The 57,671-nt window shown below is 69.5% G+C and carries 51 protein-coding genes (1 of these 51 running past the window's edge); 23 read left to right on the top strand and 28 right to left on the bottom strand.

Annotated features, from left to right (window positions below; genetic code table 11):
* Positions 1-451, top strand: partial view of a prolyl aminopeptidase gene (pip, locus tag AB0I04_RS22835; RefSeq protein ID WP_360887970.1) — the 3' end only. Its footprint begins 500 nt before the window's first position; only the last 451 of its 951 coding nucleotides appear in the window; the start codon falls outside the window, past its left edge; the stop codon is at positions 449-451.
* A gap of 182 nt (positions 452-633) precedes the next feature.
* Positions 634-2,067 (top strand): cellulose binding domain-containing protein, encoded by a 1,434-nt coding sequence (locus AB0I04_RS22830; protein ID WP_360887594.1) that lies wholly within the window; start codon positions 634-636, stop codon positions 2,065-2,067.
* A 190-nt stretch (positions 2,068-2,257) separates the two neighbouring features.
* Here the strand turns inward: AB0I04_RS22830 and AB0I04_RS22825 are convergent, their stop codons facing one another.
* Positions 2,258-2,635 carry a MerR family transcriptional regulator gene (locus tag AB0I04_RS22825; protein ID WP_360887591.1) on the bottom strand — a complete coding sequence of 126 codons (378 nt, stop codon included), beginning with the start codon at positions 2,633-2,635 and terminating at the stop codon, positions 2,258-2,260.
* A gap of 113 nt (positions 2,636-2,748) precedes the next feature.
* Here AB0I04_RS22825 and AB0I04_RS22820 point away from each other — a divergent pair, with 113 nt between their 5' ends.
* Entirely contained in the window at positions 2,749-3,822 is a 1,074-nt protein-coding gene (locus AB0I04_RS22820) for an alkene reductase (RefSeq protein ID WP_360887588.1), read from the top strand.
* 7 nt (positions 3,823-3,829) lie between these two features.
* Here the strand turns inward: AB0I04_RS22820 and AB0I04_RS22815 are convergent, their stop codons facing one another.
* The gene (locus AB0I04_RS22815) at positions 3,830-4,078 is read right to left on the bottom strand and encodes a zinc-binding dehydrogenase (RefSeq protein ID WP_360887585.1); all 249 of its coding nucleotides are present in this window, start codon (positions 4,076-4,078) and stop codon (positions 3,830-3,832) included.
* On the bottom strand, positions 4,038-5,678 hold the full coding sequence (locus AB0I04_RS22810) for a carboxylesterase/lipase family protein (RefSeq protein WP_360887582.1): 1,641 nt from the start codon (positions 5,676-5,678) through the stop codon (positions 4,038-4,040). The genes AB0I04_RS22815 and AB0I04_RS22810 overlap by 41 nt, the downstream gene beginning before the upstream one ends.
* A 318-nt stretch (positions 5,679-5,996) precedes the next feature.
* On the opposite strand from AB0I04_RS22810, the gene arfB reads away from it, so the two are divergent.
* Positions 5,997-6,425 carry an alternative ribosome rescue aminoacyl-tRNA hydrolase ArfB gene (gene arfB / locus AB0I04_RS22805; protein ID WP_360887579.1) on the top strand — a complete coding sequence of 143 codons (429 nt, stop codon included), beginning with the start codon at positions 5,997-5,999 and terminating at the stop codon, positions 6,423-6,425.
* A 153-nt stretch (positions 6,426-6,578) separates the two neighbouring features.
* Entirely contained in the window at positions 6,579-8,117 is a 1,539-nt protein-coding gene (locus AB0I04_RS22800; RefSeq protein ID WP_360887576.1) for a DHA2 family efflux MFS transporter permease subunit, read from the top strand.
* A 71-nt stretch (positions 8,118-8,188) separates the two neighbouring features.
* Here AB0I04_RS22800 and AB0I04_RS22795 read toward each other — a convergent pair whose 3' ends face one another.
* Complete coding sequence (locus AB0I04_RS22795) at positions 8,189-8,521, bottom strand: chorismate mutase (protein WP_360887573.1); 333 nt, start codon at positions 8,519-8,521, stop codon at positions 8,189-8,191.
* Positions 8,522-8,701: 180 nt separating this feature from the next.
* Complete coding sequence (locus AB0I04_RS22790; protein ID WP_360887967.1) at positions 8,702-9,349, bottom strand: TetR/AcrR family transcriptional regulator; 648 nt, start codon at positions 9,347-9,349, stop codon at positions 8,702-8,704.
* A gap of 149 nt (positions 9,350-9,498) precedes the next feature.
* Between AB0I04_RS22790 and AB0I04_RS22785 the strand changes: the two genes are divergently transcribed.
* Positions 9,499-9,909, top strand: a complete 411-nt coding sequence (locus AB0I04_RS22785) for a Dabb family protein (RefSeq protein ID WP_360887570.1) — start codon at positions 9,499-9,501, stop codon at positions 9,907-9,909.
* 7 nt (positions 9,910-9,916) lie between these two features.
* On the opposite strand, the gene def is transcribed toward AB0I04_RS22785, so the two are convergent.
* Positions 9,917-10,447, bottom strand: a complete 531-nt coding sequence (gene def, locus AB0I04_RS22780; protein WP_360887567.1) for a peptide deformylase — start codon at positions 10,445-10,447, stop codon at positions 9,917-9,919.
* Positions 10,448-10,505: 58 nt separating this feature from the next.
* Positions 10,506-11,405: a DivIVA domain-containing protein gene (locus AB0I04_RS22775; RefSeq protein ID WP_360887564.1), complete on the bottom strand. Its 900-nt coding sequence runs from the start codon at positions 11,403-11,405 to the stop codon at positions 10,506-10,508.
* Positions 11,406-11,765: 360 nt separating this feature from the next.
* Here AB0I04_RS22775 and AB0I04_RS22770 point away from each other — a divergent pair, with 360 nt between their 5' ends.
* The 4 genes from AB0I04_RS22770 (at position 11,766) to AB0I04_RS22755 (ending at position 18,830) form a co-directional block, all read left to right on the top strand.
* Positions 11,766-12,293, top strand: coding sequence for a gamma carbonic anhydrase family protein (locus tag AB0I04_RS22770; protein WP_360887561.1), 528 nt, complete (start codon positions 11,766-11,768; stop codon positions 12,291-12,293).
* A 337-nt stretch (positions 12,294-12,630) separates the two neighbouring features.
* Complete coding sequence (locus AB0I04_RS22765; RefSeq protein ID WP_360887558.1) at positions 12,631-14,127, top strand: IS200/IS605 family accessory protein TnpB-related protein; 1,497 nt, start codon at positions 12,631-12,633, stop codon at positions 14,125-14,127.
* 182 nt (positions 14,128-14,309) lie between these two features.
* The gene (locus AB0I04_RS22760; protein WP_360887555.1) at positions 14,310-18,539 is read left to right on the top strand and encodes a hypothetical protein; all 4,230 of its coding nucleotides are present in this window, start codon (positions 14,310-14,312) and stop codon (positions 18,537-18,539) included.
* A 105-nt stretch (positions 18,540-18,644) separates the two neighbouring features.
* Positions 18,645-18,830: a hypothetical protein gene (locus AB0I04_RS22755; RefSeq protein ID WP_360887552.1), complete on the top strand. Its 186-nt coding sequence runs from the start codon at positions 18,645-18,647 to the stop codon at positions 18,828-18,830.
* 132 nt (positions 18,831-18,962) lie between these two features.
* Here AB0I04_RS22755 and AB0I04_RS22750 read toward each other — a convergent pair whose 3' ends face one another.
* The gene (locus AB0I04_RS22750; RefSeq protein ID WP_360887549.1) at positions 18,963-19,244 is read right to left on the bottom strand and encodes a metal-sensitive transcriptional regulator; all 282 of its coding nucleotides are present in this window, start codon (positions 19,242-19,244) and stop codon (positions 18,963-18,965) included.
* 224 nt (positions 19,245-19,468) lie between these two features.
* Here AB0I04_RS22750 and AB0I04_RS22745 point away from each other — a divergent pair, with 224 nt between their 5' ends.
* Both AB0I04_RS22745 and AB0I04_RS22740 read left to right on the top strand, forming a co-directional pair.
* Complete coding sequence (locus AB0I04_RS22745; RefSeq protein ID WP_360887546.1) at positions 19,469-20,086, top strand: DUF47 family protein; 618 nt, start codon at positions 19,469-19,471, stop codon at positions 20,084-20,086.
* 34 nt (positions 20,087-20,120) lie between these two features.
* The gene (locus AB0I04_RS22740; RefSeq protein ID WP_360887543.1) at positions 20,121-21,152 is read left to right on the top strand and encodes an inorganic phosphate transporter; all 1,032 of its coding nucleotides are present in this window, start codon (positions 20,121-20,123) and stop codon (positions 21,150-21,152) included.
* A 78-nt stretch (positions 21,153-21,230) separates the two neighbouring features.
* Here AB0I04_RS22740 and pstB read toward each other — a convergent pair whose 3' ends face one another.
* The 7 genes from pstB to AB0I04_RS22705 all read right to left on the bottom strand — a co-directional run bounded on the left by pstB (position 21,231) and on the right by AB0I04_RS22705 (position 27,962).
* Entirely contained in the window at positions 21,231-22,007 is a 777-nt protein-coding gene (pstB, locus tag AB0I04_RS22735; protein WP_360887540.1) for a phosphate ABC transporter ATP-binding protein PstB, read from the bottom strand.
* A 13-nt stretch (positions 22,008-22,020) separates the two neighbouring features.
* Entirely contained in the window at positions 22,021-22,899 is an 879-nt protein-coding gene (gene pstA / locus AB0I04_RS22730) for a phosphate ABC transporter permease PstA (protein ID WP_360887537.1), read from the bottom strand.
* Positions 22,896-23,873 (bottom strand): phosphate ABC transporter permease subunit PstC, encoded by a 978-nt coding sequence (gene pstC / locus AB0I04_RS22725; RefSeq protein WP_360887535.1) that lies wholly within the window; start codon positions 23,871-23,873, stop codon positions 22,896-22,898. Before pstC ends, pstA begins: the two co-directional genes overlap by 4 nt.
* A gap of 110 nt (positions 23,874-23,983) precedes the next feature.
* The gene (gene pstS / locus AB0I04_RS22720) at positions 23,984-25,084 is read right to left on the bottom strand and encodes a phosphate ABC transporter substrate-binding protein PstS (protein ID WP_360887532.1); all 1,101 of its coding nucleotides are present in this window, start codon (positions 25,082-25,084) and stop codon (positions 23,984-23,986) included.
* 200 nt (positions 25,085-25,284) lie between these two features.
* Positions 25,285-26,181 carry a mycothiol synthase gene (gene mshD / locus AB0I04_RS22715; RefSeq protein WP_360887964.1) on the bottom strand — a complete coding sequence of 299 codons (897 nt, stop codon included), beginning with the start codon at positions 26,179-26,181 and terminating at the stop codon, positions 25,285-25,287.
* Between the two features lie 78 nt (positions 26,182-26,259).
* A complete protein-coding gene (gene tnpB, locus AB0I04_RS22710) occupies positions 26,260-27,714 on the bottom strand; it encodes an IS607 family element RNA-guided endonuclease TnpB (RefSeq protein WP_360887530.1) in 1,455 nt (484 codons plus the stop codon).
* A complete protein-coding gene (locus AB0I04_RS22705; protein WP_360887527.1) occupies positions 27,711-27,962 on the bottom strand; it encodes a hypothetical protein in 252 nt (83 codons plus the stop codon). Before AB0I04_RS22705 ends, tnpB begins: the two co-directional genes overlap by 4 nt.
* A gap of 168 nt (positions 27,963-28,130) precedes the next feature.
* Here AB0I04_RS22705 and AB0I04_RS22700 point away from each other — a divergent pair, with 168 nt between their 5' ends.
* Positions 28,131-28,865 carry a hypothetical protein gene (locus AB0I04_RS22700; protein ID WP_360887524.1) on the top strand — a complete coding sequence of 245 codons (735 nt, stop codon included), beginning with the start codon at positions 28,131-28,133 and terminating at the stop codon, positions 28,863-28,865.
* A 42-nt stretch (positions 28,866-28,907) separates the two neighbouring features.
* On the opposite strand, the gene AB0I04_RS22695 is transcribed toward AB0I04_RS22700, so the two are convergent.
* Entirely contained in the window at positions 28,908-29,618 is a 711-nt protein-coding gene (locus AB0I04_RS22695) for a response regulator transcription factor (protein ID WP_360887521.1), read from the bottom strand.
* A 137-nt stretch (positions 29,619-29,755) separates the two neighbouring features.
* On the opposite strand from AB0I04_RS22695, the gene AB0I04_RS22690 reads away from it, so the two are divergent.
* From AB0I04_RS22690 to AB0I04_RS22650, 9 genes are all read left to right on the top strand, one after another.
* The gene (locus AB0I04_RS22690) at positions 29,756-30,010 is read left to right on the top strand and encodes a MoaD/ThiS family protein (RefSeq protein WP_360887518.1); all 255 of its coding nucleotides are present in this window, start codon (positions 29,756-29,758) and stop codon (positions 30,008-30,010) included.
* A gap of 109 nt (positions 30,011-30,119) precedes the next feature.
* Positions 30,120-30,824, top strand: a complete 705-nt coding sequence (locus AB0I04_RS22685) for a DUF2993 domain-containing protein (protein ID WP_360887515.1) — start codon at positions 30,120-30,122, stop codon at positions 30,822-30,824.
* Positions 30,825-30,858: 34 nt separating this feature from the next.
* Entirely contained in the window at positions 30,859-31,374 is a 516-nt protein-coding gene (locus AB0I04_RS22680) for a sigma-70 family RNA polymerase sigma factor (RefSeq protein WP_360887961.1), read from the top strand.
* Positions 31,371-32,081, top strand: a complete 711-nt coding sequence (locus tag AB0I04_RS22675) for a zf-HC2 domain-containing protein (RefSeq protein WP_360887512.1) — start codon at positions 31,371-31,373, stop codon at positions 32,079-32,081. The genes AB0I04_RS22680 and AB0I04_RS22675 overlap by 4 nt, the downstream gene beginning before the upstream one ends.
* 182 nt (positions 32,082-32,263) lie before the next feature.
* The gene (locus AB0I04_RS22670) at positions 32,264-32,680 is read left to right on the top strand and encodes a thioredoxin family protein (RefSeq protein WP_360887509.1); all 417 of its coding nucleotides are present in this window, start codon (positions 32,264-32,266) and stop codon (positions 32,678-32,680) included.
* On the top strand, positions 32,677-32,922 hold the full coding sequence (locus tag AB0I04_RS22665) for a putative leader peptide (RefSeq protein WP_360887506.1): 246 nt from the start codon (positions 32,677-32,679) through the stop codon (positions 32,920-32,922). The genes AB0I04_RS22670 and AB0I04_RS22665 overlap by 4 nt, the downstream gene beginning before the upstream one ends.
* Positions 32,923-32,977: 55 nt before the next feature.
* Positions 32,978-33,400, top strand: coding sequence for a DUF4395 domain-containing protein (locus AB0I04_RS22660; RefSeq protein WP_360887504.1), 423 nt, complete (start codon positions 32,978-32,980; stop codon positions 33,398-33,400).
* 82 nt (positions 33,401-33,482) lie between these two features.
* Positions 33,483-34,322, top strand: coding sequence for a sulfurtransferase (locus AB0I04_RS22655; protein WP_360887501.1), 840 nt, complete (start codon positions 33,483-33,485; stop codon positions 34,320-34,322).
* 41 nt (positions 34,323-34,363) lie between these two features.
* The gene (locus AB0I04_RS22650; protein WP_360887499.1) at positions 34,364-34,672 is read left to right on the top strand and encodes a DUF1416 domain-containing protein; all 309 of its coding nucleotides are present in this window, start codon (positions 34,364-34,366) and stop codon (positions 34,670-34,672) included.
* A gap of 241 nt (positions 34,673-34,913) precedes the next feature.
* Here the strand turns inward: AB0I04_RS22650 and AB0I04_RS22645 are convergent, their stop codons facing one another.
* The 12 genes from AB0I04_RS22645 to AB0I04_RS22590 form a co-directional block, all read right to left on the bottom strand.
* Entirely contained in the window at positions 34,914-35,390 is a 477-nt protein-coding gene (locus AB0I04_RS22645; RefSeq protein ID WP_360887496.1) for a hypothetical protein, read from the bottom strand.
* 34 nt (positions 35,391-35,424) lie between these two features.
* Positions 35,425-35,745, bottom strand: a complete 321-nt coding sequence (locus tag AB0I04_RS22640; RefSeq protein ID WP_360887493.1) for a hypothetical protein — start codon at positions 35,743-35,745, stop codon at positions 35,425-35,427.
* A 10-nt stretch (positions 35,746-35,755) separates the two neighbouring features.
* Positions 35,756-36,571: a hypothetical protein gene (locus AB0I04_RS22635; RefSeq protein WP_360887491.1), complete on the bottom strand. Its 816-nt coding sequence runs from the start codon at positions 36,569-36,571 to the stop codon at positions 35,756-35,758.
* A gap of 129 nt (positions 36,572-36,700) precedes the next feature.
* The gene (locus AB0I04_RS22630) at positions 36,701-36,973 is read right to left on the bottom strand and encodes a hypothetical protein (RefSeq protein WP_360887489.1); all 273 of its coding nucleotides are present in this window, start codon (positions 36,971-36,973) and stop codon (positions 36,701-36,703) included.
* A complete protein-coding gene (locus AB0I04_RS22625) occupies positions 36,970-40,533 on the bottom strand; it encodes a DUF6531 domain-containing protein (protein ID WP_360887486.1) in 3,564 nt (1,187 codons plus the stop codon). The genes AB0I04_RS22630 and AB0I04_RS22625 overlap by 4 nt, the downstream gene beginning before the upstream one ends.
* A gap of 142 nt (positions 40,534-40,675) precedes the next feature.
* Positions 40,676-41,476 carry a hypothetical protein gene (locus tag AB0I04_RS22620; protein WP_360887483.1) on the bottom strand — a complete coding sequence of 267 codons (801 nt, stop codon included), beginning with the start codon at positions 41,474-41,476 and terminating at the stop codon, positions 40,676-40,678.
* A gap of 3 nt (positions 41,477-41,479) precedes the next feature.
* The gene (locus AB0I04_RS22615) at positions 41,480-41,806 is read right to left on the bottom strand and encodes a hypothetical protein (RefSeq protein WP_360887480.1); all 327 of its coding nucleotides are present in this window, start codon (positions 41,804-41,806) and stop codon (positions 41,480-41,482) included.
* Between the two features lie 36 nt (positions 41,807-41,842).
* On the bottom strand, positions 41,843-46,825 hold the full coding sequence (locus AB0I04_RS22610) for a hypothetical protein (RefSeq protein WP_360887477.1): 4,983 nt from the start codon (positions 46,823-46,825) through the stop codon (positions 41,843-41,845).
* Entirely contained in the window at positions 46,792-47,316 is a 525-nt protein-coding gene (locus tag AB0I04_RS22605; RefSeq protein ID WP_360887474.1) for a hypothetical protein, read from the bottom strand. The genes AB0I04_RS22610 and AB0I04_RS22605 overlap by 34 nt, the downstream gene beginning before the upstream one ends.
* Positions 47,317-47,495: 179 nt before the next feature.
* Positions 47,496-48,143: a hypothetical protein gene (locus tag AB0I04_RS22600; RefSeq protein ID WP_360887471.1), complete on the bottom strand. Its 648-nt coding sequence runs from the start codon at positions 48,141-48,143 to the stop codon at positions 47,496-47,498.
* Positions 48,144-48,146: 3 nt separating this feature from the next.
* Entirely contained in the window at positions 48,147-48,692 is a 546-nt protein-coding gene (locus AB0I04_RS22595; protein ID WP_360887468.1) for a hypothetical protein, read from the bottom strand.
* Positions 48,693-48,719: 27 nt separating this feature from the next.
* On the bottom strand, positions 48,720-56,609 hold the full coding sequence (locus tag AB0I04_RS22590; RefSeq protein WP_360887465.1) for an amidoligase family protein: 7,890 nt from the start codon (positions 56,607-56,609) through the stop codon (positions 48,720-48,722).
* A 171-nt stretch (positions 56,610-56,780) separates the two neighbouring features.
* Here AB0I04_RS22590 and AB0I04_RS22585 point away from each other — a divergent pair, with 171 nt between their 5' ends.
* Positions 56,781-56,939: a hypothetical protein gene (locus AB0I04_RS22585; RefSeq protein ID WP_360887462.1), complete on the top strand. Its 159-nt coding sequence runs from the start codon at positions 56,781-56,783 to the stop codon at positions 56,937-56,939.
* The last annotated feature ends 732 nt before the right edge of the window (positions 56,940-57,671 follow it).

The following is a 57,671-nucleotide window of genomic DNA, read 5'->3' as shown; positions in this document are numbered from 1 at the left end:
GTTCCGTGACGCGATCCCCGTCGGCGAGCGCGACGACCTGGTCGCCGCGTACGGCCGCCGCTTCGGTGACCCGGACCCCGCGGTGCACCTTCCCGCGGCCCGCGCCTTGATGGCCTGGGAATTCTCGGCCAACACCCTGCTCCCCGTCGAACCACCGGCACTCGACGACGCCACCGTCCTTGCCGCCGCCCGCATCCTGCACCACTACGTCGGCAACGGCGGCTTCCTTCCGGAAGGCGGTCTGCTGGCGGGCATCGCTCGCATCCGGCACATTCCCGCCGTGATCGTCAATGGACGCTACGACATCAAGACGCCTCCCGATCAGGCATGGGAACTGCACCGGGCCTGGCCCGAGGCCGAGTTCCACATCGTCGAGGACGCGGGCCACGGCAGCACGGAGCCCGGGACCCGTCACCTACTGATCGACGCCACCGACCGTTTCCGCGCCTGAGGCGCCGCGGAAGGTCCCGGCGGCGCCGGATCGGCCACGCCGGAGGCGGCAGTCTTAGGCGCTTTTCAGCCGCCCCTTAAGAGCGCCTTAACGGCGGCCGCCGAGGGGTTCCACGGCCGTACGTTGGCACCGCCCTGCAGGCGCACGACCGTAGACCCCCGCTTCCCTGGAGGCACCCCCTCATGAGTCCACACCCCACGCGACGGCGGCGGACGAAGCTGCCGATCGTCCTCGGCCTCGCGGCCGTCCTGGGCGTCGGCGGCGTCGCCCTCGCGACCGGCGGCACGAGCACCGGTGGCCTCACCGCGGCCACCGGATCGGCCGACACCGCGTCGGTCAAGGCCGCGTTCCGCTCCGTCTCATCGTGGGACTCCGGCTACACCGGCCAGTACACGCTGACCAACACCGGCACCGACACCGTGCACGGCTGGGACCTGTCCTTCGACCTTCCGGCCGGCGCCAAGATGACCAGCCTGTGGAACGGTGTCTCCCACCAGGACGGCAGCCACATCACGGTCAAGAACGAGAGCTGGAACGGCGACATCGGGCCGGGCCAGGCCCGGCAGATCGGGTTCACCGTGGATGGCAAGGCCGCGTCCCCGACCGCCTGCAAGGTGAACGGAGACTCCTGCTCGGGCGGCGGCGCCCCCGCACCCTCGCCCACGCCGACCAAGACCCCGCCCACCACGACGGAACCGCCGACGACCACCCCGCCGTCCTCCTCCGCAGGCGGGTTCGCGCCGTACGTGGACGTGGGCCTCTACCCGCCGTACGACCTGCCCGGCGCGGCGGCGAAGACCGGCGTGAAGACGTTCAACCTGGCGTTCATCGTGGCGGGCGGCGGGTGCACCCCGAAGTGGGGCGGCTCCCAGGCGCTCGGTGACAACGAGGTCGCCAAGAAGATCGACGCGCTGCGCGCGGCCGGCGGCGACGTCCGTGTCTCGTTCGGCGGCGCCAACGGCACCGAACTCGCCGGGGCCTGCGGTGACTCCGGCCAGCTCGCCTCCGCGTACAAGCAGGTCATCGACACGTTCAAGCTGAAGAAGGTCGACTTCGACGTCGAAGGCGCCGCCATCGCCGACCAGGCGGCCAACACCCGGCGCGCCCAGGCGATCGCGTCACTAGAGAAGCAGGTGTCGGGCCTGGACGTGTCGTTCACGCTGCCGGTCCTGCCGTCCGGGCTCACCCAGGACGGCGTGAACCTGCTGAAGAGCGCCAAGCAGAACGGCGACTCGGTCTCGGCCGTCAACATCATGGCCATGGACTACGGGGACGGCCAGGCCCCGAACCCCAGCGGCAAGATGGGCGACTACGCCATCCAGGCGGCGACGTCCACCGAGACCCAGGTACGCGGCGCGCTGGGCGTGAGCGACGCGTGGAGCAAGATCGCCGTCACCCCGATGATCGGCGTGAACGACACGAACACTGAGGTGTTCACGGTCGCCGACGCCAAGAAGCTCGCGGCCTTCGCCAAGCAGAAGAACCTCGCCTGGCTCTCCATGTGGTCCGCCACCCGGGACAAGCCTTGCCCCGGCGGCCCCCAGCAGTGGGCGAGCGCGACCTGCAGCAGCATCGCACAGAACGAGGGCGACTTCGCCAAGGCCTTCACCGGCTGATCCTCTGAGCTCCCCGCTCACGTGGCGGGCCGTGCGGCGCGGCACGGCCCGCCACGTCATGCGTACGGGCACACACGGCGGTCACCGGCGAGCCGGTACGGACGGGACCGGGATCGCCTGGCGGGTGCACCCGGCGGTCACCGGCGAGCCCGTGCGGACCGGCCGGGGATCGCTTGGCGGCAGCGCCCGATCAGTGGGCCATCGCCGCCCGCAGACACTCGCGATGCGCTCGGGCCGTGGCCATCAGCCCGTCCAGCGCGTCCCGGGTCCGGATGAGCTCGGTGATGTGGTCGGAGAGCCGGTCCCGTTCCTGCGCCATCCGTTCCAGCGCGGCATCGGAATTCTCCTCGCTGGGTGCGTCGACGCACGGCAGCAGTTCGATGATCGTGCGGCTGGACAGACCCGCGGCGTACAACCGCTGGATGAACGTGACCCGCTCGACATCGTGCTCTGTGTAATGCCGCTGCCCGCTGGCGCTGCGGGTGCTGGTGAGCAGCCCCTGCTCTTCGTAGTAGCGCAAGGACCGGACGCTGACTCCGGCCCGTGACGCGAGCTCCCCGATGCGCACGTCGCCTCCCGTTGTGAACCGCGACACAAAGCTTGCCTCTGACGTCAATGTCAGGTTCTAGCGTAACCGCTGTGCCCGAGATCCGGGTGTACGGCCCACGAAGGAGCCCCGACGTGACGACCCTTTTCAGCAGCCATCGGCTCGGCGGTCTGACGCTGCCCAACCGGGTGGTGATGGCCCCGATGACACGGGTACGGGCCGCCGCCGGCGGTCTGGCGACGCCGTCGATGGCGACGTACTACGCCCAGCGAGCGACGGCCGGCCTGATCGTGTCCGAGGGCGTGCAGCCGAGTCCGATCGGACAGTCCAGCCCGGGTACGCCGGGGCTGCACACGGATGAGCAGGTCGCCGCATGGCGACCTGTGACCGCCGCCGTGCACGCCAACGGCGGGCGGATCTTCGCCCAGCTCATGCACGGCGGACGCGTCTCGCACCCCGACACCATCGGCGTGCGGCCGGTCGGCCCCTCGGCCGTCCCCGCCGTCGGTGACGTGTTCACCCCGACCGGACTCCGGCCCGCACCGACGCCACGCGCCCTGGACACCGCCGAAGTCCCGGAGCACGCCCGGTCGTACGCCGAGGCCGCCCGCCGCGCCGTCGACGCCGGCTTCGACGGCGTGGAGCTGCACGGCGCCAACGGCTACCTGATCTCGCAGTTCCTCTCATCGAACGCCAACCTGCGTACGGACGGCTACGGGGGTTCGGTGAGCAACCGGATCCGGTTCGCCGTCGAAGCGGTGTCCGCGACCGTCGAGGCCGTCGGCGCCTCCAGGACCGGCATCCGGCTCTCCCCGGGCGCGACGTTCTGGGGCGTCGAGGAGAGCGATGTCCCCGAGCTCTACGCCGCCCTGCTGGCCGAGCTGGCCCGCCTGGATCTCGCGTACGTCCACATCGAGGCCACCACCGACGAAGAGGCGCTGGTCGGCCTGCGCCGCGCGTGGCCGGGCACCCTCGTCATGAACCCGGTGCTCCCGATGGGACCGAAGCAGACCGGACGGGACGACGCCGACCACTGGCTCGGGCTGGGAGCCGACCTCATCAGCTTCGGCCGCGCCTTCATCGCAAATCCCGACCTGGTCGAACGACTGCGCACCGGACTCCCGCTCGCCCCCGTCGACGAGGCCACGTACTACCAGGGCGGTGACGCGGGCTACCTGACCTACCCGGCGTATCAGCACGCCGCCTGAAACGGGGTCAGTGCCCGACGGTCACGACGATCTTGCCGAGCGCGTCGTTCGCCTCCATGCGCCGGTGCGCGCCGGCGATGTCGGCCAGGTCGAAGGTGGAGTCGATCGCCGGGGCCAGGGCGCTGTATGTGGCGCGCCGCGGTCTGTATGTGCGGTGCCGCCGCCCGCGGGCAGCGGACGGCGGCGTCGGTTGTCGTCGTGTGCCGGCCCCTTCCTCACCGGCCGATGGACGCCCAGAAGCCGCAGCGGTGCTCACGGCCGAGGTCGACCGGCCGGATGCCACCGGAGCCGGGGGCGAGCGACAGGACCCGCTCCGCGCCCGGGACCGAACGCGCCCACGCCGGCGCTCCGCCGCCGTTCGGGTCGCCGGTGCGGGCGAACCTGGTCCAGTACCCGATCATCTGATCGGACAGTCGACGCTGCTCCGCCGTGAGCGGTCCGTGGAACTGCGCGTCGTGGAACAGATACTGCAGCTCCGAGGCGTGGAACGCGCCCGTCGGGAACCCCGGCGCGGGGGTGTCGCCGAACCACGGTGCGTTCTCGTCGGCGAACTCGTACGCGTAGGTCGGCACCCGCGTGCTCAGCGCCTGGTCGGCCTGGCGCGCCGTGCACGCCCAGCTGTAGTCGGTCCAGACGGTGGCCAGCGCCGTGCTCGCCGAGCCGTACTTCGCCACCGGGTAGGCGGCCAGGACCTTCGCCGCCTTCTCCTTGCCGAAGTAGCCCTCGATCTCGCTCCGGTAGTCCGCCTCGGTGGTCGCGTGCCCGGTGAAGTACTCGAGCGCGGCGACGAACGTCCGGTGCTCGTCGCGCGTGGTGCCGTGGATTACGGGCACCTTCGCGAACCGTCCCGTCGCCAGCGCCGTCGCCGGGTCGGTCGGCAGCACGCCGCCGCCGGACACCGGCCCGAACCCCTGGCCGCCGTCCGAGGCGTCCAGCAGAGCCGGGACGGGCTTGCCGCGCAGGCAGGCCGCGACGTCCGCCGCGCCGGCGCAGCCGAGCTTCGCCGCGACCGACGCGCCCTGCCGTTCGGCGTCCGCCCGCGGCCGTACGAGCCAGTTCCCGTCCTTGTACGGCCACTGGGTCGTGAGGGCGCAGGGGCCGCTCTGCGCGATGGCGCGCTGGAACAGCCCGGCCGAGGCCGGGGCGGCCAGATGCGAGCAGACGCTCATGCCCCCGGCCGACTCGCCGAACAGCGTCACCTCGCCCGGGTCCCCGCCGAACGCCGCGGCGTTCCGCCGGACCCAGCGCAGCGCCGCCTGCTGGTCCTCCAGCCCGAAGTCGCCCGACAGCCGCCCGCCACGGTCCAGCGACGGGTGGGCGAGGAACCCGAAGACGCCCAGCCGGTAGTTCAGGGTGACGACGACCGCGTCTCCCTTGGTCGCCAGGCGCTCGGCCCCGTACAGGTCACCGGAGCCGGAGTAGAAGCCACCCCCGTGAATCCAGACCATCACCGGGAGGCGCCGCCCGCTGGTGCGCCGGGGCGTGGTGACGTTGAGGTACAGACAGTCCTCCGCCACGCTCGGCGCGTCGCCGAGGAAGCCCGCCGTCTGCGCGCACGCACTGCCGGGCCGGGTCGCGTCCCGCGTCCGCGTCCACGACGTGACGGGTCGCGGTGAGGTCCAGCGCAGGGGCCCCACCGGCGGCGCGGCGTACGGGATGCCCTCGAACGACCGGTGGTCGGCCGCGACGACGCCCCGTACGGGCCCCTCTGCGGTCCGCACCACCGCGGCGTCATCGTTCCCGGCGGCCATCGCCGGCACCGCCGTCCCGGTGAGTGCGACGAGGCCGAGCCCGGCCGCACCCGCCACGGCGACCTTGCGTGCCCTCGGTCTCGCGCGGTCTCGTTGTTCTGACATGAACGCCACCTCCACAGTTCGCGATCGGCGTTCATGACTCTGCGGCAGGGCGCCCGCGAAGTCAGTGGGCCTCGGTCCCGTTTCGCGGACGCCCTGCCATCACCGTGATGGTGCGTCCAACACCACCCCGTGGGCGTGGCGCGCATCCCGACGTACACGCGCCGGGCGCCGTCGGCCAGAGTGTGCGCAGGGCCGGAGACGCCATCCTGGCCGGGCCGTTGGGCCGTCCGGCCGTCCGGAGGGCGGGGGAGTGAAGATGCAGGATCCCGCCCGTAAATCAGGCGACATGCACCATGCCCACCAGGGATAATCAGCAGTATGTCCGATCCCGTGCGTGTCCGCGGCTCGGTCGTCATCCCTGACGCCGAGCTGCGCTGGCGTTTCTCCCGTTCGTCGGGGCCGGGCGGACAGCATGTCAACACCAGCGACACCGCCGCCGAGCTGTCCTTCGACGTGGCCGGGTCCGCCGCACTCCCGAAGCCGTACAAGGAACGCGCGTTGCAGCGCCTCGCCGGACGCCTCGTCAATGGCGTCATCACGATCCGCGCCGAGGAGCACCGGTCGCAGCTGCGCAACCGTGAGGCGGCGAAGGCGCGGCTGTCCGCCCTGCTCGCCGAGGCGACCGCCCCGCCGCCGAAGCCGCGCCGTCCCACCAAGCCGAGCCGCCGCGTCCACGAGCGCCGCCTGGAGAACAAGCGCCGCCGCGGCGACGTGAAGCGGGGCCGCTCCGGCCGCTTCGACGCCTGAACGTCCCGCTCCGTCCTCGGACCGATACCGGCGGTCCTACCTGCGGATTCACTCCGATTGCCAGATTGTCGGTGCCACCCGGCATCATGGTCCGGCCAACCCAAAAACCTCAGCTAGCCGCCCATGTGGGCGATTGATGATTGGAAGACCGAAGTGAGCACTCTGCCATCACCTGAGCTCGCGGAAGATCCACCGCAGGCACCTGCACCGCCGCCGGCCGGGCTCGATCGGGGCGTGCTCGCGGTCGCCATGGTCGTCGTCCTCGGCGCCATCATGTCGATCCTCGACGTGACCGTCGTCAACGTTGCGATCAACCACCTTGCCGGCGCGTTCAAGGCCCCGCTCTCCACCATCCAGTGGGTGGCCACCGGCTACACGCTCGCCCTGGCCACCGTCATCCCGCTCACGGGGTGGGCGTCGGCGAGATTCGGGACGAAGCGGCTGTACATGATCTCCATTGCGCTCTTCGTGGCCGGATCGGCGATGGCCGGCATGGCGTGGTCGGCCGAGTCGCTGATCGCCTTCCGCGTCCTGCAGGGCCTCGGCGGCGGCATGATCATGCCGGCCGGCATGACGATCCTCACCCAGAAGGCCGGGCCCTCGCGGGTCGGCCAGGTGATGAGCGTCGTCGGGATCCCGATGCTGCTCGGGCCGATCCTCGGACCGATTCTGGGTGGCTGGCTGGTCGACGACGTCTCCTGGCGATGGATCTTCTTCATCAACCTGCCGATCGGCGTCCTCGCGCTGTTCCTCGCCGCGAGGATCCTCGAGCGCGACACCCCGCGTCCGGGCGAACGCCTGGACGTCCTGGGCCTCATCCTGCTGTCGCCCGGTCTGGCGTCGCTCATCTACGGCCTGGCCACGGGCGCGCAGCACAGCGACTTCGGCCGGACCGACGTCCTCATCACCACGATCGTCGGCGCCGTGCTGGTGGTCCTGTTCACGCTCCGCGCGCTGACCGCCGCCAACCCGCTGATCGATCTGCGGCTGCTGAAGCGGCGCTCCGTCGCGGCGGCCTCGGGCACGATGACGCTCTTCATGTGCGCGTTCATGGGCGCCATGCTCCTGCTCCCGCTCTACTACCAGGCGGTGCGGCAGGAGTCCGCCTTCTCCTCCGGCCTGCTGCTCGCCCCGCAGGGGATCGGCGCGATGTTCACCATGCCGGTGGGCGGCAAGCTCACCGACCGGATCGGCCCCGGCCGGGTCGTCCTGATCGGCCTGGTCGTCGTGGTCGCCTCCGTGGCCGGCTTCACCGCGGTCCTGCAGGCCGACACCTCGTACTGGGTGCTCGGCAGCGTGCTGTTCGTGATGGGGCTCGGCATGGGCATGACGATGATGCCGACCATGGCGGCCGCGATCCAGACGCTCGTGCACGACGAGGTGCCCAAGGCCAGCACCATGCTGAACATCATTCAGCAGGTGTCCGCCTCCATCGGCACGGCGCTGATGTCCGTGCTGCTCGCGAACGCCCTGTCCGACAAGCTCGGCGGCCCGGCGGGCGGCGGGCTGTCCTCGGCCCAGAAGGTTCCGCCGCAGATCATGCAGAAGATCGTCGGTCCGATGGCGGACGCCTTCCAGAGCACCTACTGGTGGGCGGTGGGCCTGCTGGCACTGGCGTTCATCCCGGCGCTGTTCCTGCCCCGCCGCAAGCCGACCGGCACCTCGGCGGACACGCCGATGCCGATGCACTGACCCTCACTCAGCGCACGTCCCGGCCCCACGGTCTCGAACCGTGGGGCCGTCGTCGTCTCCGGCCCGGACGCCTACCTGGGCTGTTCGTGGCTACCGGTGTCCTCGGTCCGTGCGGAGTCGACCGGCGACGTGTCGAGGGTCGTCAGTTCCAGGTCGATGAAGGCGCCGATCATCGCGCGGTACGTGCGCTCGACCACGTCCGGCGTCGCGCCCAGGTCGGCGGCCGCGGCTCGTACCCGCTGGACGACCTGTTCCACGCGCTGCGGTGCTCGTACGGCGGTGGCGCTGGTCTTGAGGCGGCCGGCCCGGCGTACGAGGTTCTCCCGTTCGGCGAGCAGGGCGACGATCCGGCGGTCGAGTTCGTCGATCTCGATGCGGATCCCGTGGATCTCGTCGTGGGTCATGGAGAGGCTTGTCCTCTGGTCGGCTCCCGAGCGTGTGATCTCGGCCGACCTTCACCCAGACCTGCTCTGGAGTGGCGGTCTGGGAACGCGTGACGACAGGCCGCCTATGAGCGGCGCCACCAGGATGCGAGGCGAGTCATCACGCGCCGACCCTAGCAGGGCGATGATCTTCCGGGGAGTTCAGGTGATCTCTTCGGGACCGTACGCCCGGAGGAAGGTGTCGACCGCGGCCTCTGCCACGGCGCGCGTCTCCGCGGCGGAGGCCTGCCTCGTGCCGAGCGACGTGCGTGCCTCCATCGGGGCGGTGAGAAGTGCCAGGAGGTGTTCGGCGGCCTGGGCGGGTTCGCATCTGCGCAGGCGACCGGCGAGCGAGAGCCGGGCCAGCCGGTCCGCCAGCGCCTCGGCGAGCCGGTCCGACGTACGGCTCTGCACGGTTTCGATCATGTCGGGGAAGCGGGTCACCTGGGCGTAGGTCAGCCATCGCAGGGCGCGAGAGCGCTCGCTGCAACAGACGCGGAGCATGCGATAGGCCACGTCCTCCAGCGCCGCCCGCAGGTCGTCGCCGGGGTCGCGCAGCCGCTCCACGCTCGCCACGTTGTCGGCCGACACCGCGTCGGCCGCGGCCTCCATGGCGAGTCGGAACAGGGTCTCCTTGTCATTGAGGTGGTTGTACACGGTCGGCTTGGCGACGCCCGCCAGTTCGGCGATCTCCTGCACTCCGGCCTGTGAGTAACCCCGGCGGGCGAAGACGGTGAAGGCGGCGTCGAGGATCGCCTGCCGCTTGTCGATGCGCCCGCGCGCACCCTTTCGCCCGGTCGAGGCCGTCATTCCGGTCACGGGCGCACTCTATCGTGCGCGCCGACGACATCGAACCGATCAGATCAGTTCGTTGAACCCACTAGTAAATTTCTTCATGAGGAAACTATGGTGAACTCGTCGGTTCAGTACAGGTCGGGTGACCTGCGACGAAGGGAACGATGATGATCGTCAATCTGCTGCGGTTCAGCTTCAAGGAAGAGACCACGGAAGAACAGCGGGCCGAAGTGCTGGCGGCCATGAGGCGTACGGCGACCGTCGACGCGGCATCGTTCTCCAGCGTCGGCCAGGACCTTGGCGATCCCGCCGAGGGATACACCCACGCGTACTGCGTGGGGATCGAGGACCTGGCCGCCCTGGAGCGCTACTTGTACGACCCGGTGCACCTTGAGGGCGACTTCGGGATCCTGCTGCACCTCGCGCGACTGTCGGCGGTGCGCCTGTCCGACGACATGGATCCCCAGCTGGGCGGAAAGATCATGCGGATGCACCTGCGGAAGGTGGCGACCTATCCGGAGTGGGGTCGTCTCCTCGACGCGATCCCCGACGGGAGCATCCCCACAGACGCGTGACCCGGGATCAGCTCCAGTCGGCGGAGCGGACGGCGCGGAGAGCCGCCTTTCGCGCGTCGCCCTTCAGGGTGTCGACGTAGAGCCGGCCCTTGAGGTGGCCCGTCTCGTGCTGGAGGCAGCGGGCGAAGTAGCCGGTGCCCTCGACTCGCAGCGGCTTGCCGGTCATGTCGACGCCTTCGACGACGGCGTGGGCGTGGCGCGGGGTCGGGAAGCGGAGGCCGGGCAGCGACAGGCAGCCCTCGTCGTCCTCGATGGTCGCGCCGTCGGTGTCGATCAGCACCGGGTTGACGACGTGGCCGACGTGGTTGCGGCCGGCGTCATCGTCGCAGTCGTACACGAAGACCTGCAGGGAGACGCCGATCTGGTTGGCGGCCAGCCCAGCGCCGTCGTTGGCGTACATCGACGCGAACATGTCGTCGATCAGCCGCCGCAGGTCGTCGTCGAACGACCGTACCGGGTCGCATTCGGTGCGAAGCACGGGATCGCCCATGTAGCGGATCGGGCGTACGGTGCCCGCGCCGTCGCGTTGTCGTCTCACAGACTAGGACTGTAGATGATCAGGCCGGTGACCGGCCAACATCACCGGCCTGATCATCTCACTCCGCGTTATGGTCGCCGGCGGCAGGGAAGACCTGCACGTTGCGTTCCTGCGGCGGCTGCGGCTGCTGCTGCGGCGGCTGCGGCGGCTGGGCCGGGACCTGGGGCGGCGTCTGGGCCTGGTGGTGGCGGCCGGCCGGGGACTGCGGCGGCTCGGGACGGGCGGCGGGCGGGTCCTGCTCGCCCTGCGACCCGACGGCGTTGGCGACCATCTGCTCCAGCGGGCCGGCCTTCTCCTCCTGCTCCAGGAGCGTCACCAGCGTGTCGGTGATCTCGTTGAGCCGGGTAAGCGCCTGCGTGTGCTGCTTCGTCAGCTGGGAAAGCCGCTCGGTGGCGCCCTCGTTGATGACCGAGGAACGGCGCTCGGCGGTGGTGAGCGTACGTTCGGCCTCAGTGCGGGCGTCGGTGACCAGACTGTCCGCTTCGTTCTTGGCCGCGGACATGATGCGCTCGGACTCCTGCTGAGCCGCCGACAGCATGTGGCCGGCGTTCTCCTGGGCCTGGGCGACGGCACGCTCGGACTTGTTCTGGGCCTCGTCGACGACGCGCTTGGCCTCGTGCTCGGCCTCCTGCTGGATGTGGGCGACCTTGCGCTCGGCCTCACTCAGCTTCGACTGGGCCTCTTCTTCGGCGAGGTTGATGATCTGGCGAAGCCGCTCGCTGAGGTCGTCACCGGTGGGACGCCGGGCCTCGCGGACCTCGGACATCTCCCGGCGGGTGCGCTCGACCTCGTCGAGGGCGCGCGACAGCCGTGCCTCGAGCTCGCGGATCTGGTTGCGGGTACGGGCGATGTATTCGTCGACCTGACGGCGGTTGTAGCCGCGCATGACGATCTCGAACGTCTCTTCGCGGACTTCCTCGCGGAAGAGGTTCGGCAGGATCTCGGCTTCGTTGCTCATTGCCCTAGGGGGGTCGAAGGAACGTCTCTGACGACTCTCGGGGGTTCCCCTCTTTCGCGCAAGGGGAATGCGGCTACTCGCACGAATTCCCGTCCCATCGGTGCGGCAGCATGAGAGTCTTCCCAGATTAAATACCGCAAAATGTCGCTTTTGGGAAATATGACGCGCCGACCGGCCGGAGACAGTGCGGGATCCGGCCAGGGGATGGCGCGGTATCGGGCGGCGCGGTATTGGCGCGGACGGCGCGGCATCGGACGGGGACGGCGCGGCATCGGACGGGGACGGCGCGGCATTCGGCGCGGCGATGGGGCGGCATCCGGTGCGGGGACGGTGGCGCGCTCGCTTCTAGACTTGGCGACCGTGACGGATTTCTTCCACGGCACGCTCGGCGAGCACCGGCCCGACATCCACCCGGAGGCGTGGGTGGCCCCGGGCGCCGTCGTCGTCGGCCGCGTACACCTCGGCCGGGCGGCCAGCGTCTGGTACGGCTCGGTGCTGCGCGGCGACGACGAGGACATCATCGTCGGCGAGGAGTGCAACATCCAGGACCTGTGCTGCCTGCACTGCGACGCGGGCATGCCCGCCGTCCTGGAGGACCGGGTCAGCCTCGGCCACAAGGCCATGGTCCACGGCGCGCACATCGAGACCGGCTCCCTGATCGGCATCGGGGCGATCGTGCTGAACGGCGCGCGGATCGGCGCCGGCACGCTGGTCGCGGCCGGCGCCGTCGTCGGCCCGGGCAAGAAGATCCCCTCCGGGGTGCTCGTCGCCGGGGTTCCGGGCAGGATCGTCCGGGAGCTGAACGACGACGACCGGGCGGTGCTCGCCCACACGCCGGAGACGTACGTCCGCAAGGCGGCCCGGCACCGCGACGCCCACTGGGGCTGACGTCTGATCGCGCCAGCGAGCGCCCGGGCCAGGTGCGGCTGCAGGCTGGCGGCGACCGCCGTGACGACCTGGTTCTCGTAGTCGTGGTCGGACGCCTGCGCAGAATGACAACGTTTCTGCTAACAGATCGGATCTGAATGATTACTTTGGGTTGACGTTGCGGTCAGAGTGTCACTAACCTTCGAACGTGCGTTCAGTGCCGCGTCCCTTTTCGTCCCTAGCCGGTGGTCCCGCCCGTGGGTTCGCCGCGCCGTTCGTTGCTTTGGGTCCATCGGGTGTGGCGATCCGTGACCGACTGAAGGGCCTGACGCCGCGGGATGAGGAGGTGTTGCGGCTGGTGGGTGAGCATCTGGGTTCGCTGGCCTCCTCCGACCTGAAGACACGGTGCGCGGCCGGGCTGGATCACGACACCGGCCAGTGGGCGGATCGGAAACGGGCTTTAACCGGGGAGTCGTCGTCGCGGTGGGCGGGTTCGATCACCAAGGCCACGCACGACCAGTGGGCGCTGGCACGGCGCGGCCAACTCGCCTACATTCGCAGCCTCGAGGCCGGGATCGCCACGATCCTCCACCGGCTGTCCCTGCCGGTCGGAGAGAAGGGCACGAAGAAAGCACCGGGCGGCTACCGCGACGCGGATGAGTGGTTCGCCAAGACCCGGCGCTTGCGCCTGCTCCAGGACCGGCTCGACCAACAGCGGGCCGACCATGAGGCCGGGCGGGTCCGTGTCGTGCGCGGCGGTAAGAGGCTGCTGCGCACCCGGCACAACCTGGAGGCCGCCGAGCTCACCAAAGCCGAATGGCGGGAACGCTGGCAGGCGAAGCGCCGGTTCCTGGCCGCTGATGGTGAGTCCGGCAAGCGGTACGGCAACGAGACGATCCGCGTCACCCCCGACGGCGAGGTCAGCATCAAGCTCCCTGCGCCCTTGGCGCACCTGGCCAACACCTCACACGGCCGGTACGTCCTCGCGGGGAAGGTGTCGTTCCCGCATCGGGGTGAGCAATGGCGCGACCGCATCAGCGCCAACTGGGCCGTGGCCTACCGTATCCACGAAGACGTCCAGCGCGGACGCTGGTACCTGACCGCATCCTGGACCATCCCACCCGTCAAGACCGTCCCCTTGGAGACCGCGCGTGCTGGTGGTCTGATCGGCGTCGATACCAACGCCGATCACCTGGCCGCCTGGAGACTCGACACCCACGGCAACCCCGTCGGCGAGCCCCGCCGATTCGACTACGACCTGTCCGGCACCGCCGCCCACCGCGACGCCCAGGTCCGCCACGCCCTCATCGGCCTCCTCCGCTGGGCCGAACGGCACGGACTGGCCATCGCGATCGAAGACCTGGACTTCACCGGGGAGACAACCCGCGAAAAACACGGCCGACGCAAGGCATTCCGGAAGCTGATCTCCGGCCTGCCCGTGGCCAAGCTACGTGCCAGGCTGGTGGCGATGGCGGCCGAACTCGGCATCACCATCGTCGCCGTCGACCCCGCCTACACCAGCAAATGGGGCGGCCAGCACTGGCAGCGCCCCCTCACCACTGATCGACGCCCCGTCACCCGCCACCAGGCGGCGGCGGCGATCGGACGACGCGGCCTGGGACACCCGATCCGGCGACGGACGGCACCGCCCCCTGCTCACCAGAGCGATGAGCAGGAGCATCGGACCGTCCAGGCCGCACCAGGTGACCCGGGACGTGAGGAACCCCGCCCCCGCATCCCCGGACCACGACCACGAGCCGTGCCGCCCGGACGCGGAGCGAACGCGGGCAACCAGGACGCCCAACACCGTTCGGAGCGTCCGGCTGAGCACACCCAACTCATGCTCAGTCCTTAGGAACGGTCTCGTAGTGCCGTGACTGGGGCGAGGTGGTGGGCGGTCACCTGTACTCCGCGCCTTCGCCCGATCGCTTTCGCTCTCGATCGAAGATCTCCGGTACGGCGTTCCGACCCGGTCGCTCGAGAAAGCGCCACGGCCGATGGTCTGGGCGGCCTTGGCGTGCCGTTTACCATTGCATGGTGGTCTGGGGGCAGGCGTACGGCGAGGGGCCCTCGGCCGCCGCCCAGGATCCGTTCGCGGTGGTCGAGCGGGACACGCGCGCCATGGTGACGGCGGGCTGGTGGGCCACCACGCCGCCCCTCCAGCGGCAGAACCTCACCGCCGGGCGGATGCTCGTCCTGCCCGACGGCACATGGTGGCTGTTCGGAGCGTGGGCCCGCTGGTACCGCTGGCTCCCCGCCGACGGCCAGTGGCACCTGTGCCCGCCTCCCCGGCTGCCGATGACGCGGACGTCGGCGCGCCCCCTGGCACAGGGCATGGCGGTGCCGCGCATCCCGCCCCACCTGGTGCCCTCCGGCCCCGACTTCAGCCAGGAGCCGCCGCAGGCGCTGCCCTTCGTGGACGTCGACGTACGGCCCGAGGTGACGTCCCGCGTACGGGCGACCCTCGAGTCGGCGGCGGCGCTCCCGCCCCACGACTACCCGCACTGGTGGGGCGCCTTCTCGTCGTCCACGCCGAGCACCGTCGCCGTCGGCTGGGGCGTGATGCTGTGGTCCGCCGCCGCGCCGGTGTTCTACTCCGGCCTGGACGCCCAGCTGCTCGACATCTGGTCGCCGTACCGCGCCCGGCCGCTGCCCGACGTCGATGGGCCTCGCTGGCTCACCCCGCCGCCGCTGGAGTCCCTGGTCGGGCTGTACGCCGAGCGGCTGCGCGCCCATCGGGTGGACGCCGCCGTCGTGATCCTGCGCACGATGTGGGCGATGGCCAGCGCCCTGCGCCAGGACGCCCGCTTCCGGCCCCGCGCGGACGCGCTCCTCGCCGTCCTCGGATCCACCCTGCACAATCCCACGGTCGACTACGCCGCCCTTCCGTACGGCGACCAGGCGATCGTCCAGCAGTGGCTCACCCGATGCCCGCCCGTCCTGGCACCCGCGCTGCGCATCGAGGCATCCGCCGGCGAACACTTCCGCAACGCCTTCTACGACCTCGCCCTCACCCTCGCCTCGGTCGCCGGCGACCCGGCCGAACAGGGGTACGTCGAACCCCGCCTCATCGCGGCCGCGCTCCTGGCCGCCGACCTCGCGGTCGTCCGGCGCGACGTCGCCGCGCAGGTCATCGGCTGGCTCGACCCCGAGACCCGCCGCACGACCCAGGCGATCCTCACCGGCCCGGACCACCCGCTACGGCGGTTCTGGCCCCAGGACAACCGGCTCCCGCCCCTCCTGCGACGCCGCGTCGAGAAGCTCCGGCCCAGCGCGCGGGGCGCACTCCTGGCCACGATGTACGCCCTGGACCTCGCCTGGTGCCGACTGGGCGGCGGGATCCCGGCCCGGCCGCGCGGCTTCCCCGTCCCGGTCGCGATCCTGTCCGAGACCCTCGGCCCCGACCGCGCCCGCTCCGCCGCGCCCGCCGACCCGGTGACGCCGACGCCCGGCCTCGCCCCGCTCGCCCGGCAGTACCCCGCCCGCCCGGCACCCGCCGCACCGCCCGCAGCGCCACCCGTCGCGCACCAGCCGCCCACCGGCCCGCCGGGCCAGGCACCCACCTGGGCCCCACCGCCCGCCGCGGCAGCCGGACCCGCCGGGACAATGGCCGATGTGGGCCCGCCACAGGTGGTCTCTCCTGCGGCGGCCGAGTCTGCGGGGACGGTGGCCGACGTCGGTCCACCTCCGGTCGCTCGACCTGCCGCCTCGGCGGCCAGGGACGCCGCGCCGCCGGGCGCTCGCTCCGATGTCTCGTCCGGGACCGCCGACCCGCAGTCGGGCACGGCGGGGTCCGCGGGAACGATGGCCGATGTCGGCCCGCCACAGGTGGTGCCTCCTGCGGCGGCGGGGTCTGCGGAGTCGATGGCGGACGTCGGTCCGGTGGCTCGGTCTGCCGCCGCAGAGGGTGGTACGACGGACGTCGCGGCGTCGAGCGTTCGGCCCGGCGAGGCGTCTGGGGACGCGGATGCCGATTCGCAGTCGGCGGCGGCCGGTCCTCCGGGGACGATGGCCGACGTCGGTCCGCCTCAGGCCGCTCAGCCTGCCGCCTCGGCGGGCGGTACGACGGACGCAGCGGCAACGAGCGCTCGGCCAGACGATGCGTCCGGGCAGGCGGACGCTGGTCCGCCGTCGGCCGGGCGGGTGTGGGGTGCGTCGGAGGAGTCCGGCCCCGCGTCGGGCGAGTCGGGTCTCGGGTCTGCGCCGCCCGCCACACAGGCGTGGGACCCGTCGGGCGAGCCCGGGTCCGCGTCTGCGACCAGGGTGGCGTGGGAGCCGGAGAGGGTGGGGGAGGCCACCATGCTCGACCGGCCATCCGGTCCGGCCGGGCCACCCGACGCCACGTACATCGACGCTCCCAGCGGCGGCACCCGGGCGGACGCCGGAGGGGTTCCGATGGTGGGACCGCCTCCCGCGTACTCCGGTCCTCCCGTGCCGCCGGGTCTTCCGACGCCCTTCGTGCCGCCCACGTCGGCGGGTGGTCCCGTGCCGCCCGCGCCGCCTTCGCGCACCCGGGTCCCCGGTGAGCAGGGACGCTCCGCGGAGCCGCCGGGCACCCGCATCATGGGGCAGCAGCCGGAGCGGCCGGGCACCAGGATCATGTCGCAGACGATGATGGGGGACCTCCTGGGCGCGCCGATGCCCGGGCGTCCGGTCGGCGACATCGAGCCACCGCCCTCCGGTACGGTCCTGCCCGAGGTGACGGAGCGGTTCGGCATCCGTTTCGTCTCCGGTGAGGACGCCCTCGCCGGGTTGCTCGACGGCGTGCGCCGCCGGGCGTCGTCCGGCGGGGAGACGAGTCCCGCGCTCCTGGTCGTCGGCGCCCCGCACGGCGGTCAGCGCCGGCTCGCCCGGCTCGTCGCCCGTACGCTCGCCGACGCGGGCGTCGGCGACGGCTCCGTGCGGACCGTCGACGGCACCGACGCGCACGGCGACCCGGTGCGGGTCTTCGACGCGTCACCTGTCGGCGGAACTCCGTTGTTGTTCGAGTGGATCGACGCGGCCCTGTCGCGGGCGTCCGATCCGGCGGCGTCGGCCTCCTCCGTCACACGCTCCCGGGAGAACGGCGCGGCGCTGATCGCGACCTGCCAGCCGGGCGCGTACAAGCGGCTGAGGGCCGACTTCCCGGAGTTGATCGGGATTTTCCGGGTGTTCCGGCTGCCGGATCTGTCCGACACCGAGACCCGACTGGCCCTCGTCCACGTGCTGTCGGACGAGCGGCGGGTGACGGTCAACGCGCCCGCGCTGCAGACCGTGAAGGCGGATCTGCCGCGGCTGAAGGGGTACGGCGACCTGGTGAACGCCCGTCTGGTCGAGGCGTACCTCGACCGGGCGATCGCCCGGCACACCGACCGGTTCGGGGCGGCGTCCCGCGACCGTCTGGTGCTGATGCCGGAGGACTTCAGCGGAGTGGCCGAGGAGATCGAGCCGGCCCTGCGCGCCCCCGGGGACGTCGACGGCTTCCTGCGTTCCCTCGACGAGATGATCGGCTTGGACGAGGTGAAGCAGACCGTCGGCGACCTGGTCACCGAGGCGCGGCTCGCGGCGGAGCGGGCGGCGCAGGGACTGCCGTCCGGCAACCCGAGCCGTCACCTGGTCTTCCTGGGGCGGCCGGGCACCGGTAAGCGGACCGTGGCGGGCCTGATCGGCGGCATGTACGCCGCGCTGAACATCCTCGACTCCGGGCAGGTGGTCGTGTGCAGCGCCCGCGACTTCGCCGGCGCTGACGCGGCGGCGAAGGTCGCCGCCCAGGTCGACCGGGCGGTCGGCGGTGTGCTGCTCATCGAGGACGCGTCGCTGCTCGACCGGACGTCCGTCGCGGTGACGGCGCTGTTGCAGAACATGGAGGAGCGGCGCGACAAGTTCTTGGTGATCTGTTCGAGCGAGCCGGACGAGATGGACGGTTTCCTGCTCGCCAACCCGGGGTTCCGGGCGGAGTTCGGGGCGATCGTGGAGTTCCGGGAGCCGACGGACCGGCAGCTCGTGAAGTTGTTCTCCCGTTTCGCCGAACGCGAGCTCTACCTGCTCGACGAGGAGCTGCGCGTCGAGCTGCTGGGGCGTTTCGGTGAGATGCGTGGGTCGCGGGGGTTCGCGTTCGCCGAGACGGTGCGACGGCTGTTCGACGCGATCGTGGCGCGGCAGGCGGCGCGGCTGGCCGGAGCGCGCGTGGACGCCGCCACGGTGGCCCGGCTCACCGTGCGTGACCTGCCCGAGTCACCGGCCGAGCGGCTGTTGCAGCATCTCCACGAGGACCGTACCCGCCGGTAGCCCGAGGTGGCCACCGACCCCTCGAGGACCACCTCGGTGGGTGGGCGTCGAATGGTCCTCTTGGGTCATGTCCCGGGGCGGGCCGGGCGCGTAGCCTTTCCACAGGTGTGGGGACGAACGGAGGTGGACGCGGTGCGCCAGAACCTCGATATGCGCGTCCATGACCGTGTCGCGTTGGATGAGATCGAGCTGTACTCCGAGATGCTCAGCGCCGTCGCGACGGCGGATCGGCCGTTGACGACCGATGAGATCGACATGGTGCTCGGGATCGGCCACGGCACACGGTCGTGAGCGACTGTCACGGTCGGCGCACGCGGGGATGCGCCGACTGCTCACTTCGCGACCCGGCACGCCTCACGCACCGGCGCACGTACGAGCGAATCGCCTCACGCCCGACCCGGTGACATCACGCGCTGATCCGGTTCACGACTTGACGAGGCGCGCGATGGCCGCCGAGGCCTCCTTCACCTTCTCTTCGGCCGCCGGGCCGCCCTCGTTGATCGCTTCGGCGACGCAGTGGCCGAGATGGTCCTCGAGCAGGCCCAGTGCGACGGACTGTAGCGCACGGGTGACGGCCGACACCTGGGTGAGGACGTCGATGCAGTACTCATCCTCGGCTACCATCCGCTGGAGTCCGCGCACCTGACCTTCGATGCGGCGCAGGCGGACGAGGTAGGCGTCCTTGTCGTTCGTATACCCGTGCATACCGGCCACTGTATACCCCCTAGGGGTAGAGCTCCAAGTGATCGTTTGAGGCGTCCGTGACTGAGGCACCAGGGGCACGTATGGCCCGTGGATCCGATGTATCGCCCGACGAACGGACCGCACGAGGCGTGTTGCGGTGAAGTAACAGGGGGGCGAAGGTTCGCTTTCCCGCTGGTTAGCCGTACCATCCTCTGCGGACTGTTCCCGCACTTCAGGAGAAGGACGTGCGATTCCGACTCACCCCGCGTGAGGACAGCTACTACGACATGTTCGCGGATTCCGCGAACAACTTGGTCACAGGGGCCAGGCTGCTCGTGGAGCTGATCAGCGAAGGGGCCGACCGTGAGGGGATCGCGGAGAAGATGCGCGCCTGCGAGCACGCCGGCGACGAGTTCACTCACGCGATCATGCGCAGGCTCAACGAGAGCTTCATCACGCCCTTCGACCGGGAGGACATCTATCGGCTCGCGTCGACGCTCGACGACGTCATGGACTTCATGGAGGCGGCGGCCGACCTGGTCCTGCTGTACAAGATCGACGAGTTGCCCCGAGACGTCGTCGCGCAGGTCGAAGTCCTGGAGCGCGCGGCCGAGCTGACCGCGGACGCCATGCCGCGGCTGCGCGGGCTGCGCGACCTCAGCGAGTACTGGATCGAGATCAACCGGCTGGAGAACCAGGGCGACCAGACCTACCGGCGGCTCCTGGCCGAGCTGTTCAGCGGCAAGTACGACGCGCTGACCGTCCTGAAGGTCAAGGAGGTCGTCGACCAGCTCGAGGCCGCCGCGGACGCGTTCGAGCACGTCGCGAACATCGTCGAGACGATCGCGGTCAAGGAATCGTGAGCATCGTGCCGTCAAAGCGGTCGACCACCATGCGATGTCCGTCCGTAACGAGGAAGGGAACGCCGGCGTGGAGTTGACGGCCCTCATCGTCGTTGTGGGCATCGCGCTGTTCTTCAACTACACGAACGGTTTCCACGACGCCGCGAACGCGATCGCCACCTCCGTCTCCACCCGGGCGCTCACCCCCCGAGCGGCCCTGGCGATGGCCGCCGTGATGAACCTCCTCGGAGCGTTCCTCGGCACCGGCGTCGCCAAGACGGTCGGCAGCGGCATCATCGATCCGCCCAAGGACATGCACGGCCTGTCGATCGTCGCCGCCGCGCTGATCGGCGCGATCGTGTGGAACCTCATCACCTGGTACTTCGGCCTGCCGTCCTCGTCCACGCACGGACTGGTCGGCGGCCTGATCGGGGCGGCCATGGCGGCGTCCACGACCGTGCTGTGGCACGGGGTGTTCTACAAGATCGTGCTGTGGATGGTGCTGTCGCCGCTGGTCGGGCTGGTCCTCGGCTATCTGATCATGGTGGCGATGCTGTGGATCTTCCGGAACGCCACTCCCGGCAAGGTCGGCCGCCGGTTCCGCATCGCGCAGTCGCTGTCCGCCGCGGCCATGGCCCTCGGTCACGGTCTGCAGGACGCCCAGAAGACCATGGGCATCATCGTGCTCGCGCTGGTCACGACCGGCTACCAGGCGACCGGCGACTCCCACGTCCCGGTCTGGGTGATCCTGGTCTGCGCGGCCGTGCTCTCCTTCGGCACGTACGCCGGCGGCTGGCGCATCATGCGGACCCTCGGCCGCAAGGTCATCGAGCTCGATCCCCCGAAGGGCTTCGCCGCCGAAGCCACCGCGGCCAGCATCCTGTACGCGACCGCGTTCATCTGGCAGGCCCCGGTCTCCACGACTCACACGATCACCGCGGCCATCATGGGCGTCGGATCGACCAAACGCCTGTCGGCGGTTCGCTGGGGCGTCGCGGGCAACATCGTGATGGCGTGGGTCCTCACCATTCCCGCGGCGGGGATCGTCGCCGCGATCGCGTACTGGGTCATGCACCTGTTCGCCTGACTCCGGAAAGGGGTGACCGGCGGCACAACGGGCCGCCGGTCTGCGGGCGGAGCCGACGGCCCCGCCCTCGCCGTTCCATCAGCCGAAGCGACCGGTGATGTAGTCCTCCGTGGCCTTCTCGCTCGGGTTCGTGAAGATCTTGTTGGTCTCGTCGATCTCCACCATCCGGCCCGGCTTGCCCGGCCCGGCGAGGTTGAAGAAGGCCGTACGGTCGCTCACCCGCGCCGCCTGCTGCATGTTGTGGGTGACGATGACGATCGTGTACTGGTCCTTCAGGTTGGCGATGAGGTCCTCGATCGCCAGCGTGGAGATCGGGTCCAGCGCCGAGCACGGCTCGTCCATCAGGAGCACCTGCGGCTCGACCGCGATGGCGCGGGCGATGCACAGCCGCTGCTGCTGGCCACCGGACAGGCCCGCCCCCGGGCGGCCCAGCCGGTCCTTGACCTCGTTCCACAGGTTCGCGCCGCGCAGGGACTTCTCCACGACCTCGTCGAGTTGGCCCTTGCGGCGGACGCCGTTGAGCTTCAGGCCCGCGACGACGTTCTCGTAGATCGACATCGTGGGGAACGGGTTCGGGCGCTGGAACACCATGCCGATCACCCGGCGCACGGCGACCGGGTCGACGCCCGCCCCGTACAGGTCCAGGTCGTCGAGCAGTACCTTGCCCTCGACGCGAGCACTCGGGATCACCTCGTGCATCCGGTTGAGGGTCCGCAGGAAGGTCGACTTGCCGCACCCGGAGGGGCCGATGAACGCGGTCACCGAGCGCGGTTCGATCGTCATCGAGATGTCCTCGATGGCCCGGGTCTTGCCGTAGTAGGCGTTGAGCCCGGAGACCTCGATCCGCTTGGCCATGTGGGGAGTACTCCTATCGGGTGACGGGCTTGCGGAGGCGGGCGATGAGGCGCGCCGCCAGGTTGAGCACCATGACGAAGAGGATCAGGGTGAGCGCACCGGCCCACGCCCGGTCGATGGCGACCTGCTGCGGCAACTGGGCCTGGTCCCAGACGAACAGCGGGAGCGACATCTGCGGACCCTGGAACGGGTCGTTGTTGATGGCGGTGGTGACGAACACGGTCATCAACAGGGGCGCCGTCTCGCCCATGACCCGGGCGACGGCCAGCATCACGCCGGTGATGATGCCGGTGAACGCGGTGGGCAGCACGACGAAGCAGATGGTCCGCCAGCGCGGCACGCCCAGCGCGTACGAGGCCTCGCGCAGGTCGTTCGGGACCAGCTTGAGCATCTCCTCCGCGGCCCGGACGACGGTCGGCATCATCAGCACCGACAGCGCCATCGAGCCCGCGAAGCCCATGTACTCGAAGCCGAGCAGCAGGATCCAGAAGGCGAAGACGAACATGCCCGACACGATCGAGGGCACGCCCGTCATGACGTCCACGAAGAAGGTGACGACCTTCGCCAGTCTGCCGTTACCGCCGTACTCGACGAGGTAGACCGCGGTGAGGATGCCGATGGGGATGGCGATGACGCTGGCCAGGCCGACCTGCTGGATGGTGCCGATGATCGCGTGGTACGCGCCGCCGCCGGCGTCGCGGGGGCCGATCGCGTTCATCGAGTGCGAGAAGAACGTTCCGTCGAACCGCTTGAGGCCGTTCTTGATCACTGTGTACAGCACGGTGACCAGAGGGATGACGGCGAGGGCGAACGCGGCGCAGACCAGGACGACGGCGAGCTTGTCCTTGAACTTACGGATCCCGGACGGGCCGGCGAGGTTGACGGTGCTCACACGAACTCCTTCCGGCGGGCGATGACCGCCCGGGCGGCCATGTTCACGATGAGGGTGATCACGAAGAGCACCAGGCCGGAGGCGATCAGCGCGCTCTGCCCGGTCTTCCCGGCCATCGCGAACGTGTTGGCGATGTTGGCGGCGAAGGTGTTACCCCCCGGCTTCAGCAGGTGCAGGCTGATGCCCGCCGCCGAGCCGAGCACCAGCGCGACCGCGATCGTCTCGCCGAGCGCACGGCCGAGCCCGAGCATCGAGGCGCTGATCATGCCGGAGCGGCCGAACGGCAGGACGGCCAGCCGGATCACCTCCCAGCGCGTCGCACCGAGTGCGAGGGCGGCCTCGACGTTGGCCCGGGGCACCTGCAGGAAGACCTCACGGGTGATCGAGGAGATGATCGGCAGGATCATGATCGCCAGCACGATTCCGGCGGTCAGCATGCACCGCCCGCCGACGGAGTCACCGCCGAACAGCGGGATCCAGCTCGCGTGGTCGTGGAGGAAGGTCGCGACGGTGTTCATCTTCGGCACGAAGAACTGCAGGCCCCACAGGCCGTACACGATGCTGGGCACCGCGGCGAGCAGGTCGACGACGTAGCCGAGCCCGTCGGCCAGTCTGCGCGGCGCGTAGAAGGCGATGAACAGCGCGATGCCGATCGCGATCGGCGTGGCGATGATCAGGGCGAGCACGGACGACAGGACGGTCCCGAAGGTCAGCTGCGCGATGCCGAAGCGCGATTGCGCGGCATCGGGGTTCCACTCCTGCGAGGTCAGGAAGTTGGCCTTGTCCGCTTGCAAGGCGGGCAGGGCCTTCACGATCAGGAACGCCGCGATCGCCGCCATGACGGCGAGGAGCAGGATCCCGGAGCCCTTGGCGGACAGACCGAACAGCCGGTCTCCCATGCGCCCGGTACTCATCTTGCGGGCTCTGCCGCCCAGAGCGCCCGTCGCGCCCTGTTCGAGGGTCTCGCTGGTCATTCGACCTCCCGTGCCCACCGACTCACCCTGTCGTTCATAGACATCTCTTCACTACGTACATGCGGCCGAGCCGGTACGGGTGACCCGCACCGGCTCGGCACTCTGATCGGTCAGGACAGGCCCTTCACGGTGGCCTGGACCTTGGTCAGGATCGAGTCGGGCAGCGGCGCGTAGCCGAGACCGCTCAGCACCGACTGGCCCTGCTGGCTGGAGGTGTAGGTCAGGTACGACTTGACGAACTTCGCCTGCTGGTCGGGAAGGCCCTTCTCGCAGACGACCTCGTAGGTGACCAGGACGATCGGGTAACCGTCCTTGGTCTTGTAGTCGATCTTGAGGGCAAGGTCGTTGCCGGTGCCCGCGATCGTGGCACCCCCCGCACCCTTGGAGGCGGTGTCGGAGGAGGCCTCGACGAACTGGCCCGACCCGTTGGCGATCTTCGCGCTCTGGAGCTTGCCGTTGGTCGCGTAGGACAGCTCCGCGTAGGCGATCGCGCCGTCGGTCTGCTTCACGACCGTGGAGACGCCGTCGGACTTGGTCGCGCCCTGGCCGCCGGGGGCGGTCCACTTCTTGCCGCCCGCGAACTTCCAGATGTCCGGAGCGGTGGCGGTCAGGAACTTGGTGAAGTTGTCCGTCGTGCCGGAGTCGTCGGCGCGGTGCACCGTCTTGATCGGGGTGCTCGGGAGCTTCGCCTGCGGGTTGTCCTTCTTGATCGCGGCGTCGTCCCACGTCTTGATCTTGCCGGCGAAGATGCTCGCGAGGGTGGTCGGCGACAGCTGCAGGCCGTCGACGCCCTTCAGGTTGTAGACGACCGCGATCGGCCCGACGACCATCGGCAGGTCAAGGGCCTTGCCGGTCTTGCAGCGCGCGTCGGCCGGGCCGTGCTCCTCGGGCTTCAGCGCCGAGTCGGAACCCGCGAAGGCCACCTGGCCCTGCGTGAACGCCTGGATGCCGGCGCCCGACCCGTTGGCGTTGTAGTTGAGGTTCGCCCCGGCGCAGTTCTGCTGGTAGCCCTTGGTCCACTCGCTGATGGCGTTCGCCTGCGCCGTCGACCCGGCGGCGTTGACCGTGGTCTTCACGCAGTCGCCGCTCGCGGCCGTGCCGCCACCGGTACTGCTCTTGCCGCCGTTGTTATCCGTACCGCACGCGGTCAGCGCGAGCGCACCCGCAAGGGCCACTCCGCCAAGGGCGGCCAGCCGTGTGCTGTTGATCACCGAAGTTCTCCTCAAGGTTTAGTCGGGCGGGGCCCCGAACTGTCCCAGTCGGGGGGCACCGTCGATGCCCGACGCTAAGGAGGAGAGATGACCACTCACTCCGATCCGGATGAACGGAAGGTGAACGCGGCAGTGATTTCTCACAAAAGGAGGGGTTCCTAATGGCATCCGTATGGTTAACACGCCTGGATGCGGCCCCGTCAGAACCGATCGCCGTCCGTGGCCGCGCTGGTGCGGGGCGAGGAGGCCGGGGCGCGGTACATCGCGTCGGTGGCGAAGTGCTCGAACCCGAGCCTCTCATAGAGCCTCGTCGCGGGTGTATTCGACTCGTCGGCGTAGAGCATGACCGTCGGCAGGCCCAGCGCCTTCAGGTGGTGCAGGCCCGCAAGGGTCAGTGCCCGGCCCAGCCCGAGTCCCTGCGCCGCCGGGTCGACGCCGACGACGTAGACCTCGCCGACCCCTCCCTCGTGGACCTTGGTCCAGTGGAAGCCGATCAGCTCGCCGGCTCGTTCCGCGAGGAAGAACCCCTCCGGGGAGAACCACGGCTCGAGCTCGCGCCGCTCCAGATCCGCGCGGGTCCACGCGCCCTGCTCGGGATGGTCCGCGAACGCCCGCGCGTTGACCCGGACCCACGCGTCCTCGTCCGCGCCCACGTCGAACGTGCGCAGCCGCACCCCATCCGGCCACGTCACCTCCGGCAGCGGCGTGTCGAGAGGCCGCCGCATCTTCCACAGCGCCCGGAACCGTACGAAACCGAGCGATCCGGCCAGCGCCACCGCACCCGGCAGCTCCCCGTGCGCCCAGACCCGCAGCGACGCGGCCCGCTCGAGCAACGCGGTGGCCAGCGCGCGGCCGTGCCCTCGTCGCCGGAAGGCTGGGTGGACCACGAACTCGGCGGCGTCGCCGTCGAGGACGCCGACCCCGGCCAGTTCCTCGCCGTCGCGGGCGAGCACCGCGCCGCCGCCGTCGCGCAGCCGCAACAGCGAACTCTCGCCGAGCGGCCGTACGCCGTCGGCCTCGGCCGCCGCCTCCACGACCGCCAGCGCGGCCCTGACCTCGTCATCCGTCAGCAGTTCCCGTGCGATCACGTCCACGATGGGCAGCGTAACCGTTGCCGAGACCTTCGGTGAGTCTCAGCAATCCCGGCCTTTCGGCCGGGAAGGTTCGTAACGGTGTCACCAAGGCGTGAGGGCTTTGGTGTCCTGATGACGATGTACCGCTTCCTTCTGTCGCTGGTGCGGCAGGGTTGCGCCACCTGCCCGCCCATCCGTGGCCTTGCGGCTGCGGGTGGTGGTGCGGGTCTTGTGGTCGGCTCCACGGTCGTTCGACGCTTGCGCGTCCCGGTCTCCGGCCACTCCGGTACCGGTGGTGCGGTAAGCCGCTGCGAGGGCGGCGAGGTTTCGGGCTGCGTTCTCGTCCCGATCCATCACGAGCGGGCATTGGTCGCAGTCGAACACTCGGACGTGCAGCGGCAGCTTGGTTTTCACTGTGCCGCAGTTCGAGCAGGTCTTGGAGGAGGGGTACCAGCGGTTGGCCACCTGCAGCGTGCCGCCGTTCCATCTGGTCTTGTAGGTGAGCTGACGCCGAATCTCTCCGAATCCGGCGTCAGCGATCTTCCGGGCGAGGCGCCGGTTGCGCAGCATTCCGGCGACGTTGAGGTCTTCCACCACCACATGCCCGCACTCGGCGGCGAGGGAGGTGGTGAGCTTGTGCAGGGCATCCATGCGCAGGTTCGCCACCCGGTGGTGGACTCGGTTGCGCTGCGCGTCGGCCTTGAGCCACCGCTTCGACGGCTTGCTTCCGGTGCGCCGGTCCGACCCCTGACGGCGGGACACCTGCCGGGACAGGCGGCGCAGCTTCTTGAGCGCTGCGTCCAGATGGGCGGGGTTGGGCTCGAACCGGACGTGGCCCTGGCTGTCGGCGATCACCGTCAGGTGCTTGACACCGAGGTCGACACCGGCCGCGGCATCGGGCCGCTTCGGCTTGGCGGGAGCCTTCTCGACTTCGACCTGGAAGGAGACGAGCCACCGGCCGCGCTCCAGACTCACGGTGGCCGAAAGGATGCGGGCGCTGCCGTTCGCGATTCTGCGCTGGAGTTTGCGGGTGTTCTCGTGGGTGCGGATCGTGCCCAGTCGGGGCAGCGTCACATGCCGGCGATCGCTCTCGAGGCGGATCGTGCCGGTGGTGAACCGGCAGGCCAGCCGAGCCTTGTGCTTCGACTTGCGCCGGGGCATCCCCACGCGCTTGCCCTTGCGGTCACCCTTTTTGGACTTGGCGTAGTTGTCGAACGCCGCCGCCGCGCCTGCCAGGCCGGTGTTGTACGCCTCCTTGGAGTTCTCCGCCCACCACCCGGCGAACCTCGGGTCGGTCTTCTTGACGCGGTTGAACTCCTTGCGCAGCGCGGGAAGCGAGTAGGGCCGCCACTCGGTCAGCTGATCTTCGCCGATGCCGTAGGACTCCTCCGCCTTCCGTTGCCACCACGAAGCACTCACCCACGACACCGCCCAGTTGTAGGCGGCACGAGCCGCACCACAGTGCGACCTGAGCGCCCGCTCCTGCGTGAGGTTCGGGTCCAGTGCAAAACGAAAAGCCTGCACTAGACGACCAGGACGCGGCTCGAACTTCTTCATCCGGCGACCTCACCGGTCGCCGCAGCCACGGCACGGGCCACCTGCCGGTCAAGATCCGATTTCTGATCAGCCGACGAGACGCGGCAGAACGCCACCACACGGCCAACGGCTGTCGGCTCTGGCTCCAGCACCAGCCATGAGCCCGAGGGTGTCTTGATCAGCGGAACCGGCATCTTGCCGTCCCGCGTCCACTCCCAAGCGGTCTGGTAGTGCACACCAGCACGTTTCGCCCACTCGGACAACTTCACGCGACCACGATACATCCGGCGGCAAACTTAGAGTTACTGATCGAATGCGCATTGTTGTCACCCTCTCGCCGTCTGACCATCGATGTCAGGAGATGTGTCCGGACCCGTTCCATTCGGGGGTGACGGTGCCATACGATCGGGCCCTCACCTGCGCGGAAGGCGGTCGTCGTGGGCGATCCCGGACTCTCGATCATGGCCGGTATGCTCGCCGTGCCCGTCGGAGTGCTGCTCTTCGTTCTCGTGCTCGCGATGATGGGGCGCCGCTGGGCGCTCGCCGGCCCGGACGAGGCGCTCATCGCGGAGTACGACGCCGGGTACGAGGACGACGATTTCGAACTCGAGCCCGCGCCGTCGCACCGACCGGCCTACGACCCGTACGGCTCCTCGTACGCGGAGGCGGCCCGCGACCGCCACGGCTACGGTGAGCCCGCACGCGACCCTTACGGATTCGCCCCCGAGAAGACGTACGCCGAGCCGCGCGAGCAGTACGCCGAGCCGCGTGACCCGTACGGCACGCGCGACCCGTACGGTTCGCCCGCGCGTGAGCCGTACAGCGCCCCCGCGCGTGAGCCGTACGCGTCGCCCCGGTCGGGCTCGTCCGGCGTCTCGGACTGGGAGCCGTACGTCCCCGCCCAGCGACGCCCGCAGGAGCGGCCCTCTCAGCCCGACTACGGCCCGGCCGCCGATCCGTTCGGCGGGGGCTCCTCCTGGTTCGCGGCGGACCCGTACGGCTCGTCTCAGGACCGGTACGGCTCCGCGCGCGACTCGTACGGATCATCCGACGCCTATGACGCCTACGGCGGCGGGTCGTACGACGACCCGCCCGCGAACGGTCAGCCGCGGCACGCCTCGCCCGAGGACCCGCAGGGCGGCTTCCCGTACGGCCCTTATGGCTCCCGCTGAGAGGCGTGAAGAACCGGGCCTGGCCCGGCCGCCGGGCCGGGCTCAGTGGTGGGCCGGCACCTCTTCCTCGGTGGGCGGCCGGTGGTCGGCGACGAAGCGGTATCCGACGTTTCGCACCGTTCCGATGAGCGACTCGTACTCGGCGCCGAGCTTGGCCCGCAGGCGCCGGACGTGGACGTCCACGGTCCGGGTGCCGCCGAAGTAGTCGTAGCCCCAGACCTCCTGCAGCAGCTGGGCGCGGGTGAAGACCCGGCCGGGGTGCTGCGCGAGGTACTTGAGCAGCTCGAACTCCTTGAACGTCAGATCCAGCACGCGCCCGCGCAGCCGCGCGGTGTACGTCGCCTCGTCGATCGTCAGTTCACCACTGCGGATCTCCCCGGGCACGTCCTCGGGCTCGGCGGCGGCCACCCTTCCCAGCGCCAGCCGGATCCGCGCCTCGACCTCGGCCGGTCCGGCGGTCTGGAGGAAGACGTCGTCCAGCCCCCATTCCGGAGTGAGCGCGGCGAGTCCGCCTTCGGTGACGATCGCGATCAGCGGAGCGTCGAGACCGGTGGTGCGCAGGAGGCGGCAGAGACTCTTGGCCTGGGCGAGGTCCCGGCGCGCATCCACGAGCACCAGGTCGCACGGAGGCGCGTCGATGAGGGCCGAACCCTCCGCCGGCGCGACGCGAACGGAGTGCAGAAGCAGGCCCAGGGCGGGCAGGACCTCGTCAGAGGGTTCGAGCACGTTGGTCAGCAACAACAGGCTACTCATACGGCCTCCCGATCTGGCGGCCCCAAAAAGACGTCGAGGACCCGAGGGCGACGCTGCCCGGATCCCTAGTAGGCGAGGATATCGGACAGAAGGAAAGAGCTCACTACCGGAGTGGTGTAGACCACGGGAGACAGAACATGGCGAAGGGCCTGATCAGGTACTGGGCCGCCGCTCGCGCGGCGGCGGGGACCGCGGAGGAGCCCTATGACGCCGCCACTCTGGCGGAGGCGCTGGCGGCCGCCTCGGCCGGGCGGGGAGCGGACTTCGAACGGGTGCTCGCCCGCAGTTCCTTCCTGGTGGACGGGGCTCCGGCCGGCACGAGGGACCCCGCCGGCATCGCGCTGCCGGACGGCGGCACGGTCGAGGTCCTGCCCCCGTTCGCGGGCGGATGAGGTGGTCCTCGCGACCGATCCGGTCCCCGGCCGATGTCACCATTCGGTGTGATTCGACGGAGGGCGAGCCCTCGATAGGGTGATCAGCCAACCGCCGATCGGGAGAGACATGCGCAAAGCACTGGTGACCTGCCTGATTCTGCTGGTCGTGCTCGGCGGCATCTTCGTCGCCGGCGACATCATCGGCCGCCGGGTGGCGCAGAACGAGATCGCCAAGAACGTCCGTGCGCAGTACACGCTCGACCACACCCCCAAGGTGTCCATCAAGGGCTTCCCGTTTCTCACCCAGGCGCTCGACGGGCGGTACGACGAGATCGACGTCAACGTCGGCGAGCTCACCGAGCAAGGGGTACGGCTCACCGACACGGTGGTCGCGCTGAAGGGCGTCACCGCGCCGATGTCCGACGCGATGCACGGCGACGCCTCGAAGATGGTCGCCGACACCGCGACCTCCACGGCGACCATCGGCTACGACGACGTGAACAAGCAGGCGCCGAACAACATGAAGGTCTCGGCCCAGGGGTCCGAGCTGCAGGTGCGCGGCCCGTACACCGTGCTGGGCGTCACCCGGACCGTCACCGCGACCGTGACGGTGGAGGCCTCCGGCCGGAGCGTCCGTGTGGTCCCGCAGAAGGTCAAGGCGGGCGGAATGGCCGTGCCGATCGGCCTCGTCCGTCAGGCGTTCTCCTTCACGATGCCCGTCAAGGGCCTGCCGCTGGGCACGCGGATCAGCGACGTCCAGGTCAAGCCCGAGGGCCTGCGCGTATCGACCACCGCACAGAACGTCAAACTTTCGAGCCTGAACGTCCACTGATCGGTGTGAACCTTCCGTCCCCGTCGTACGTGTTCTGAGTGTGGGACCGACTGCGGACGATCGGCTGCTGCGCGCACTGTACGCGGAGCACGGTGGGCCGCTCCTGGGCTACGTCCTGCGGCTGACCGGCGGCGACCGCCAGCAGGCCGAGGACATCGTCCAGGAGACGCTTCTCCGTGCCTGGCGTCATCCGGGCGCACTGGTCGGCCGTCCCGTACGGCCCTGGCTGTTCACGGTCGCCCGCAACCTCGTCGTGGACGGGCACCGGGCGCGAAGATCTAGGCCGCCGGAGACCGGTGAGGAGGCGCTCGCCGCCGTGCCGGCCGGCGACGACATCGACCGTGCCCTCGAATCGTGGACCGTCGCCGAGGCGCTCGCGGACCTCAGCGTCGAGCACCGGGCCGTGCTGGTCGAGACGTACTACCGCGGACGTTCGGTCGCCGAGACGGCGGCGGTCCTCGGAATACCGCCCGGGACGGTCAAGTCACGGACGTACTACGCGCTGCGAGCGCTGAAGCTTGCATTGGAGGAACGGGGGTTGGCGCCATGATGCGGAACACCCACTGCGCCGATCTCAGGGCGCTGCTCGGGGTGTACGTCCTGGGCGCCATCGACCCGGCCGAGCGCGCCGTGGTCGACGCCCATCTGAGCCACTGCCGCCGGTGCCGCGACGAGCTGGCGGGCCTGGCGGGCCTGCCCGCCCTGCTGGGCCGGGTGACCGAGGAGCAGATCGCGCAGGTCGCCGCTCCGCCGCACGAACTGCTCGAGTCGATGCTCGGCCGCGCTGCCGGCGAGCATCGGGCCCGGGATCGCCGGAGCCGCAGGTGGCTGGCGGTGGCCGCGGCCGCCGCCGTGATCATGGGAGCGGCGGGGGTCGCGGGAGGTCTCCGGCTCGGCGCGGACCGGCCGGTCGCCACTCCCACCCCCGGTTGGACGGCCACGCCGGGCCCGACGGCGACCGGCGGCACGACCGTGCAGGGCAAGGACGCCGCGACGGGCGTCAGCGCGCGGATCACCATGTGGTCCAAGGAGTGGGGGACGGCCTTCACGGTCCGCCTGACCGGGGCGCCGGCGGGGTCCCGGTGCCGGCTGGTCGCCGTCGACCAGGACGGGCAGCGGGACGTCGCGGGAGGCTGGCACGTGGAGTACGAGGGGTCCGCCGAGTTCGCCGGATCCTCCATGATCCCGCGGGACCGGATCGCCGCCGTGGAGGTCCGCACCGTCGACGGCAAACGGCTGCTCAGCGTGCCGGTCTGAGATCCGCAGGAATACCCGGAGACAGGCCGAGGAACGGGACTGTGGAGACCCGCGAGAACGCCCGGATACAGGCCGAGCCGCAGGACCGCGGAGAGGCGCGGGAAGGCCCGGAGACGGGCGAGCGGCGACATCACGGAGAGCCGCGGGAATGCCGGGGGCCCTGCCCGCCTTTGTGACAGGTGATGACCGGCGTATACGTCGCGGTGGCGGCGCTCATCCTTGCCACGGTGTTCGGCCTGATCTGGCGACACCGCAATGGTGTGCTGCGCGCGCGGAAGGATGGTGACGTGGAGCGTCTCGACGCCGCCGAGCTCGGTGCCGACCTCGGCGATCGGGCGACCCTGGTGCAGTTCTCCTCGGCGTTCTGCGCGCCCTGCCGCGCGACCCGGCGGGTCCTCGGCGAGGTGGCCGGCATGGTCGACGGCGTAGCGCACGTGGAACTCGACGCGGAGGCCAACCTCGACCTCGTACGGCGCCTGAACGTCCTGCGCACACCGACCGTGTTCGTGCTCGACCCCTCCGGCCAGATCGTACGCCGAGGCTCCGGTCTGCCCCGCAAGGCGGACATCATCGCCGCCCTCGGCGAAACCGTCGCGTGAGGCGCTTCTCGGGCGTGGTGCGGCCTGGGCACCCCGCGGATTCAAGATCCTTCCGCTGGCATCCGCGCAGGCCCTGGGGTGTCCTGGGGGAGCGTTTCACGTCTCGATGGCCGAGATGGGGTTTTACGAAGAGCGAGACGCCGCTTACCATCGTGTCCGTGCGTTCCTGGACAGAGCTGCTGACGAAGCGACGGGCGGTTGATTTCTGCCGCGTCGCTACCGCGCTCTGTCCTGCGGCCTGAGGCAGTTAGCCCGTCCAGCCCGTCGCACCACCGCAGTCACCAGGAGCATCAGCCGATGCAGGTCGACCCACGGGGTCAGCGTTTCGGCGCGGCCCTCACCGCAATCGTCTTGATCGTCGTCCTCGTGAGCAGTAGTTGGTTGCTACTGGCGGCCCAGGCCGTCGTGTTCCTCGTCGGAGTCGTCTTCGGTCTCCGCAACGCCCCGTACGGCCTGATCTACCAGGCGCTCATCCGACCCCGGCACGGTGTTCCCCGTGAGCTCGAGCCGGAGGCGCCGCCGCGCTTCGCACAGGGAGTGGGAGCGGCGTTCGCCCTCATCGGGGTGTTCGGATACGTCGTGAAGGTTCCGGCACTGGGTATGACCGCGACGGCGTTGGCGCTCGTCGCGGCGGTCCTCAACGCCGCCTTCGGGTTCTGCCTGGGCTGTGAGGCTTATCTGCTGATCCGGCGGCTCGCTCCGAGGCGAGCCGCACCGTAGGCCGGGTTCTTTCCCAACAACACGGCCCCTGCCACGAACACCCGAAGAACGATCCGCCGAACTCCACAAGGAGGACCAACGCATGAGCCGCTCCGACGTCCTGGTCGATGCCGACTGGGTGCAGGCTCACCTCGACGACCCGGGTGTCGTCCTCGTCGAGGTCGACGAGGACACCAGCGCCTATGAGAAGGGCCACATCCGTGGCGCCGTTCGCATCGACTGGAAGACCGAACTGCAGGACCCGGTCCGCCGCGACTTCGTCGACAAGACCGGGTTCGACAACCTTCTCTCCGAGAAGGGCATCGCCAACGACGACCTCGTGATCCTTTACGGGGGCAACAACAACTGGTTCGCCGCGTACGCGTACTGGTACTTCAGGCTCTACGGGCACCAGAACGTCAAGCTGCTCGACGGCGGCCGCAAGAAGTGGGAGCTGGACTCCCGGGAGCTCGTCGAGGCGGTCCCGTCGCGGCCGAAGACGAACTACGTCGCCCAGGACCAGGATCTGACGATCCGCGCCTTCCGCGACGAGGTCGTCGACGCCATCAGCACGAAGAACCTCGTGGACGTCCGCTCGCCCGACGAGTTCTCCGGCAAGCTCCTCGCTCCCGCGCATCTGCCGCAGGAGCAGGCGCAGCGGGCCGGCCACGTCCCGACCGCGCGCAACATCCCGTGGTCGAAGGCGGCCAACGACGACGGCACCTTCAAGTCCGACGAGGAGCTCCAGAAGCTCTATGAAGAGGCCGGTGTCGACCTGTCGAAGCCGACCATCGCCTACTGCCGCATCGGTGAGCGCTCGTCGCACACCTGGTTCGCCCTGCACGAGCTGCTGGGCCTGCCCGACGTCAAGAACTACGACGGTTCCTGGACCGAGTACGGCTCGCTCGTGGGCGTGCCGATCGAGCTCGGCGACGCCAAGTAGCCGATCGTCGGCACAAGGACGCGCATCCCAAGGAGGAACAAATGAGCGACAGTTGCGGAGCTCCGGCCCAGACGGCGAGCCTGCCGGCCACGGTCGACCTGGCGAACGAAGCGGTCATCCAGGGCACGGTCGTACGCGAGGGCGCGCCGGTGTCCGGCGCCTACGCACGCCTGCTCGACGCGACCGGGGAGTTCACCGGTGAGGTCGTCACCAGCGACGAAGGGGTCTTCCGCTTCTTCGCCGCGCCCGGCGACTGGACGATCCGGGTGCTCGCCCCGGGCGGCGTCAGCCTCGACTCGCAGGTGACCGCCCAGGTCGGCGAGGTCGCCAAGCTCGAGGTCGCCATCTAGCCACAGCGACCAATGGTCCCGCCGTCACGCTCGCGTGGCGGCGGGACTCTGTATTTCGGGTACCGCGCTATGATCGCAAGTGGCCCCATGTCGCTTCCAGGATCCGGGGCGATGTAGAACGCACGACTCAGCCCCTCCAAACGTCCATCCGATGACATTCTTGCGTATCGGTCCATCGGCGGACGCCGCCGGATTCCCCGTGAGGTCGCGCGGAAAGGCGACTTGGTGTCGAGGTCTCGGCTCAGCCCAGGACCGCGTTCATGGAGAGACTGAGGCAGAGATTGATCAGCATGCTCGTGATCTTCTTCAATACGGGGATCCAGGCGGCTGCGACGAGGCTGGCGGCGGCCGTGATGATCTCGATCACCAGCTGGACGAGCTGGACGATGACGTTGATCTTCAGCGCCAGGACGATCCCGCCGCAGATCATCAGGCCCGCGCCGATGATCGTGGCGCCGGTCGTGCCGTCGAGAAGGTTCTTGTGCGGGGAGTCCTGGCCGTTCCAGGATGCCTGGAACGCCTGCACGCCGTCGCCCTTGTTCTGGGTGTAGACGCGTGTCGCGTGGTCGTTCGCGTCGCTGACCGGCTGGGCGACCTGGGGGCCGAAGTTCAGCCAGTGGCCACCCTTGTGGAACAGCTTCTCCTCGTCGGACTTCGGCCACATGAAGCCCAGATCCTGGAGAAGCGTGGCGAGTTCGCCAGGGAGTTGCATGCCCATGTCGTTACCCGAGCTCCTTCCGGATGCCGATCTGTCAGAGATATTTCTTGACGTTGTTCACTTCAACGGTGTTGGCCTGCTCGCCGGCGTCGTAGTTGTCCGCCATGGCGTTGAGGGTCTTCGCGTGGTTGTGCAACTCGCCGTTGTTGCCGTTGTACGAGCCGAACGCCACTTCGTGAATCGCCTGGTAACAGCCCAAGATGAGGGATCCGAGGTCGTCGTCGCCGCACACGTCAGCAATGTCGGCCATGTTCGCCTGGTGGCTGTTGACATGTCCCTGCACCGCGTCGGCCGACGACGTCATGCCTCCAGCGGAGGTGCGTATGTCCGCCGGATAGACTTCCATCTCGCTCATGGAACCTCCTTTACTCCGGTCCTCCGATGCTCCGCATGATGTCGCGGAGCGCACGCGTGTAGGAGTGCATCTGCTCCAGGCTCATGTCCTGGACCTCGCGCACTCGCTGCCTCAGCTCGTCCACGTTCACGCCGGTCTGCTCGGCCGACTTTGTCGGCACGTCATCGAGGGCGGAGTTCACCGCGGTCGTCAACTGTTCGGCCAGTTCGTGCGAGGCCATCCGCATCGTCTGCCGGTCGACCGTGACCGACTCCACGCGCTCGGCCGCGGCGACGACGCGGATCTTTCCGCGCGCCGCCGAGCCTTCCCCGCGGGCGTCCTCCTGGCCGCCGGTGACGGCGAGCGCGTCGTCGACGTTGCTCTGCGCAAGGCTCAGCAACTGCTCCAGACCGTGGGGCGTCGGATCGCCGCTGATGTACGTCCGCCCGCGGATCTTGGCCATCGCGTCGGCGATCCCGTCAGAGATGATCGCCATCTGACGCAGACCTTCGTTCTGGACTCGGCGCATCATCTCGCTGAGCGCCGCCAGATCGGGGACCGCCTCCGACGCCGACCGCCCGAGAAAATCGCCGAGGGCGGCATTGACGCCGTCGCGGATCGCGTCGGCGAACTCCCCCGGAGAGAGCCGCAGCAGGCGGGGATCGAACACGATCGAGTCGACACGCCCGGCACGCACCGTGACCCGTACCCGCTCATCCGCGGTCTCGCCTCGTCCCTCGACATCCGGCGCCTCGTTCGGCGCCTCGCCGGCACGGAGCGCGTCGACCAGCGTGCGCGTCTCCCGCATCAGCTGCCCGAGTTCCTCGTCATCGAGCGGCTCCGGCACCGCGATCACCCCCCATGGTCCGATAGTTAACCAGCAGGATCCGGAGAGGGATCAGAATCGTCCTCAGGTTCGCTGAGGATCCTTCAGTTCGCCGCGAACTCTGTACTTATCATCACTTCCGGATGGCCGTCAGTGAGGGGTACGGGCCAGCTCACGGGCGTGCGCCAGATGGCTCGGCCGGGCGCTGAGGCGCAACTGGCCACCGCTGGTGCGACCGCCGGAGACGACGGTGATCCGCGACCCGACATCCGGCCAGTCGGACGGGGCGACGGGAACATCATCGAGGTAGGCGGAGTCCAGCACCCCGATCTCGCCGGACGGGACCCGAACTCTCAGTCCGTACGGCATGTGCGCAACCACCTCTCCCGGGACGATGGTCCATCTCTTCAGCTCGTCGCTCATGACACCTGACCGTTCCACGGACGCCGCTGGAAGGCGTTGAACTCGCCGAAGAGCTCCTTCGGGATCACGTACTCGAGGTGCTCCTCGGTGAAGCCCTCCCATACCTCGATCTCACCGGAATCCACGCGCGGTCGCAACCAGCTGTCGGGGACGTCGACCTGGAAGCCGGTCCCGTGCGTGTCCGGGTGCATCCTCGCCCAGTCCACGGCGACCTTCTCATTCCCGAAGTGCGCCGCGCCGTCGAGACTCCCGTCCGGCGTACGGGGGAAGTGGTCAGGGTTGAGGCCGTTCTTCAGCTCGTCCTCGCCGCGCGCCTTCGGCGACGTCCGGTACATCGTGGTGTAGGCCGCCAGCCCGAACGGGTCGCTGAACATGAGGGGATGACGGCTGTACGCGTACGGGTTCGGCCCGGGCACGAGGCCGAGCGGATCGGGGCTGCGATAGCGGGCGGTGGCCGGGTCGTAGTACCGGCGATGGTTGTAGAGGGTGCCGGTCTCGGCGTCGTGGTACTGGCCGGGGAACCTCAGTGGGCAGGTGGTCCGGCCGGTCGGGTCCGGTGGCCGTACGCCCCAGAGGGTCGCGCCGGATCTCCAGGTGATGTTCCCGGTGGTGTCCACCATCTCGGCGGGCGCGCCGGTGAGGTCGGTGATGACCGCGTGGAACTCCTGACCGGCCCCTGGCGTCGGGCGTTCGACCTGCGTGAGCGGGCGCAGGCCGCCCGGGACGCAGTCCCACGTGAGGGACCTGCGGACGATCTTGGAGTCCGCCCGTACGGCTTCGCTCTGCTCGGCGAGGACGGCGCCGTCCCAGGTGAAGTCGGTCTGCTCGACGACCTCGCCGCCTGAGTCGAGCCGCTGCTTGGCAATGCGGCGCCCCAGCGGGTCGTACCGGTAGCACCAGCGGTGACCGAGCGGCGTGATCACCGCGGCGAGGCGATCCTGGCCGTCCCAGGAGTAACGCCAGGTTCCGGATCCACCCGACGAGACGACGCGGCCCTGGGCGTCGTGTTCGTAGCGGACCTCACCGGCCCGGTGCAGAAGGGGGCCGGCGTATTCGCGCTCGCCGGTGGCCTCCGCGGATGCCGCGCCTGGCCACGTCGCGTTGACGAGGTCGCCGACCCGGTCGTAGGCGTAGCGCTCGCTCCACGCCGGCGCCTGGACGGCGGTGACCCGCCCGTTGGCGTCCAGGGTCAGATCGCGGGTCCCGAACGTGTCGTCGCTGATCGCACGCACGAGACCGTCGGCCCGGTAGGCGTAGCCGCGGTCCATGAGCGGCCGCCGGGTCGCACGGTCGCCCCACAGGGTCTGCCCTCTCATGCGGTGGCTGGAGTCCCACTGCTGGTCGAGGACCGCGGTCTCGCCGATCCACCGGCGGACCTCCCGGCCCGCGGTGTCATGGTCGAACCGAAGGGTCCGGCCGGCCGTCTCCAGCACTGCCGGCCGCCCGGCGGAGTCGTAGCGCCATGCCGCCTCGGCCCCGGCGGGCGTGCGACGCCACACGCGGCGGCCCGTGGCGTCGTAGCGGGAGGAGACCGTACGGCCGTTGCAGGTCTCGGCGGTGACGCGACCGCACACGTCGCGCTCGAAAAGGAGGTCGGCGTCGGCGTTGACCGCGTGGACCAGGCGGCCCGCGCGGTCGTAGGCGAACGTGGTCACCTCGGCGCCGGTACGGACCTCGGTCACGTTGCCGAGCCGGTCGCGGGTGAGGCGAGTGGTCTCGCCCAATCCGTTGACGCGCTCAGAGAGCCGCCCGCATGCGTCATAGACATACGTCAGGGTGCGTCCGCCAAAGTCGGTCTCGCGGATCAGGTGACCGCCGGCGTCGTATTCGTAGCGCCACACCAGCCCGCGCGGGTCGGTGACCGCGGTCAGCCGAAGCTCGGTGTCATAGGTGAACTCTGTGCGCGCGCCGTCCGGCCCGGTTTGCGCGGACCGTACGTCGAAGCGGGTGACCTCGAAGCGGGTGGTGTGCCCGGCCGCGTCGGTGCGGGCGACGAGGTTGCCCTCACCGTCATAGAACCAGCGCTCGGTGGCGCCGTCCGGCAGCGAGCGCGTGGCGAGCCGCCCTTCGGGGGTGTACCGGTACCGGGTGATGCCGCCGACCGGGTCGACGACCTCGGACACGCGCCCGAACGGGTCGCGCGTGTACCGGGTGGTGCCGCCCGCGGGGTCGGCGACGGCGACCGGCAGCCCGGCGGCGTCGGTCATCAGGCGGGTCACGGCGCCGAGAGGGTCGGTGACGTCGGTCAGGTGGCCGCGCTCGTCGTACCTGTAGGAGGTCGTCGCGTTCAGCGGGTCGACGGACACGATGAGGTTGCCGCACTCGTCGTAGGCCTGCCGCCAGATCTCACCCTCGGGGCCGGTCACCTCGGTGGGCAGGCCGAGCGTGTCGTAGGCGGCGGTGAAGCGTGCACCGTCCGGGCGTACGACCTCGGTGAGGTTCCCCATCGCGTCATAGGCGTAGCGGGCCACCCCACCGAGAGGGTCGGTGCGCGCCAGCAGCCGGTCGTAACGGTCCCACTCCGAGCGGGTCACGTGTCCCAGTGGGTCGGTCTTCGTGACCACCTGCCCGCGCTCGTTCAGGTGGAACCTTGTCCGGTTCCCCAGAGAGTCGGTCACGACGGTGAATCCGTCGCCGTAGGCGAGCCGGACGTCGAGGTAGCCGTCGGCTCCGAAGCCGCGGACGCCGCGGCCGTGCTCGTCGTAGACGTAGCGGTACCAGCCGCCGTTGCGGTCGACCCAGCCGGTCAGCCGTTCCTCGGCGTCGTACTCGAACCGCAGCGGCCGGTCCGACGCGTCGGTCACGTACGCCAGCCGGCCCGACTCATAACCGAACCGCGCCAGCGGCACGGCACCGTCACCGGTGAGCAGCCGGAAGGCCGTTATGCGCCCCGCGTCGTCGCTCTCGACGCCGATCCTGTAGCCGCCCGAGTGCCGGATCTCGCGCGGCGCGCTGCCCTGGCCGTCGTCCCCGTAAAGAAGATCGATCCGTCGGCCGTTGCGGTCGCTGATCGCGCCGAGCCGGAAGGTGCCGGCCGATCCGGGAGGAAAGTGCAGTGTGCGACGGAGTTGCGGGTCGTTGACCTCATAGCCGCCATCCTCGGTCAGCACGAGCGGCCAGCGCGGCCCTTCCTCGGGCCACACGGCGACACCGGGAACCGTCACGGGCGGATAGACGAGGATCATCCCGTCCGCCGCGGCGAAGACAACGCCGGAGCCGTCCACCTCCACGCGCTGGTCCAGCGTGGAGGCCCACGAGGCGCCGAAGAGCGCGCCCTCGCGATAGGAGGAGACGTGCGTGCGTTCGAGGACCAACGGGAGCGAGCCGGGCAGGTCGATGTCGACCTGGCGCAGCACGACCTCACCCGACGCCACGTCGATCGGGTCGCGGGTCGTCGAACGGGAGACGTAACGCCACGCCTTCGTGCGCGCGTTCGTCACGCCGGTCCGCAGGCCGCGCAACTTCGGCAGCACCTTCCGCGACTGCTGGGCGACGCCTTTCGGCACGGTCCGCATCCAGCGCAGCACTGGCTCGAACAGGCCGAACCGACCACCGGGCACCCGCGAACTCCTCATTCGGCTGGAATGTCACAGAGCGCCTAGTGTGCCACTGGAATGACCCCGGCGAGGTCGCCATCTCGCGGTAGAAATCGGAGGTCCCGCCGTCACGCTCGCGTGGCGGCGGGACTTCTGTTCTAGGGCCCTAGGCCGGTTGGTCTCCCGAAGGCCGATCCCGTAGACCTCGGCGCATGCGCTCCAGGATTTCGAATTCCTCGGGCGTGAGATTCGGTGCCACGTTGAGGGTGCCGTCGCCGCTCTTCAACGTGATCGGCGGCGGTGCCGGGTCACCGGAGACGGTGAATGTGGGGGAGCCGCCGCCGCTGGCGGGGGTCGGTGGTGTTTGCGGTTCGCTGCCGGATGAGCGGTAGAGGTGTCTCAGTGCTCGTTCGGTCGAGGTGTCGTCGACTTGGGGGCACTCGTATCGTGCGGCGGTGATGTGGGCGTGGAGTTCGGGGTCGGGTGCCAGCCTGTGGGTTTCGAGGTAGTAGGTGACCGTGTCGGTCCAGGTCCAGCTGCCGTCCGTCCGGAAGCTCAGCGGCACTACCTTGCCGCGGGAGTGGTCCATCCGGTCGATTTCGCGTGCGGTGGTGGTCAGGATGGGGCGGCCGGCCTTCAGGTAGGTGGCCAGCCGCTGACGTTCGGTGTCGTCGTCGATGACCGGATGGTCGGCGGCGAAGTACGGTTCGCCGGTCTGGGGGTCGGCGCCGTCGAAGACCCGCGCGACGGGCACCATCGCGACGATCTCGAGGTAGCCGTCGCTCCACCCGTGGAGTCCGTCGAAGGCCTCCCGTGGGCTCCACTCGTAAACCTCTGACATCCGCTCGACCATCCGGCGGACGCCTCGGGGCGCGGCGAGCAGATCGCCGTCGGCCGTCAGCTCGATCGTCCCGATCTGACGGCGGTCGCGTACGTTCAGGACCGCGAGCACTTCTGGCGCTGCCATGGTCTAAGTATCGCCTCCTGCACTATCCCGAGCGTTGTTCCCCCGTTCGGCCGTGCCGCTCTCACGTTGCTGGCGAGCGTATTCCTCAGCCATCTCCTGGAACGGACGCATCGCCTCGGCGGCGAGCCGCTGGAACTCTTCTTCCTGCTCTGCGGTCGCCGACGCGTCCACGTGGTGCAACGCGTAGTCGGTGCCTCGTGGGCCCGGGCTGGCATGTTCGGTGTTGAACGGGGCGACGTCGGCGTACCGTCGTGCCCATTGCCGGTGCAGATCCGCAAGACGACTGAGGGCCTTCCTCCGCTCGCGTTCAAGCTTTTCCGGAGTGATCACGGTCTTTCACCTCCCGTACCTCTCCTCCGCCGGAGTTCATTCCCCATCCGTCCGTGGTTCGGGCGGTTCGAGGAAGCGGACGCCTGCCCATCCGGTACCACGCAAGATCTCCTTGCCGTCCCAGGTCATGCGGCCGTCCGTATCGGGTCGCCGATTCTCCCAGCCCAGCCGGCTGATCTCGTACGCGGTGATCCTCCCGGGGGTCCCCCATGCCTCGGGAGTCGCCCGGTCGGCCATTGCCGCCCACTGCCGGAGTCCCTCGGGGGACATCCGGCCAGAGTCGATGTGATCGTTCACCGCCTCGACGACCCCTGGCAGGCCGCTCTCCGCTAAGGGGAGCCTGCTGTCGAAGTCAAATCCATACAGGACCCAGGCATATCCGCCGATGTCGATGTTGGCCCAGAGCGTGATCTCCGGAACATCCTGAGCGATGAGCAGGTTCTCCAGCCGGTTCATCACGTCGACGCCGATCCCGCGTCCTTGGTTATCCCCGTACAGTTCCACCAGGCCGATCTTCATATAGGGTTCCCGGTCCGGCTTGGCGTGGAACTCGAGTACCAGGACACCTTGCGGCTGTCCGTCGCGATCGAAGAACTCGCCACTGATTATCGCCTGGTCGCCGAAGACGCCGACCTCGTCGATCGAGAGACGCAGGCCGCTCGCCGGGTGATCGAACGATAGGGCGTCATCAATCCACTGTCGGACGTCGGGGTGGATCGGGGACATATCGGGCGTTGACTGCACGATGTCCCGCAGGTTGCCATCGTGCGGCAGGCCATCCGGGGGCAGGGCCTGCCGGATGGCGTCGGCGCGATCCCCCCATTCGGCGAATCGGTCCGGTTCCGCTGAGGTGCGATGAGCGGGCTCGTCGCTCCTGCCGAGTTGGTGGTCGGTGACGCCGTCGTCCTGTTCGGGAGAGTGCCGGTCGGCCTCGTCCGGCCGGAGGGCCGAGCCGCCGTCGACAGGGTCTTGGGGGCCCTTCGGCCTCGGTGGGGCCGCGGGCGCGGTCGGCCCGTCATCCCCCTCGTCTCGGTTCTCGTTGAACGGATCCGCGGAGTCACGAACCGGAGTGGAGTCTGGTCGGGTGGTCGGGAGGTCATCGGCGGCACGGGGCTCGGCGGAGATCTCGGGCGCATCGGCGGCCAGCAGCGAAGTCTCTCCCCGGGCGTTCTCCTCGATGTGCGTGAAACGGCGCATCATGTCGTCGTACCAGTCGTCTCCGTGTCCGAGCCGTTCGAATTCCGGACGTAGCGCTTCGAGCCGGCTCCTGATCAGCGCGACATCGCTTGGGGACAGATCGTTGGGCTTCCAGACGAGTTCGTAGTTCCCCTCGCTGACCCTTTCGAGATCCGCGAAATGCGCGGCGAACGAGTTGGCGGTGGTGTCGACGTCTCTTCCGTGGAAGGCCAGATTGTGGTCGATTCCAAAGACGTCCCCATCGGTGATGATCCAGTTGCGGTTGTGTCGATCGGAGTTTTGGATCAGGAGATCGAGAAGACCGAGGAGCTTGCCGCCACGGGTGTTCTGATAGCCGAGATGGTCCAAGTCCGAAGGGTCCCAGCTGGTCGGGTGCTGGACGAACGCAGAGTCGCCCTCGATGTAGTCCATGTAAAGGACACGGTCGCTCTCCCGGTACACGCGTGGCACCGGCGCATCGACGGCGCCGCCGACCAGCGCGCCGAGTTCCTCGCGGTCGGCCTGATCCTCCCAGCCGACCCTCATCTCCTTGCGGACCGCGTGCGTCCCGTCGTTGAAGGTGACGAGCTCTACCTGTTTGGCCATCGTGGGGAAGTGACTCGAGGGGGTGTCGGCGTGGCCGAGGACCCTGGTATGGGGATGATCGATGCCGGTAGCGACGCTCTGGGCGAGTTCCTCGCGGCGCTGAGCGTGCGGGTCCGCGGCGGCCGGAGGCTCACCGTGCCCTGACGGCGCCCCATCCTCGGGCGCGCTCCGGCGCAGCTCGTGCGGATGGGACGGCGGCTCATCAGGACGCGCCGGCTGCGGTTCGCGCGGACCGGACGGTGGCCCATCGGGACGGGTCGGCTGGGGTTCGCGCGGCAGGTCGGTGGACGGGCCGTGCCCCGGTGTCTCGCCGCCCTCGCGCCCGCCGGGCGCCGGCTCATGGCTCTGCGGAAGGACTCGGCCGTCTTCGGGAATGAAGATCCGCCATGCGCCCTCCGGGGGAAAGCGCATCGGAATGGGACGACCGTCGGCACCGACGCTCGGGGCGCTGACCTGCGGGCTGCCGTTCGAGTCGACCCACACCTCGTTGTCGGGAGCGATGACGATGCGACCGGTCTCGTTGGCGATCTCCTGTGCCAGCGGACGCATCCCCTGCCCGCTGCGGCACCCCAGAGAGCGCAGGACAACCGGTCGGCCGTCACCGTCCGGGTGACCGGATGGCTGGGCGAACCTCGGCTCGTGGCTCAGCAGGGTCGCGATGTCCCGGCCGGTCAGAGGCTCCGTGCCCGCTCGCCCGTTCGAGGAGTTCGCGTGCAGGTCGAGGGTGAAGACTCCGTCCACGGGGGCGGTCTGGTTCGCCGCCATCACCAGAGCCGCGTACGACTGATCGTCCGGGTGGAAGTAGGCGACGCCCGCCGGGGTCTCCTCACGGGCGATGTCGTAGACATTCCGCAACCGCTGGTCCATGGGCTGCGGATGCATCGCGGTGTCCGGGTGCCCGGCGGTCCCCGGCAGCGGCGTGCCGTCCGGCGGAAGCTCGGCGACGAAGATCCGATGGATCGGCTGGACGTTCTCGTGCGCGCTGTCCATGGGTAGTTCGATGTGCTCTTCGGCCAGGACGCGGAAGCGCGTTTCCGGCCTGAAGACGACCTGGTCGCGGCCGGTGAGGATCGAGACGTCGGCTCCGGTCCTGGAGTGGATCACAATCTCCACCGGGTGACCGTGGTCCGGAGCGTGAATCGAGGCCGTGTCCAGCATGCCGTGCATCGTCACGTCGGCGCCGGGGACCAACTCGGCCAGCCGGTCGGCCGGCAGCGACGTGTAGTGGTAGACCGTCTGTCGTTCGGCGGCCGGAAGGGCTCCCAGTCCCTCACTCGCGTCCTGGGCCCACGCCTGCGCCTCGGCGCGTACGTGGGGGTCGTCGCTGGCCAGCGCCTCGTTCAGGCGGCGGATGCCATCGTCGTCCAGGAGCCGCTCGACGGCGTCCCTCTGGTGCGGCGGAAGGTCTCCGAGGAAATCGAAGCCGCCGTCGAGATCGTCCTCCCAGTGGTCACCGACCTGATCGGCGTGACCGGCGCCGTCCGCCGTGCCGGCAGGGTCCGGCTCGCCGGTCGGCGTCGACCGCCGTAGGTCGGGGCGGTCGGGCGACGCCTCCGTGCGTGGAGCGTTCTCGGTCAGCGGCTCGTGCTCGGAGGGATTGAGGATTTCAGCGATCGACTTGCCCGTCGCCGGTCGCTGGATCTCGGGTGTGATCGGTTCCGAGACGCCGAGTCCTCGCTCCTCGAGGCGAGTCGGGTCGGGAGTCGCGTGCTCTTCTGAGGCGGGCCGGGGCCGGCCGCCGGTGGGTCCCTCACCGGGTTTCGTGCCGCTGCCGCCTTCGCCCGGCCTTGGGTCGTTTCCGGACCCCGGGCCGGTCTCACCAGGCCGGGGGGTGTTACCGGCCGGGCCCTCGGGACGGCCGGTGCGGGGTCCGGGCCGGCCGTCGCGGTTCAACAGCTCGGCGATGCTCGGGCGTGCCGGTTCGCCGGGGCGTGGCGGGAGTGCGGCCGGGCCGGGCTGGGGCGGTGTGGCCGGCCCGCGGTCGGTGCTGCCCATGTCACCGCCGGTGTGTCCGGTATTGCCGCCGGTGATGGGCCTGTCCTGCCCGCCGGTGAGCGGTGTGTCGGGCGCCTGACCCGCACCGCCGGTGGTGGGGGTTTCGCGGTCGCCGGCGAGTTCGGTGGTGTGCGGGCCGCCGGCGCTGCCGGTGGTGCCGCCAGGGGGCAGGGCGTGACCGCCGCCCCCACCGCCCGTGTCCGCCTCCGGGCGGCCTCCACCGCTACCAGGAGGTGGAGGGGGCGGATTGTCGTCTCCGCTCCCTCGGCCCGAGTTCGGGCGGTCGGCTCCTCCGCCGGGAGGAGGCGGTGGCGGCCCGTCATCGCCCTGTGAGGACCCTCCAGACGGGGGCGGGGGCCCGTCATCACCGCCACCGGTGGTTGACCCACCACCGTCGCGGCCGAACCGGCCTGCCACATGCTGGCCGAGTTCTTTGGCACCCCCGAACCCGGCCATGCCGAACCCGAACGCCGCCGCCTGACCCACATTCATGTGATCCGGGTCGAAGATCGCCTGACCGGCCAGATTCCCCGCCGTACCCGTCGTTCCGGCGAACCCGAACCGGGCACCGACCCCCTTCATCCCGGGCGCCGCCATCCAATCGGCCAGCTTCGTCGTCAACGGATTGCCCTGGCGGGCCACCGCACGCCCCGCGACCCCCATCACCCCACCGGCAACCGCACCCATCCCCACCGATTTGCCGAACTCGCTCCAATTCCAGCCCTTCTGCACCCCCTCATGAATCCGCGCATACTGCCCCGAAGCATCCATCCCCGCCCCGAACCACGCCCCCACCAGCGCGCCAGACAACACCTGATGCTGCCCCGCCCACACCGCGATACGTTGCAGGAAGGTCTTGAGCGCGAACCCTTCGGCCTCCGACGCGCCGGCCGCCGCCGCCTCTGAGGCACCCGCGGTGAAAAACGACCAGGCGAGCCCGATCGCCATCGTGATCACCACGAACGCACACGAAAGCTCGAACTGCAGCCGCGCCGCCCGCTTCTGCGCCTGCAGGCTGTCCACCCATGAGGCCAGATCCCGTAACGACTGCGCTAAAAACCGCAGCCCTCCCGCCTCACCCCCACCCGACAACGCCTGAGCGAAGGTCTTGAACTTGTCGGTGGCCTCACCGGCGTTGGCGTTTACGACCGCACCGGCGTGACCGTCCAACTCACCCGCCGACGTTCCGAACGCGTCCGCGCATGTGGTCAGTGCCGTCTGCATTCGGGCCAGGCCGTCCATGCTCCCGTCCGGCCACTGACACCCCCCACCAGCATTTCCAAGAAGAACAACCCCTGCTGCACGATCTCCGGCAGCGAATCGAACTCACCCACCGGCTGATCGAACTCACCCTTCGGCAACCGATACGGGTCTTTGGCCGCCACCGCGTCATGGTCCGCGCCCTTCGGAACGTCCCCACCCACCGTGGACGCCGACTCGGCCACCTGGTACTGCTGACCGGCCACCACTAACATCCCCCCGGTCGCCCGCACCAGATTCACCGCATCCGCAAGCGCCGCTAAACACCCATCCCGCGCCGCACCAAAACCAGGCGACCCCTCACTTCCTTTCAGGAACGCCTGACCAATATCATCGTTACCCCAAGCCGCCCCCGCCCCCGACAAATCACCCACCAGCGTGTCCACCGCCGTGGCTAACGTGTCGGACAACTCACCAAAACCCCGACCCGACCTCGCCCACGACTCGAACTCGACATCAAAACCGGCGGCCACCGCTCACCCCCTGTCGGACGTTGGTCACACCAGGACCACAAGGCAGCGAGCGTGGCTCAACCTGAGTGCACTGCGTCCAGAAATCCCCTAATAACTCCATCGCGGCCCGTCCATAGCCCTCGGCACTAGAATAGACTCGTCGGCTTCTCGATCGGTTCCACCGTCCATGGTGTCCCTTTTCAATACGCGGGGGAACCGGCGCCGCTGGCGGGGGTCGGTGGCGTTTGCCGTTCGCTGCCGGATGAGCGGTAGAGGTGTCTCAGCGCTCGTTCGGCTGAGGCGTCGTCGACTCGGGGGCACTCGTATCGTGCGGCGGTGATGTGGGCGTGGAGTTCGGGGTCGGGTGCCAGCCTGTGGGTTTCGAGGTAGTAGGTGACCGTGTCGGTCCAGGTCCAGGTGCCGTCCGTCCGGAAGCTTTGCGGCACCACCTTGCCGCGGGAGTGGTCGACCCGGTCGATTTCGCGTGCGGTGGTGGTCAGGATGGGGCGGCCGGCCTTCAGGTAGGTGGCCAGTCGCCGGCGTTCGGTGTCGTCGTCGATGACCGGGTGGTCGGGGTTGAAGTACGGCTCGCCGGTCTGGGGGTCGGCGCCGTCGAATGCCCGGGCGACGGGCACCGTCGCGACGATCTCGAGGTAGCCGTCGCTCCACCCGTGGAGTCCGTCGAACGCCTCCCGTGGGTTCCATTCGTATACCTCCGACATCCGCTCGACCATCCGGCGGACGCCTCGGGGCGCGGCGAGCAGCTCGCCGTCGGCCGTCAGCTCGATCGTCCCGATCTGACGGCGGTCGCGTACGTTCAGGACCGCGAGCACTTGTGGCGCTGCCATGGTCTAAGTACCGCCCTCGGATTCCTCGGTCCGGCTCTGTGCACCACGGGCGCCGACGTGGATGGCTCCCGCGGCGTGGAGGCTGGTCAGAAGCGTCCAGTCGGTGCTCGGGTCCAGCCAGATCTGCCGGTCGGCGGGCCCCTCCGGTCGTGCCAGTGACCCGACCGGCTCGTAGAACGAAGTGATCAGTACGAGCGGAACGGGCGCGTCCCATCGGGCCGGGCTGGGTGGGACGTCCCGGCGGCTGAGGATCACCGAGCGTTCCTCGGGGGTGCAGTCGTGCATTGCGCCGCCGACGGCGAGCTGCGCCTGCAGCCGGACCTGGACGTCGAGAGCCAGGCGGAGTCGGGCCGCCGTGCGCTCGTCATCGTTCGCCGTCGCGGTGTAATCCGGAATGAGCATTCCGACCAGCTCGACGACCTCATCGGCGTAGCCCCGGCGAGTGCCGCCCGCATAGATCATCTCGTAGGCGTACGGACGACCGTCTGCCCTGGTCGGCGCGACCGGAGGGGCGCCCGCCGCGCTGGTGTTGCGAATGCTGACTGCCATCAGTAGAGGTCCCTTTTCCGGATGTCGTCACGCCGCTGCAGTCCACCGGGTCATGGCGAACAGGGCAGTGGCCTGTTCCTTGTCGACCGCTCGGTAGAAGATGTCGTCCATCAGCCGGCGGAAGGACAGGCTCTCCGCCGGTCCGGTCCCTTGGGGATGTTCGTGGTCCGCGCCCAGCCTACGCTCCTCGAGATGGGCGCCCAGGGGGTCGCGCAGCCCGCCGTTGGGCGGCAGGAGGCCGTCCGCGTGCCGGAAGGCCGCCTCGGTGATGGCCAACGACAGCTTGACCCTCGTCTGGATCACTGCCGGGTCGAGGGAGCCGTCCCACAAACGGAATTCGATGTGGTCGGATTGCTTGCCCTCGTGCATCCCGCTCATGTTGACGGCGATGTTATGACCGTCATTGCGGCCGGTGACATCACCGATCGAGGAATAGCCGGTGGTCAGTTGCTTATTCGGTTGGCAGAACCTCACACCGCGATGCCGATAGGCGTCAGGGTTCTGGCCGAGCCTGAACAGCGTGTCCATGTAGGAGTCGGTCATCCGCATGACGCTGTCGTGATTTATGACGATGTGATCGTAATCGTGGGTGCTCACATGGATATGCCCACCTGTCGAGAAGTCCACCTTTCCGCCATGCGACGTGACGATCTCGCACACCTTGGCGATGGCCTCCCAGGTCTCCGGCTCATCGTAGAGAATCGGTGACACGATCTCCCCGTCGACGCTGGAATCGAACTCGACCCGCCAGGCGTTCCTGGCGTCGCTGTAGCCCGCGTCCTTCGCGGCGTGGTAGTTGCCCACGTCGGCGCTTCGCGTCAGACCATGCGCATGAAGGTCTCGGGCGATGGCGTGCAGCATCTCCGTGGAGTTGACCTTGGGCCCGCTGATCTCCAGTTCGAGGCCGAAGGCGCGACCACCGTTGCGAGCGCCCAGACCACCCGTGGCGTTCTCGTACAGGTAGGGAACCACCGTCTCGCCCCGCTCCGCGCGAGAGACGGCCTGCAGATAGTCCTGCCGGAACGCCTCGTGGTCCGCGGTGTAGGACACCTCCGGTTCATCCGGCCACCGTGCCCAGGCGTCGACGCGTGCCTCCAGCGACCGGAGGCGTTCCATCGCGAGTTCTCGCTGGTTCTCGCTGCCTCCGTCCCGCGTGAGACGATCGACCTCCTCACGGGCGTGACGAAGCTTCCCCTCGGCCACGAGTCGGGACTCCTGAACCGCGGCAGGGTCGTGCGCCGGGGCGTCGGCCGATGGGGCGCCTCGTACGTCGGACGTGGCCCCCGAGTGGTCCTCTGCCGCAGTCGTGGTCCTCGGGTCGGACGGGTGATCCGCCGGGGCGGCCGTACCCGTCCCGGGGTCCGAGGACTCCCGGTGCCGGTTCAGAATGTCGGCCAATTCGGTTCGGTCGGCCGCCCTCTCCGGCGCGTGTCCGCCTTCTTGAGCGTCGGTGAAGAGATGCGCGAGATCTCCGAGCGAATAGTCGAGGCCCGTCTCCTCGGTCAGACGCGCCAACGGGTCGACGGCGAAGGGCCGGGATCCGCGGCCCGAACCGACGATTCTCGCCATCTCGCCCAGTGCCCGCGCGGTGGAGTCCGACGCGCCCTCGACGCCGAAGCGTTCGGAGATCCGGATGCCGTCCCACAACGGGTCTGTCGCGCGCAGCCGATCGAAAGCCGCGATGAGCGCGTCACGATCGGCGGCCTCGGCCGGGCGGAATCCGTGATTCTCGGCCTCCTCGAACATTCGTATCAGCCGGTCGGTCGAATGGCCGAGGCCCAGGTCGTCGGCCAGGCGCAGCAGCGGGTCGACGCCCTGCCGCTGGTCACCGCGCAGATGGTCGGTACCGATGATCTCGTCTATGCGCGCCAGCGTGCGGGCCGTACTGGGATCGAGCCATCCCAACTCAAGATTCTCCGCGATCGACAAACCGTGCGCGAACAGCGGATCGGCTTCGGCGAGCCTGTCGAGTATGGTCATGAACTGCCACCGATCGCCGGCCTGAGCAGGATTGAGACCCTGCATCTCGGCTTCGACGAAAGCGGAGGCGAAGCGTACGGCCGAGTCATCGCCACTGCCGGCCCAGGCGGCGAAGTCCGAAAGGGCGTCACCCGCCAGGTAGCCGGGGCCCTCCTGGGACGGCGATCGGCAGATCTCGTCCATGTGGCTCAGCGCCCGCGCGATCGGGTCGCTGGGAGCCGTGATCTTTAGCGCGTCCGCGACCGCCAATCCCTCCCACAAGCGGGGATCTGAGCGGCGATGCGCGTCCAGAGCGGCCAGCAGGGAGTCGTGATCGGTCACCGTCGCGGGATCGAGACCATGCGCGCGTGCGTCATCGAACAGGCGGCCGAGGGGATCGAGCGCCGTCGCCATGCCCAAGTCCTTGGACAAGGCCACGAGAGGATCGTCGTACAGGCCGTACATGTACGAACCGCGGACGGAACCGAGGGTCTCATCCATCTGAGCGAGCGCGCGCAGGGTCTCGTTGCTGCTGTGTTTGAGCGACGGGATGTGGACGAGTTCCTGTACGAGGACCGTCCCATTCCACAGATACGGGTCCGCCGCGCGGTGGCGGTTCAACGCGTCCACGAGACCGGCGCGATCGGTGGTGCCTGCGGGGTCGAATCCGCGCGCCTGAGCCTCTTCGAAGATCCGCACCAGAGGACGCGCGGACAGTCCGACGGTTTCGGCGAGCTCCATCACGGGAGGCGCGACGTGCATGTCGTGCGTCGCCTGCGTATCTGCCTCGAGGATGCGGTTCATCCGGGCCAGTGTGCGGGCTACGTCGTCGGTCGGATCGGTGACCATGCAGTCCCGGGCGACCCGCCTTCCTTCTTCCAGCAGTTGTGCGTCGGCCCGAGACCCGTCTGGCGTCGGCTGCGTCTCGGTCGCTGGCTGAGCGGGCGGCTCCGACGACCGGTCGTCATGGTCGGAGGAGTGCTGGTCCTCCTGGTCGGGAGCGTGCCGGCCGTCCTGGTCAGGAGCGTGCCGGCCGTCCTGGTCAGGAGCGTGCCGGCCGTCCTGGTCCGGCCGGAGGGCCGAGCCGTCACCGGCCGGGTCTTGGGGACCCTCCGGCCTCGGCGGCGTCGCGGGCGCCGTCGGCCCGTCATCTCCGGGGTCTCGGTTCTCTCCGCGCGGATCCGCGGAGTCGTGGGTCGCCCCCGGATCCGGGTGGGCGGGCCCGGCCTCCCCGGCGGATGGAGGCTCGTCGGAGGCCAGCAGGGAAGTCGTGCCTTTGGCGTTCTCCTCGATATGACGGAAACGCTTCATCATCTCGTTGTACCAGTCGTCGCGATCGAGCCGCTCGAACTCCGGACGCAGTGCTTCGAGTCGGCTTCTGATGAGCGCGACATCGCTTCTGCTCAGGTCATTGTGTTTCCATGCGTAGTCGAATTGGAAACGGCCGACATGACTGATCTCGGACACATAATTTCCGGCGAACGAATTCCTGCTGGGATCGGCATGTGCTCCCCTAAAGGCGTTATTATGGTCGATTCCGACGACGTTTCCGTGCTCGTCGATGATCCAGTTGGCGTTGTGCCGATCGGCGTTTCCGATCAGGACGTCGAGAAGGCCGAGGAGCCGGCCGCCCAGCGTGTTCTGATAGCCGAGGTGGTCCAACTCCGCGGGATGGACGGTGTCCGGATGCAGGATCAGGGCCAGGTCGCCCTCGATGTAGTCCATGTACACGACGCGGTCGCTCTCCCGATACACGGCCGGCACGGGCGCATCGAGCGCGTTGCCGACGAGTGCACCGAGTTCCTCCGCGTCCGTCTCGATCTCCCAGCCCTCCTCGGTCACCTTGCGGATCGCCCGCGTACCGTCGTTGAAGGTGACGAGCTCGACGCGCTCCGCTCGGGTCGCGTGGGTCTCCGTGGTATCGGAGCGGCCGAGCAGGATGGTGCGCTTCGGATCGATGCCGGTGGCGACGCTCCGGGCGAGCTCCTCACGGCGTCGAGCATGCGGGTCCGTACCGGCCGGGTGCTCGCCGAGCTCCCGTGATACCCCGTTCTCGGATCCGTTCGGCTGCTGGTGGTGCGGCTCTGCCGGGGGTTCGTGTGGCTGGGATGGCTGGGACCCGTGCGGTTCGCCGGTGGCCGGTCCGGGCTCTCGAGTCCCGCCGTCTTGGAGGCCTTCCGGCCTGGGCGGTGCGGCGGGTGCGGCACGACCATCGTCGCCGGGGCCTCGGTTCTCGTTGGTCGGGTCCGCGGCGGCGTCGGGGCCCAGGGCGGGCTCAGATCGGGCATCGTTCGCGAGGTGGGACGGCGCCCCGTCCTCGGGTGCGCGTTGCCGATCGTGCGGCTGCGACGGAGCCTCGGGCGGCTGGGTGGGCTGCGGATCGTGCGGCTGCGACGGAGCCTCGGGCGGCTGGGTGGGCTGCGGATCGTGCGGCTGCGACGAAGCCTCGGGCGGCCGGGTGGGCTGCGGCTCATGCGGGCTGTCCGTGGCAGGCTGGTGCTGCGGTGTGCCGCCGTCCTCCGGCCGGCCCGGCGATGGTTCGTGGCTCGGCGGAAGGGAGTGGCGGTCTTCGGGAACGAAGATCCGCCATGCGCCCTCTGGGGGGTAGGGCGTGTGAGGTCGCCCATCGGCGTCGACGGTCATCGGCTCGGAGACGTGGGCGTTGCCGGCCGTGTCGTACCAGACCTCCTTGTCCGGGGCGATGACGATGAGACCGGTCTCGTTGGCGATGTCCTGCGCCAGCCCATGCCGCTCCAGACCACTCTCACAGGCTCCGGAGCGAAGGATGAGCAGGCGGCCGTCCGGCGGTGGATCCGCGAGGGTGGGCTCGTGGCTGAGCAGCGTTGCGATGTCCTGACCGGTCAGTGCTTCGTCGCCGACAAGGCCTCTTGACGGGTCTGCGTGCATGTCGAAGTGGAAGACACCGTCGATCGGCTTGACGCTTTGCGCGATGACCTCGACGGTGTAGTGGTAATCCTCCTCGTTCGGGTGGAAGTAGGCCGCTCCGGCATCGGTGGGTTCACGGTATGAGTGAATCTGCTGCAGCCGCTCGTCCATGGGCCGCCGGGGAGCCTCGATGCCGGGATGCCCCACCGTGCCGGGCAAAGAAGTGCCGTCGGCCGGTAGCTCTGCAAGGAAGATGCGGTGGATCGGCCGCCAACCCTCACCACGCATCGGCAACGTGTAGTGCTCTTCGGCCAGCACGCGGAAGCGGGTTTCCGGGTGGAAGATCACTCGGTCTGTGATCACGGCACCGCTGCGGGAGTGGACCACCAACTCGACGGGCTGTCCGTGGTCGGGGGTATGGACGGCCCGTGTGTCCAGCATGCCGTGCATCGTCACGTCGGCGCCGGGGACCAGTTCGGCCATCCGGTCGGCCGGTAGCGATGTGTAGTGGTAGACCGTCTCTCGATCGGCGACCGGGCAGGCGCTCAGTCCCTCACTCGCATCCTGGGCCCACGCCTGCGCCTCGGCGCGTACCTGGGGGTCGTCGCTGGCCAGCGCCTCGTTCAGGCGGCGGACGCCATCATCGTCGAGGAGTCGCTCGACGGCGTCCTTCTGGTGCGGTGGAAGGTCTCCGAGGACATCGGCGCCGCCGTCGCGACCGTCCGCTCGGTGGTCAGCGACCTCATCGGTACGGCCGGCGCTGTCAGTCGTGCCGGCAGGGTCCGGCTCACCGGCCGGCGTCGACCGCCGCACGTCGGAGCCGTCGGCAGCGCGAGGCTCGTGGTCGGTGTGCGCTCCCTTCGTCCGCTCGTCATGGACGCCTTGCTCGTCGGTCGGGCGCTGACCCTGTTCCGGAGACGGCGTCGGGTCGTCGTCTCGGCCTCGCCGGAACCTCCACCGGGGTTCGTTCGTCGTGGGCTGATCATGCCCTGCGGGCTCTCGCCCAGCGGCACCCTGATGCCCCGCCGGGGGCGTGCCGGCGGATGGCGGCTGGTGACCGGTGGGGCCGCCCTCAGTCGGATGGCCGGCCGGGCCTCTGCCGACAGGCTCGTGTCCACCGGAAAGGTGCTCGCTGGCCAGGTGCCCGGGTGGCGGCTCGTGCGGTGCATTCCCACGCGGCGCGTCGGCGAACGGCGGCTGGTGACTGGTGGGGCCGCCCTCGGGCGGGGGCGCGTCAATCCACGGCGGCTGGCGGCCGGTTGGGCCGCCCTCGGGCGGATGGTCGGCCGGGCCCTGGCCGGCGGGTCGGCGTTCACCGGGCAGGTGGTCGGTGGCCAGGTGCCCGGGCGGCGGCTCGTGCGGAGCGTCCCCGCGCGGCACGCCATCGACCGGGGCCGTCGATCGCGGTGCCGCGTCCTCCGTCCCTGTCGGCGCACCGGTCCTGTGCGGTACGGGGTCATCAGCCTTCGGAGCCAGAATGGGTTCCGTACCAGTGGCATGCGCTTCGAGTTTGTCGAGCCGTTCGACGACCTGGTTGTAGAAATGGTCGCGTTGGCCTGGATGGGCGGCCTCGCTGTACCACTCGAAGTCGGGGCGCATTTCCTCAACGATGCGGCGGAGGAAGTCTATGTCGTGAGGGCTGAGTGGGTTGTCGATATAGATCGGTTCGAGCGTGCCGCTATGGTGGACAAATTCGTGAGTAAATGGGTTGGTTCTGGGGTTGACTCCGAGGCCTAGCTCGATACTCTCGAAGTCGATCTTTCCCATCCGTATCTCGCCGTTGGGGCCCTCGTATATGTGCAGGTTGCCGATTTGGTAGTCCGAATCGCCGAGCAGGATTGAATGTACGGCGAGGATGCGTCCGTCGCTGCTCTCGATAAAAGACTGGCCAACCTGCTTAAAGAACTCATTGTTGCCGAATCTATTATCCGCGGGACTGCCCTTCAGGCGGCTCATTACGACGGACCTGTCGCCGTCCATCAGGACTTCAGCGAAGTGACCTCCCAGCTTTCTTCCGAATTTCGCGCCAATAAATTCTGCACGCGCGATGGCCGGCCTCTTCGCGGTTTTTTCGACAGTCTCGAGACCCGTTTTGTACGTGACCGACCTGACGGTCCTCTTGTCGGCGTTCAGCCAGTGGCTTTCCGGTTTGCTCTCGTTCGCCCGGCTCCGCGCGAGAGATTCCGGGGTCAGCGCCGTGTGGTCGACGCCGGCGGTGGGTGGGCTCGAGACCGGCGCGGTCTCGACGGGGGCCGCGTGAGGGGCGGACGTAGTGTGGTCCGCGGCCGGGCCGTGGGCGGAGGACGGCTCGCCTTGCAGGACGGTCGGATCGGCGCGGCGCCCGGCGGGATCGAGGAAGTGCCGGTCGATGACCTCGCCGACGGCCCGCGCGAGTTCACGCGGGTTGTCGGCCAGCCGGTGCTCGGTGAACAGCTCGGCGATGAACTCGTGCGGGTTCACGCCGGCGGTGATCGACACCCCCCGCTCGATCACGTTCTGTGCTGCCGGCGGGTGTTCCTCCAGAGACGCGTCGTACGGGGTGCGGAGATGGTCGGAGATCACCTGGTTGATCTCGTTGAGGGCCTGAGGATCGTTAAGGATCTTCTCCATGACGTGGTGACCGAACTCATGCGTCACGGTCCCCCGAAGGGATCCCGACCCGGGCACGCACCAGCCGTTCTCTTCCGACCAGGCACCGTTCCGTTCGTAGGCCGCGAGGTCGCGGAACTCACGGCTATTGATGTAGAGGCCGCTGTCCTCGCCAGCGGTCACCGCCGCCATGGCCTCATTGGCACCATCGTGATCTTCGCCGTAGACCTCGTGGAAGTCCTCGGCCTCGATCTTGCGGATGTTCCGGGCGACCCCGGGATAATCCCCCGTGAGAGGGTCCAGGGCCTCGTTGATCCCGTGTGCGGCCTCCGGGTTGAGGGGGGTGGAGCTGAAGTCCACCTCCGGAGAGCCGGCGCCGTGTTCGTCGAAGATCCCACGGGTCTGCTGCGCAGCCGATTCCAGCGCCTGATGGTCGACGGCCGGGCGCTGCAGCCATGCCGGGAGCTCGTCATCGGCGAGCACATCGCCGGCCGTGTGGTCTTGAGGTTCGGACGCGCCGTGGTCTGACGTGTGGGTCGAGGGTGGGACGCTCTCGGTGACCGGTCCATGCTCGTGCGAGGCAGCTCCGGATGAGGTCTCGTGCGCCTGTCCGTCTCGGGCGGTCGAGGCAGGATCGTGTGATGGATCGGACGGGTGGTCGCGTCTGGCGAAATCGAGTCGTGGATCGCGGGGAGCCACGCCGACGACTCCCTGCTCGGGGACTTCGGGGCGTGGAGCGGTGTTCCCCGACGGGGTCGGCTCGGCGTGGTCGCCGCGTGGCGTGGCGGGCTCGGCCGGGCGAGGCTGTCCTGAGGTCTGACCGGTAGGGCGGTCGTCGGTGGCGTCAGGGGTGGGTTTCGCCCGGTCGGTGGACGGAGCGCCGGGCTCGGCCGTGGTGGCGCGCGAGTCGGCGGGTCGGGACCGGCTGCCGGTGGGCTCCTCACCGGGTCTTGTGCCGCTGCCGGTCGTTCCCTCGGGACGGCCGGAAGTGGTGTCGGGGCGGGCTCCGGTCCGGCCGTCGCCGTTCAACATCTCGGCGATGCTCGGGCGCGCCGGCCCACCAGGGCGGACGCCAGGGGGACCGGCCTCGGGCGGTCGTACCGGAAGCGCGCCCAGACCGGGCTGGCCCGACGGCGCCTGCCCACGCTCGGAACCACCGGTGTACCCCTCGTGGCTGCCGAGGACGGGCTTACCTTGCCCGCCCGCGAACGGTGGCTCGGACAGGTTGCTCGTCCCGCCGCCGGTTGGGGATTCCGGTCTGCCGGCCGAGGCGAGGTCGGTGCCGTTTGTGCCGCTGGACGGCAGGACGTGGCTGCCGTCACCGCCGGCCGCGCCCTGGTACGGGTGGCCGGCTCCGCCGCCAGGAGGAGGCGGAGGGGGCGGATTGTCGTCTCCACCCCCTTGGCCTAGCTTCGGGTGGCCGGTTCCCCCGCCGGGAGGAGGCGGTGGTGGGGGCCCGTCATCGCCGTGTGAGGAGCCTCCAGGCGGCGGGGGTGGTGGGGGCCCGTCATCACCGCCACCGGTGGTGGTGGACCCACCACCGTC

The organism is Actinoallomurus sp. NPDC050550 (assembly GCF_040655075.1).
GTDB lineage: Bacteria > Actinomycetota > Actinomycetes > Streptosporangiales > Streptosporangiaceae > Actinoallomurus.
Note: the sequence above shows the minus strand (reverse complement) of the source record. Positions and strands in the feature narration are given on the sequence as shown.

Bases quoted from the DNA above. Each gene is read 5' to 3' on its own strand.
- AB0I04_RS22830 (WP_360887594.1), top strand. From the start codon at position 634: ATGAGTCCACACCCCACGCGACGGCGGCGGACGAAGCTGCCGATCGTC.
- AB0I04_RS22670 (WP_360887509.1), top strand. From the start codon at position 32,264: ATGACCGGCGTATACGTCGCGGTGGCGGCGCTCATCCTTGCCACGGTG.
- AB0I04_RS22740 (WP_360887543.1), top strand. From the start codon at position 20,121: ATGTCCGTCCGTAACGAGGAAGGGAACGCCGGCGTGGAGTTGACGGCC.
- AB0I04_RS22810 (WP_360887582.1), bottom strand. From the start codon at position 5,678: ATGTCAGAACAACGAGACCGCGCGAGACCGAGGGCACGCAAGGTCGCC.
- AB0I04_RS22790 (WP_360887967.1), bottom strand. From the start codon at position 9,349: ATGACGGCCTCGACCGGGCGAAAGGGTGCGCGCGGGCGCATCGACAAG.
- AB0I04_RS22750 (WP_360887549.1), bottom strand. From the start codon at position 19,244: ATGCACGGGTATACGAACGACAAGGACGCCTACCTCGTCCGCCTGCGC.
- tnpB (WP_360887530.1), bottom strand. From the start codon at position 27,714: ATGAAGAAGTTCGAGCCGCGTCCTGGTCGTCTAGTGCAGGCTTTTCGT.
- AB0I04_RS22785 (WP_360887570.1), top strand. From the start codon at position 9,499: ATGATGATCGTCAATCTGCTGCGGTTCAGCTTCAAGGAAGAGACCACG.
- AB0I04_RS22655 (WP_360887501.1), top strand. From the start codon at position 33,483: ATGAGCCGCTCCGACGTCCTGGTCGATGCCGACTGGGTGCAGGCTCAC.
- AB0I04_RS22690 (WP_360887518.1), top strand. From the start codon at position 29,756: ATGGCGAAGGGCCTGATCAGGTACTGGGCCGCCGCTCGCGCGGCGGCG.
- AB0I04_RS22695 (WP_360887521.1), bottom strand. From the start codon at position 29,618: ATGAGTAGCCTGTTGTTGCTGACCAACGTGCTCGAACCCTCTGACGAG.
- AB0I04_RS22775 (WP_360887564.1), bottom strand. From the start codon at position 11,405: ATGAGCAACGAAGCCGAGATCCTGCCGAACCTCTTCCGCGAGGAAGTC.
- AB0I04_RS22650 (WP_360887499.1), top strand. From the start codon at position 34,364: ATGAGCGACAGTTGCGGAGCTCCGGCCCAGACGGCGAGCCTGCCGGCC.
- AB0I04_RS22595 (WP_360887468.1), bottom strand. From the start codon at position 48,692: ATGGCAGTCAGCATTCGCAACACCAGCGCGGCGGGCGCCCCTCCGGTC.
- AB0I04_RS22620 (WP_360887483.1), bottom strand. From the start codon at position 41,476: ATGGCAGCGCCAGAAGTGCTCGCGGTCCTGAACGTACGCGACCGCCGT.
- AB0I04_RS22630 (WP_360887489.1), bottom strand. From the start codon at position 36,973: ATGAGCGACGAGCTGAAGAGATGGACCATCGTCCCGGGAGAGGTGGTT.
- pstC (WP_360887535.1), bottom strand. From the start codon at position 23,873: ATGACCAGCGAGACCCTCGAACAGGGCGCGACGGGCGCTCTGGGCGGC.
- AB0I04_RS22795 (WP_360887573.1), bottom strand. From the start codon at position 8,521: ATGACCCACGACGAGATCCACGGGATCCGCATCGAGATCGACGAACTC.
- AB0I04_RS22600 (WP_360887471.1), bottom strand. From the start codon at position 48,143: ATGGCAGCGCCACAAGTGCTCGCGGTCCTGAACGTACGCGACCGCCGT.
- AB0I04_RS22645 (WP_360887496.1), bottom strand. From the start codon at position 35,390: ATGGGCATGCAACTCCCTGGCGAACTCGCCACGCTTCTCCAGGATCTG.
- AB0I04_RS22640 (WP_360887493.1), bottom strand. From the start codon at position 35,745: ATGAGCGAGATGGAAGTCTATCCGGCGGACATACGCACCTCCGCTGGA.
- AB0I04_RS22685 (WP_360887515.1), top strand. From the start codon at position 30,120: ATGCGCAAAGCACTGGTGACCTGCCTGATTCTGCTGGTCGTGCTCGGC.
- arfB (WP_360887579.1), top strand. From the start codon at position 5,997: ATGTCCGATCCCGTGCGTGTCCGCGGCTCGGTCGTCATCCCTGACGCC.
- pstB (WP_360887540.1), bottom strand. From the start codon at position 22,007: ATGGCCAAGCGGATCGAGGTCTCCGGGCTCAACGCCTACTACGGCAAG.
- AB0I04_RS22660 (WP_360887504.1), top strand. From the start codon at position 32,978: ATGCAGGTCGACCCACGGGGTCAGCGTTTCGGCGCGGCCCTCACCGCA.
- AB0I04_RS22610 (WP_360887477.1), bottom strand. From the start codon at position 46,825: ATGGACGGCCTGGCCCGAATGCAGACGGCACTGACCACATGCGCGGAC.
- AB0I04_RS22675 (WP_360887512.1), top strand. From the start codon at position 31,371: ATGATGCGGAACACCCACTGCGCCGATCTCAGGGCGCTGCTCGGGGTG.